General features: G+C 72.6%; 52 protein-coding genes (2 of these 52 only partly in view). 7 read left to right on the top strand and 45 right to left on the bottom strand.

Annotated elements, in window-relative coordinates; all coding sequences use genetic code 11:
- The 23 genes from ACIBSV_RS44635 to dnaK all read right to left on the bottom strand — a co-directional run.
- Window positions 1–205, bottom strand: partial view of a phage tail protein gene (locus ACIBSV_RS44635; protein ID WP_395873237.1) — the beginning only. The gene continues 1,712 nt to the left of window position 1, outside the view; 205 of the gene's 1,917 nt are visible here — the first part of the coding sequence; its start codon is at window positions 203–205; its stop codon lies beyond the left edge, outside the window.
- A complete protein-coding gene (locus ACIBSV_RS44630; RefSeq protein ID WP_395873235.1) occupies window positions 202–1,170 on the bottom strand; it encodes a hypothetical protein in 969 nt (322 codons plus the stop codon). The genes ACIBSV_RS44635 and ACIBSV_RS44630 overlap by 4 nt, the downstream gene beginning before the upstream one ends.
- A complete protein-coding gene (locus tag ACIBSV_RS44625) occupies window positions 1,167–2,201 on the bottom strand; it encodes an H-type lectin domain-containing protein (protein WP_395873234.1) in 1,035 nt (344 codons plus the stop codon). The genes ACIBSV_RS44630 and ACIBSV_RS44625 overlap by 4 nt, the downstream gene beginning before the upstream one ends.
- Complete coding sequence (locus ACIBSV_RS44620; protein WP_395873233.1) at window positions 2,198–2,491, bottom strand: hypothetical protein; 294 nt, start codon at window positions 2,489–2,491, stop codon at window positions 2,198–2,200. Before ACIBSV_RS44620 ends, ACIBSV_RS44625 begins: the two co-directional genes overlap by 4 nt.
- Window positions 2,488–4,773 carry a hypothetical protein gene (locus tag ACIBSV_RS44615; RefSeq protein WP_395873232.1) on the bottom strand — a complete coding sequence of 762 codons (2,286 nt, stop codon included), beginning with the start codon at window positions 4,771–4,773 and terminating at the stop codon, window positions 2,488–2,490. Before ACIBSV_RS44615 ends, ACIBSV_RS44620 begins: the two co-directional genes overlap by 4 nt.
- Before the next feature lie 3 nt (window positions 4,774–4,776).
- On the bottom strand, window positions 4,777–9,132 hold the full coding sequence (locus tag ACIBSV_RS44610) for a hypothetical protein (protein ID WP_395873231.1): 4,356 nt from the start codon (window positions 9,130–9,132) through the stop codon (window positions 4,777–4,779).
- A complete protein-coding gene (locus ACIBSV_RS44605) occupies window positions 9,129–9,581 on the bottom strand; it encodes a GPW/gp25 family protein (RefSeq protein WP_395873230.1) in 453 nt (150 codons plus the stop codon). Before ACIBSV_RS44605 ends, ACIBSV_RS44610 begins: the two co-directional genes overlap by 4 nt.
- A gap of 2 nt (window positions 9,582–9,583) precedes the next feature.
- Window positions 9,584–9,862, bottom strand: coding sequence for a PAAR domain-containing protein (locus ACIBSV_RS44600; RefSeq protein WP_026217775.1), 279 nt, complete (start codon window positions 9,860–9,862; stop codon window positions 9,584–9,586).
- A 51-nt stretch (window positions 9,863–9,913) separates the two neighbouring features.
- Window positions 9,914–10,567 carry a phage baseplate assembly protein V gene (locus ACIBSV_RS44595; protein WP_395873229.1) on the bottom strand — a complete coding sequence of 218 codons (654 nt, stop codon included), beginning with the start codon at window positions 10,565–10,567 and terminating at the stop codon, window positions 9,914–9,916.
- A gap of 97 nt (window positions 10,568–10,664) precedes the next feature.
- Window positions 10,665–11,885, bottom strand: coding sequence for a phage late control D family protein (locus ACIBSV_RS44590; RefSeq protein ID WP_395873228.1), 1,221 nt, complete (start codon window positions 11,883–11,885; stop codon window positions 10,665–10,667).
- Window positions 11,882–12,580, bottom strand: a complete 699-nt coding sequence (locus ACIBSV_RS44585; protein WP_395873227.1) for a peptigoglycan-binding protein LysM — start codon at window positions 12,578–12,580, stop codon at window positions 11,882–11,884. Before ACIBSV_RS44585 ends, ACIBSV_RS44590 begins: the two co-directional genes overlap by 4 nt.
- Complete coding sequence (locus ACIBSV_RS44580; RefSeq protein ID WP_395873226.1) at window positions 12,577–13,344, bottom strand: hypothetical protein; 768 nt, start codon at window positions 13,342–13,344, stop codon at window positions 12,577–12,579. Before ACIBSV_RS44580 ends, ACIBSV_RS44585 begins: the two co-directional genes overlap by 4 nt.
- Before the next feature lie 108 nt (window positions 13,345–13,452).
- Entirely contained in the window at window positions 13,453–13,578 is a 126-nt protein-coding gene (locus ACIBSV_RS44575; RefSeq protein ID WP_395873225.1) for a DUF6760 family protein, read from the bottom strand.
- Window positions 13,579–13,595: 17 nt separating this feature from the next.
- A complete protein-coding gene (locus tag ACIBSV_RS44570; RefSeq protein ID WP_395873224.1) occupies window positions 13,596–13,988 on the bottom strand; it encodes a hypothetical protein in 393 nt (130 codons plus the stop codon).
- A gap of 2 nt (window positions 13,989–13,990) precedes the next feature.
- Window positions 13,991–14,428, bottom strand: coding sequence for a phage tail protein (locus ACIBSV_RS44565; protein WP_395873223.1), 438 nt, complete (start codon window positions 14,426–14,428; stop codon window positions 13,991–13,993).
- Between the two features lie 91 nt (window positions 14,429–14,519).
- Window positions 14,520–16,487 carry a phage tail sheath family protein gene (locus ACIBSV_RS44560; protein ID WP_395873222.1) on the bottom strand — a complete coding sequence of 656 codons (1,968 nt, stop codon included), beginning with the start codon at window positions 16,485–16,487 and terminating at the stop codon, window positions 14,520–14,522.
- A gap of 13 nt (window positions 16,488–16,500) precedes the next feature.
- A complete protein-coding gene (locus tag ACIBSV_RS44555; RefSeq protein ID WP_395873221.1) occupies window positions 16,501–17,421 on the bottom strand; it encodes a Pvc16 family protein in 921 nt (306 codons plus the stop codon).
- Window positions 17,418–19,841 carry a DUF4157 domain-containing protein gene (locus ACIBSV_RS44550; RefSeq protein ID WP_395873220.1) on the bottom strand — a complete coding sequence of 808 codons (2,424 nt, stop codon included), beginning with the start codon at window positions 19,839–19,841 and terminating at the stop codon, window positions 17,418–17,420. The genes ACIBSV_RS44555 and ACIBSV_RS44550 overlap by 4 nt, the downstream gene beginning before the upstream one ends.
- Entirely contained in the window at window positions 19,841–21,883 is a 2,043-nt protein-coding gene (locus tag ACIBSV_RS44545; protein WP_395873219.1) for an AAA family ATPase, read from the bottom strand. Before ACIBSV_RS44545 ends, ACIBSV_RS44550 begins: the two co-directional genes overlap by 1 nt.
- A 201-nt stretch (window positions 21,884–22,084) precedes the next feature.
- Window positions 22,085–22,870: a LuxR C-terminal-related transcriptional regulator gene (locus tag ACIBSV_RS44540; protein ID WP_395873218.1), complete on the bottom strand. Its 786-nt coding sequence runs from the start codon at window positions 22,868–22,870 to the stop codon at window positions 22,085–22,087.
- Between the two features lie 427 nt (window positions 22,871–23,297).
- Window positions 23,298–23,564 carry a DUF1876 domain-containing protein gene (locus ACIBSV_RS44535; protein WP_395873217.1) on the bottom strand — a complete coding sequence of 89 codons (267 nt, stop codon included), beginning with the start codon at window positions 23,562–23,564 and terminating at the stop codon, window positions 23,298–23,300.
- A gap of 120 nt (window positions 23,565–23,684) precedes the next feature.
- The gene (gene grpE / locus ACIBSV_RS44530; RefSeq protein ID WP_395873216.1) at window positions 23,685–24,245 is read right to left on the bottom strand and encodes a nucleotide exchange factor GrpE; all 561 of its coding nucleotides are present in this window, start codon (window positions 24,243–24,245) and stop codon (window positions 23,685–23,687) included.
- Window positions 24,242–26,107, bottom strand: coding sequence for a molecular chaperone DnaK (dnaK, locus tag ACIBSV_RS44525; protein WP_395873215.1), 1,866 nt, complete (start codon window positions 26,105–26,107; stop codon window positions 24,242–24,244). The genes grpE and dnaK overlap by 4 nt, the downstream gene beginning before the upstream one ends.
- Window positions 26,108–26,843: 736 nt before the next feature.
- Here dnaK and ACIBSV_RS44520 point away from each other — a divergent pair.
- Window positions 26,844–27,671, top strand: a complete 828-nt coding sequence (locus tag ACIBSV_RS44520) for an inositol monophosphatase family protein (protein WP_395873214.1) — start codon at window positions 26,844–26,846, stop codon at window positions 27,669–27,671.
- Between the two features lie 78 nt (window positions 27,672–27,749).
- Here ACIBSV_RS44520 and iolD read toward each other — a convergent pair whose 3' ends face one another.
- The 9 genes from iolD to ACIBSV_RS44475 all read right to left on the bottom strand — a co-directional run bounded on the left by iolD (window position 27,750) and on the right by ACIBSV_RS44475 (window position 37,689).
- Window positions 27,750–29,633: a 3D-(3,5/4)-trihydroxycyclohexane-1,2-dione acylhydrolase (decyclizing) gene (gene iolD, locus ACIBSV_RS44515; RefSeq protein ID WP_395873213.1), complete on the bottom strand. Its 1,884-nt coding sequence runs from the start codon at window positions 29,631–29,633 to the stop codon at window positions 27,750–27,752.
- Window positions 29,630–30,532, bottom strand: a complete 903-nt coding sequence (iolB, locus tag ACIBSV_RS44510; protein WP_395873212.1) for a 5-deoxy-glucuronate isomerase — start codon at window positions 30,530–30,532, stop codon at window positions 29,630–29,632. The genes iolD and iolB overlap by 4 nt, the downstream gene beginning before the upstream one ends.
- Window positions 30,529–31,446, bottom strand: a complete 918-nt coding sequence (locus tag ACIBSV_RS44505; protein WP_395873211.1) for an aldolase — start codon at window positions 31,444–31,446, stop codon at window positions 30,529–30,531. The genes iolB and ACIBSV_RS44505 overlap by 4 nt, the downstream gene beginning before the upstream one ends.
- Window positions 31,443–32,444 carry a 5-dehydro-2-deoxygluconokinase gene (gene iolC, locus ACIBSV_RS44500; protein WP_395873210.1) on the bottom strand — a complete coding sequence of 334 codons (1,002 nt, stop codon included), beginning with the start codon at window positions 32,442–32,444 and terminating at the stop codon, window positions 31,443–31,445. The genes ACIBSV_RS44505 and iolC overlap by 4 nt, the downstream gene beginning before the upstream one ends.
- Entirely contained in the window at window positions 32,441–33,361 is a 921-nt protein-coding gene (locus ACIBSV_RS44495) for an ATP-binding cassette domain-containing protein (RefSeq protein ID WP_395873209.1), read from the bottom strand. The genes iolC and ACIBSV_RS44495 overlap by 4 nt, the downstream gene beginning before the upstream one ends.
- A complete protein-coding gene (locus tag ACIBSV_RS44490; RefSeq protein ID WP_395873208.1) occupies window positions 33,358–34,482 on the bottom strand; it encodes an ABC transporter permease in 1,125 nt (374 codons plus the stop codon). Before ACIBSV_RS44490 ends, ACIBSV_RS44495 begins: the two co-directional genes overlap by 4 nt.
- Window positions 34,479–35,474 (bottom strand): sugar ABC transporter substrate-binding protein, encoded by a 996-nt coding sequence (locus tag ACIBSV_RS44485; RefSeq protein WP_395873207.1) that lies wholly within the window; start codon window positions 35,472–35,474, stop codon window positions 34,479–34,481. The genes ACIBSV_RS44490 and ACIBSV_RS44485 overlap by 4 nt, the downstream gene beginning before the upstream one ends.
- A 239-nt stretch (window positions 35,475–35,713) precedes the next feature.
- A complete protein-coding gene (locus ACIBSV_RS44480) occupies window positions 35,714–36,646 on the bottom strand; it encodes a TIM barrel protein (RefSeq protein WP_395873206.1) in 933 nt (310 codons plus the stop codon).
- Window positions 36,646–37,689: a Gfo/Idh/MocA family oxidoreductase gene (locus tag ACIBSV_RS44475; RefSeq protein ID WP_395873205.1), complete on the bottom strand. Its 1,044-nt coding sequence runs from the start codon at window positions 37,687–37,689 to the stop codon at window positions 36,646–36,648. The genes ACIBSV_RS44480 and ACIBSV_RS44475 overlap by 1 nt, the downstream gene beginning before the upstream one ends.
- A 588-nt stretch (window positions 37,690–38,277) precedes the next feature.
- On the opposite strand from ACIBSV_RS44475, the gene ACIBSV_RS44470 reads away from it, so the two are divergent.
- Window positions 38,278–39,282, top strand: coding sequence for a LacI family DNA-binding transcriptional regulator (locus tag ACIBSV_RS44470; protein ID WP_395873204.1), 1,005 nt, complete (start codon window positions 38,278–38,280; stop codon window positions 39,280–39,282).
- 242 nt (window positions 39,283–39,524) lie between these two features.
- Here ACIBSV_RS44470 and ACIBSV_RS44465 read toward each other — a convergent pair whose 3' ends face one another.
- The 5 genes from ACIBSV_RS44465 to ACIBSV_RS44445 form a co-directional block, all read right to left on the bottom strand.
- Window positions 39,525–39,743 carry an XdhC family protein gene (locus tag ACIBSV_RS44465; RefSeq protein WP_395873203.1) on the bottom strand — a complete coding sequence of 73 codons (219 nt, stop codon included), beginning with the start codon at window positions 39,741–39,743 and terminating at the stop codon, window positions 39,525–39,527.
- A 4-nt stretch (window positions 39,744–39,747) separates the two neighbouring features.
- A complete protein-coding gene (locus ACIBSV_RS44460; protein WP_395873202.1) occupies window positions 39,748–40,203 on the bottom strand; it encodes a MaoC family dehydratase in 456 nt (151 codons plus the stop codon).
- Window positions 40,204–40,326: 123 nt separating this feature from the next.
- Window positions 40,327–41,874: a long-chain fatty acid--CoA ligase gene (locus ACIBSV_RS44455; protein WP_395873201.1), complete on the bottom strand. Its 1,548-nt coding sequence runs from the start codon at window positions 41,872–41,874 to the stop codon at window positions 40,327–40,329.
- Window positions 41,875–41,936: 62 nt separating this feature from the next.
- The gene (locus ACIBSV_RS44450) at window positions 41,937–42,833 is read right to left on the bottom strand and encodes an amidohydrolase family protein (RefSeq protein ID WP_395873200.1); all 897 of its coding nucleotides are present in this window, start codon (window positions 42,831–42,833) and stop codon (window positions 41,937–41,939) included.
- Window positions 42,830–43,765: an SDR family NAD(P)-dependent oxidoreductase gene (locus ACIBSV_RS44445; RefSeq protein ID WP_395873199.1), complete on the bottom strand. Its 936-nt coding sequence runs from the start codon at window positions 43,763–43,765 to the stop codon at window positions 42,830–42,832. The genes ACIBSV_RS44450 and ACIBSV_RS44445 overlap by 4 nt, the downstream gene beginning before the upstream one ends.
- A gap of 284 nt (window positions 43,766–44,049) precedes the next feature.
- Between ACIBSV_RS44445 and ACIBSV_RS44440 the strand changes: the two genes are divergently transcribed.
- Window positions 44,050–44,928, top strand: a complete 879-nt coding sequence (locus ACIBSV_RS44440; protein WP_395873198.1) for a PaaX family transcriptional regulator C-terminal domain-containing protein — start codon at window positions 44,050–44,052, stop codon at window positions 44,926–44,928.
- Between the two features lie 66 nt (window positions 44,929–44,994).
- On the opposite strand, the gene ACIBSV_RS44435 is transcribed toward ACIBSV_RS44440, so the two are convergent.
- Both ACIBSV_RS44435 and ACIBSV_RS44430 read right to left on the bottom strand, forming a co-directional pair.
- Complete coding sequence (locus ACIBSV_RS44435) at window positions 44,995–45,813, bottom strand: SAM-dependent methyltransferase (RefSeq protein WP_395873197.1); 819 nt, start codon at window positions 45,811–45,813, stop codon at window positions 44,995–44,997.
- Between the two features lie 79 nt (window positions 45,814–45,892).
- On the bottom strand, window positions 45,893–46,327 hold the full coding sequence (locus ACIBSV_RS44430; protein ID WP_395873196.1) for a RidA family protein: 435 nt from the start codon (window positions 46,325–46,327) through the stop codon (window positions 45,893–45,895).
- Window positions 46,328–47,216: 889 nt separating this feature from the next.
- Between ACIBSV_RS44430 and ACIBSV_RS44425 the strand changes: the two genes are divergently transcribed.
- Window positions 47,217–47,777 carry a transglycosylase family protein gene (locus ACIBSV_RS44425; RefSeq protein ID WP_395873195.1) on the top strand — a complete coding sequence of 187 codons (561 nt, stop codon included), beginning with the start codon at window positions 47,217–47,219 and terminating at the stop codon, window positions 47,775–47,777.
- A gap of 144 nt (window positions 47,778–47,921) precedes the next feature.
- On the opposite strand, the gene ACIBSV_RS44420 is transcribed toward ACIBSV_RS44425, so the two are convergent.
- From ACIBSV_RS44420 to ACIBSV_RS44410, 3 genes are all read right to left on the bottom strand, one after another.
- A complete protein-coding gene (locus ACIBSV_RS44420) occupies window positions 47,922–48,707 on the bottom strand; it encodes a 3-oxoacyl-ACP reductase (RefSeq protein WP_395873194.1) in 786 nt (261 codons plus the stop codon).
- Between the two features lie 234 nt (window positions 48,708–48,941).
- Window positions 48,942–50,348: an aldehyde dehydrogenase family protein gene (locus ACIBSV_RS44415; protein WP_395873193.1), complete on the bottom strand. Its 1,407-nt coding sequence runs from the start codon at window positions 50,346–50,348 to the stop codon at window positions 48,942–48,944.
- A gap of 11 nt (window positions 50,349–50,359) precedes the next feature.
- Entirely contained in the window at window positions 50,360–51,727 is a 1,368-nt protein-coding gene (locus ACIBSV_RS44410; RefSeq protein ID WP_395873192.1) for a glutamine synthetase family protein, read from the bottom strand.
- A gap of 83 nt (window positions 51,728–51,810) precedes the next feature.
- Here ACIBSV_RS44410 and ACIBSV_RS44405 point away from each other — a divergent pair, with 83 nt between their 5' ends.
- The 3 genes from ACIBSV_RS44405 (at window position 51,811) to ACIBSV_RS44395 (ending at window position 54,969) form a co-directional block, all read left to right on the top strand.
- On the top strand, window positions 51,811–52,554 hold the full coding sequence (locus ACIBSV_RS44405) for a FadR/GntR family transcriptional regulator (RefSeq protein ID WP_395873191.1): 744 nt from the start codon (window positions 51,811–51,813) through the stop codon (window positions 52,552–52,554).
- Window positions 52,555–52,731: 177 nt separating this feature from the next.
- A complete protein-coding gene (gene eat, locus ACIBSV_RS44400; RefSeq protein WP_395873246.1) occupies window positions 52,732–54,183 on the top strand; it encodes an ethanolamine permease in 1,452 nt (483 codons plus the stop codon).
- Between the two features lie 57 nt (window positions 54,184–54,240).
- Entirely contained in the window at window positions 54,241–54,969 is a 729-nt protein-coding gene (locus ACIBSV_RS44395) for a gamma-glutamyl-gamma-aminobutyrate hydrolase family protein (protein ID WP_395873190.1), read from the top strand.
- Between the two features lie 60 nt (window positions 54,970–55,029).
- Here ACIBSV_RS44395 and hypE read toward each other — a convergent pair whose 3' ends face one another.
- The 3 genes in view from hypE to ACIBSV_RS44380 are tightly spaced (at most 43 nt apart) and all read right to left on the bottom strand, a layout consistent with a single transcriptional unit that may run on beyond the window.
- Window positions 55,030–56,097, bottom strand: a complete 1,068-nt coding sequence (gene hypE / locus ACIBSV_RS44390; RefSeq protein ID WP_395873245.1) for a hydrogenase expression/formation protein HypE — start codon at window positions 56,095–56,097, stop codon at window positions 55,030–55,032.
- Window positions 56,098–56,140: 43 nt separating this feature from the next.
- Window positions 56,141–57,268, bottom strand: a complete 1,128-nt coding sequence (gene hypD / locus ACIBSV_RS44385; RefSeq protein WP_395873189.1) for a hydrogenase formation protein HypD — start codon at window positions 57,266–57,268, stop codon at window positions 56,141–56,143.
- Window positions 57,265–57,391, bottom strand: partial view of a HypC/HybG/HupF family hydrogenase formation chaperone gene (locus tag ACIBSV_RS44380; RefSeq protein ID WP_395873188.1) — the final stretch only. Its footprint extends 221 nt past the window's final position; 127 of the gene's 348 nt are visible here — the last part of the coding sequence; its start codon lies off the right edge, out of view — the gene reads right to left on this strand; it ends in the stop codon at window positions 57,265–57,267. The genes hypD and ACIBSV_RS44380 overlap by 4 nt, the downstream gene beginning before the upstream one ends.

The raw sequence follows: 57,391 nt of genomic DNA, 5'->3' as shown, positions 1-57,391 counted from the left end.
CGGCGACCACGATCGTGCCGTCGCCGAGCACGACCAGCCCCAGCGGCCCGCCCGCCGGGTCCAGGTCCACGCACGCGATCGTTTCCGGTGTCGCCGTCCCCGGGCCCAGCACCAGCCGCTCGCCGTCCGCGCGCACCCCCGCGAAGCGGGCCCCCGGCCAGCGTCCCAGCGTGTTGACCCAGCGGTAGTCGATCGCGCCGCTCACCCGCCCTCCACCCCCATCCACGAGATGTGCCAGCCCAGTTCGGTGCGCACCAGGTTCGGGGTCTCCAGATCGGCGAGCACCACCGCCGGATTCAGCGGCAGCGTCGTGGTGCCGCCGGCGGCCCCGCCGATCCGCCCGGCGGGCAGCGGCACCACCACGGTCATCCGGCCGGGCTCCGCGCTGTCCACGTAGGGCGTGCCGTCGAGCACGCAGGCCTGGCCACCCGGCGCGGCCGACGCGCTCAACTCCCGATCGCCGTCGAGCCGGACCGTGTAGGCGGGGATGTCGCCGAAGCCCGCCGCGCCGGTGTCGACGACGGTGCGCAGCCCGATCACCACCCCGGAGGCCGGATCCTCGACCGCCGACCACACGGTGCCGAACGCGCTCGTGGCGCCGGTGGCCACGTACGGCGTGGGGAGCACCGCCAGGATCCGGCGCCCGGCCGGATCGGGCGGCGCGGTCAGCGCACAACCGCGCACGGACACCGTCGCGAGCAACACGTCCAGCCCGTCCCGCAGTTCCGCCGGGGTACACCAGCCGACCGTCGGACCGTCCGCGAGCCGCACCGCGCCGACCACGCCGCAGGCCCCGTCCCGGGTCCGCACCGCCGCCTCGTCGTCCTCGGTCCAGCGCAGCGTCAGGCAGAACACCACGTCACCGCCGTCCGGCCCGGCGGCCACCGCCGGCACATCCGACTCGGCGCCGTCCACCAGGATCAGGTCGCGACCGAGCGCGTCGAGCGCGTACCCCGCGCCGATCGCGACGCGCTTGGCACCCCGGGCACCGGTCACCTCCAGGCCGAGTGCGATGCCCCATCCGTGCAGGACCCGGTTGTGCAGCCGACGGCGCGAACGTTCCACCGAGACCGCGTCGTCGAGGTCGGCGGCGGCAAGCACCTGTCCGGCGAAGAAGCTCGGGCGATGCGTCGGCGGCAATGCCGCCCCGCTCGTGGTCGGGCCGGTCATGCGGACTCTCCCCTTCGTCGAGGACCCGGTCGGGCCCCGGGTGGCTCGCCGGCTCGGCGACCGGCTCGGGCATCCGGGCCGGGCCGCGCGCCGGCTCGGCGACCGGCTCCGGCATCCGGGCCTGGCGTGTCGGCGCCCCGACGACCGGGTCCGGCATCCGGGCCGGGCCCGCCCCGGTCCTCGGGCCCCGTCGCGTCGCGAAGATCGCGTGGCACGTACACCACCGGCCGGGTGCACGGCACCGGGCACGGCGGGTCGACCGGCCCGGGCAGCGCCGGCACCCGCCGCGCACTCAGCACGGCCGTCCACGCGAACGCCATCGGCACCGCCGAGACCTTCGGCTGCTCGTCGATGTCGCCGCTCTCCGGCAGCGCGTGCCGCACGGTGAGCGCGAACCCGGTCGTGTCGACGTCGGTGACCTGCGCGGTGCCGGCACCGGTACCGGCCGGCGGCGGCCCCTCGGCGCCGACGAACACCTGCGGCACCTCGGCGAACGGGCGGGCGAAGTCGATCCGCGCCGACCACCGCACGCGCGAGCCCTCGGCGGCGGCCCCGCCCCGGGGCACCCGGCCCGCGAGCAGCACGGTCGGCCCGGGTCCACGCGCGGTGCTCCGGGCGCCGTCGCCGACGTCCAGCCGCCCCGAGTCGGGGTGATAGACCGCGAGCGGCACGTCCCCGAGGCCCACGACATCACCGGGCTCCAGCCGCCGGACCCGACCGCGCGGTCCGGCGCCCGCACGGCGCAGCACCACGGTCTGCGGCCCGACCGCCTCCCCCGGCACCACGAGCACGTCGTCGGCGCCCAGCACGAGCAGGTCGCCGTCGCGGGTGAGAGCCACGCCCGGCTCGACCAGAACCCGCCCGATGTCGAACGTCGACACCGCCAGGCCCACCGCGACACCCCACGTGCGATGCGCGGCACGCGTGTGCCGGGCCAGATACCACGCCTCGTTCGCGGTCAGATCGCGCAGGTCGACGGCGTCCAGCCGGACACCGACTTCCTCGACGATGCGGTCGGGTGTCGCACTCATCGCCGCTCCTCCCCCCGGACCACGCACACGAAGCGCTCCCCCGGCGGAACCAACACATCGTCGGCGCCCGGCACCAGCAAGTCGCCCTCGCGGGTGAGGACCACGCCCGGCTCGACCGGAACCCGCCCGATGTCGAACATCCACACCGCCAAACCCACCGCGACACCCCACGTGCGATGCGCGGCACGCGTGTGCCGGGCCGGGCGCCACGCCTCGTTCGCCGTGAGATCGCGCGAATCCGCGGCATCCGACCGGACACCGGATACCTCGACGACACGATCGGGTGTCACACCCACCTCCGCTCCTCCCCGCGGACCGCGAGCACGGAGTGCTCGCCCGGCACCACCAGCGCCGTCGGCGGTACGCACAACCCGCCGCAGCCGGGCGGCCCGCCGTCGGCGCGCAGGGCGAGCGCGGTGACGTGGTCCACGCCGGGGACCTCGTCCAGCACCCGCAACACTTCGCTGCGGTGCACGTCGCGGCCGAACGGCCAGCCCGTGCCACGCGGTCCGCCGGTGATCGGGTGCAGGAACGTGTCGAGCGCGGCGCGCACCGCCGCGGTCGCCGCGATCGGGTCGACGCCCGGAAACAGGGCCACGGTCGTATCCGCGCTCACCACCACATAGCGCGGCCCGGTGACGAACAGCCGGGTGCCCGCCGTGCGCAGTGCGGCCAGGTGTCGGCGCACGGCACGCAGCAGACCCGGTGTGGGCTCGGGTCGCCCACGCGGGAGCGCGGGCACCACGACCGCGGTGACGCAGCCCGACGCGACCAGGCCCGGCAGTCGCGGGTCGGTCTCGGCGAACGCGCGGACCCGGGCGATCCGGGTGCCCGGAGTGTCCAGCGCGCAGCGCTCGATCCCGGCCAGGGTCACCGCGCGTTCGGGCGCGGCCAGCCGCAGTACGGCGGTGTGGGGCAGGTCGTCGAGCGAGTGCGCGTCGGCGGCGGCGAGCGCGTCCACGAGGCGTTCGTGGGCCCACAGCGCGCGTTCGGCGCGGGCCGCCGCCGCGGCGGTGTCCTCGGCGTCGGTGCCGCCCGTCGCCGGGTCGACCAGGGCGGCGGTGAACGCGTCGGGGGCGGGCGGGCCGCCCAGGAGCACGCGGGTGCGCACGTCGGGCGCGACGACCACGGGTGCGGGCGGGGCCAACGTGCCGCCCCGGGCTCCGGAGGTGGTCCGATAGGCGGCGAGCACGGTACGGCCGGCCTCCGGGACCCGGCCCGCGCGGCCGTCGCCGAAGGTCAGCGTCCCGGTCGCGGCGTCCAGCACCGCGTGCAGGTCGGTGCGGCCGGCCGCGTCCAGGTCCGGGACCAGCCGGACCGGTTCGACGCCGCCGCCCGGGTCGGCCAGCCACACCCGGTCCGGGCCGGGTGTCGGCGCGTCCGGGGCCACCGCGCCGCCCGGCAGGGTGAACGTCTGTTCCGGCGCGCCGTCGCCGACGCCGGCTGCGACGAGTTCGGCCGCCAGCCGGCCGGGGGCGCCGGCTGTCGGCGCGATCCAGCGCAGGATCCGTACCGGCGGCGCGGCCGGGTCGTCCGCGCGCACGGTCCGCACCACGCGCGCGGTGTCCACGGTGATCGCCAGCGGCACGACCGCGCCCTCCACCAGCGCCGCTCCCCCGGTGACCACGGCCGTCGACGCGACGTCGTAGGCGCCCACCGCCGCGACCGCCAAGCTCGCCTCGACCGCGTCGGCGACCACCCGACGCAACCGGGGCGGCGCGTCGTGCCGACCCCGGTCGAGCCGGCAGCGCAGCCACGCGCGGGTCCCGGCCGCGCCGAGCGATTCGACCGGCAGGCCACCGGGCCCGATCCGCAGCCGCACCGCGCCGGATCGGGTCAGCGCCCGAGTGCGGTCCTCGACGTCGCCGAGCGGCTGCCACCCGCCGTCCACGCGGGCCTCCCACACGGTGTGCGCGCCGTGGTGCGCCGAGGTGCCCGGGTCCCGGACCGAGTCCACGGCATGGGCCACGTCGGCCACGTCGCTCCCGCTCGCGTCCAGGTGGAGCGCGAGCGCGGCACCCGGGGGCAAAGCCCGGTCCAGCCCCAGGAGCAGCGCGGCGCCGACTCCCGGATCGGGGCCCAACGCGTCCACCGCGGCGCCGCCGAGCAGCGTGGGGGTGTGGTCGGTCCAGCCGAGGGTGTACGCCGACTCCCGCGCGGTGCCGTCGTCGGTGCCTGCCGCCGTCACCGACGCGCCGGTCAACGGCAGCGCCTCGACCGTTTCCAGGCCGGTCGGAGCGTCCGCCCCGTGCGCGAGAAAGCCCAGTCGGGCGGGCAGTTCGGGCGGTGCGCCGGGCCCGGGCCGGATCGCCAGGACCACCCGTGCCGGGCTCGGCGCGGCCGGGTGCACGCCGAGCAGCGCGAGCAGTTTGCGCCGGTGCCGGTCGGTCACCCGCGAGGCCCGGTAGACGTCCGTGTCCACGAGCCACGCGAGCATCTCGATCACCGCGATGCCGGGATCGGAGTGGTTGTGGTCGGTCCAGCGCGGGCTCTCCAGCGGCAACAACGCCCGCGCCTCGGCGACCAGGTCGGGCCACCGCCGGGTGTCCAGACTCGGAGGGAACAGGGGCATGGTTCAGTACTCCCTTCCCGGGGATCGCGAGGATCGCGAACACCCGGCGGATTCCGGCGTCCCCGGGGCCTGTGGGGACCGTGGGGACCCGACGGACCGCGCCACCCCCGGCCCCGTTCCGGTCTTCCCCGGCCCGGCGAGCCGCACCACGAGCGGTCCGGCGCACACCACGGCGTCCGCGGCGACCGGTACCGCGTCGCCGGCGGGTACACCGTCCACGGTCAGGTCCAGCGCGGTCACCACGTCCACACCGGGCACCGCCTCCAGGCGCCGGGCCAGATCGGACAGGTACACGCCCCGGCCGAACGGCCAGCCGGTCCCGGTCGGGCCGCCGTCCAGCGGGTGCAGGAAGCGAGCCAGGTCGGCGAGCACCGCGCCGCGCACCGGGCCCGCGTCGCCGGCCCGGGTCGGACGTACGGTGGCCGCCACGCCGATCGGGAAGTAGCGCGCGCCCTCGACCACCAGGCGGGCCGCCGCCGGCATCCGCGCGCCGACCGCGTCCCGTACCCGGCGCAGCAGTTCGCCGGTCGGCTCCGGCCGGTCCGTACCGTCGCGCGGCACCACGACCAGTCGGATCACGCCCGGCAGCACCCGACCGTGCCGGTCGCGCGCGCCCAGCGCGCGGGCCGCCGCGATCGCCGGGACGGTCTCCCGGGCCAGCGCCGCCACGTCGCTCTCGGTCAGCGCGAGCCGGCGGTGTCGCAGCAGCGCGGGGCCGCGGCGCAGGACGTCCGGGAACGGTTCCGCGTCGGTGCCGCCGCTCGCGCCCCGGGGGTTGCTCACCGCGCCGACCGCGACCGCGCCGATCGCCTGGGTGATCGCGCCGGCGGGCACATTGCCGACCGCGCCGCCGCCGGAACGGTACGAGCGCAGCCGCACGTTGTCCGGCCCCACCGGCGGAACCCGCCCGTGTCCGTTCCCGCCGAACAACACCCGCCCGGTGGCGTGGTCGCACACGAAGACCCGATCGGCCGGACCGGCCAGCCCCAGGGAGGGAACTTCGTCCCAGCGCACCCAGACCTCGCTCACCCGGCCCGTGCGCGGATCGGCCACCGTGCGCAGCGCCGCACCCGCACGCTCGGCCAACTCCCGGCGCAGCAGCGGAAGATCGACAAAGGCGCGCTCGCCGTCCAGCTCGCGCACCTCCAGCACCGCGCCGTCCAAAACCGGGGCGCGCATGGCCTGGAAGACCTGTCCGGCGCTGCCGTCGGCCGAGCCGAGCAGTTCGTCGCTGATCGTCTGGACCTGCCGCACCCCGGCCGCGTTGGGCACCAGCGCGCTCAGCACCGGTCGCGGGGGTTCGGCCTCGCCGGGGAAACGGGCCCGGATCCAGGTGCGGGGTGTGCCGAATCGGGCGGGTGGCGCGTCGCGCAGTTCGCCGCCCGCGTAGGCCCGGGAGAGCCGGTCGCGCACGGTGAGTGTCTCGCCCTCGGCACCGGCCACGAGCACCGGTTCGCCACCGCGCGCGTCGGTGAGCAACAGCCGGTCTCCGGGCCCGAATCGGGCGGCGGCGCCGCGCCCGAGCAGGGTCACCGTACGGTCCGCGGCGCCCGCGACGGGTGCCCCGGGCGGGCCGCCGGCGCCGGGCCAGAGCAGGCCGACCACGCCGCCTCGGGTGAAGCCCTCGGTGCCGTCGTCGCCGGCCAGGGCGACCCAGCCGGTGCCGTCGTAGCCCTCCCAGGTGGGTCGTACCGGGACCGCGTCGGGGTCCTCGCCGGCGGGCTCGACGTACAGGCCCAGGCGGTCGGCGGGCAGTTCGCCGTCGAAGCCCAGGTACAACGTCGGGGCGGTCTCGGCCATCGGGCGAAACGGCGTGGCGCCGGGTCCGGGGAAGGCGAGGTCGGCGGTCAGGTCGGCCCACGCGTGGTCGTCGAGCGCGAGCGTGTGTCGCGGGTCGTCGGGTCCGGCGACGTGCCGGTAGAACACCTCGAAGCGGTCCAGCACCGGTGGCCGGGGCTCCACCACGGGCAGGAAGTTGAGCACGCCGGACTTGTCGGTCCAACTCACCTGGCGCAGGAAGGAGAAGCTGCCGCGTTCCAACCGCGCGCGCAGCCAGCGGCGTTCGTCGCCGGTCACCGAGGCCGCCGCCCAGTCGCTCGGCACGGTGAAGTGCAACGCTCCCGAGCGTTGCAGGGCCAGTACGGCGGGCGCGCCGGCCGCGCCGATCGCCCGCCAGCGGATGCCGTCGTAGTACTCCCAGGTCACCTCGGGCGCGGTGAGCTGGTTGGGGGTCTGCGCGCCGACCACGGCCTTGAGCAGGTCCTCCGGCGCCAGGTCCGCCAGCGCGGTCGCGATCGTGCGGGCCTTGGCCACCTGGGTGTCCACGGCGGTCCTGGCCGCGTCGATCCGCGAGGTCACGTCGGTCACGAACGCCTGGGGGTCGGCGCTGAGGAAGGACGGCAGCGGGGTGTCGGCCAGGTAGGGGGTGGGGGTGGCCAGGACGGTGCCCAGCGCGGACGCGAGCGCGCCGTGCGCGGCGACCACCTGGGCGTCGCTGCCGCCGCCGAGCGCCTGGGCGAGCGCGGCCCGGGGCGCGGTCAACGCGCTCGCGCCGGCGGACAGTTGCGCGGTGACGTCGGCGGTGGCCAGCAGCAGCCCGGCGCTCGCGCGCGGGGCGCCGCCGAGCGCGGCCAGCGCCGCGGCGAGGTCGGCGGCCGGGTTCGCGGCGGTCTGCGCGGCGGTGACGTGCTCGCGCGCCGAGCCGATGTTGCCGAACAGGCCGGGCTCGGCCTGCGCGGCGCCGCGCAACGTGGTCAGCGCGTCCCGCAGGTGCGTCTTGACCTGGGCGTACCACGCGGTCGGGTCCTCGCCGGACAGCGGCGAGACCACCGCGCGCCCCAGGTCCCCGGTGACCGCGGTCAACTCGGCCAACCTGGTCGCCACGGCGCGGATGTCGGCGACCGTCTTGTCGCGGAACTCCTTCGCGTTCTGCACCCCGCCGGTCAGTTCGCCGGTGCGCTGGTCGGCCTCCTCGGCCGCGGTGCGCGGTCGGCCGAGCACCACGGTGACCCGGGCGCCGGGCTTGGCGAACGCGGCGTCGCACGCGACGTGGAAGGCGCTGCCGCGTACCGGCGCCGGGCCCAGCGGGGTGAAGGCCCGGGTCGGGTCCACCGCCTGCGCGTCGGCGACCGCCTTGTCCGGGGCCAGGCCGGTGCGCAGGGTCAGGTCCAGGTGCGCGGGGGCGTCGAGGGCGAGCGGCGCGGTCAGGTCGTCGGGGTCGTCCAGGACGAAGTAGTCGATGCCCGGTTTCGGGGTCGCCGTGCCGGCGGTGAAGGTGTCCGCGGCGGTGGGCGGCACGGTGACGCCGAACCGCACCGTGTGGCCCGGGTGCGCGGTCCCGATCGCCACCGGCGTGCCGGGCTTCGCGGTCGGATCGGCGTTGCTCGCCGCGGTGGTGTCCCGCACGTGCACCGTCACCTCCGGCGGTGCGGTGGTGCCGTACGCGGCGTGCACGGTGACGGTGGTGTCGGCACCGGTCGGCGGGCCGGTGAACAGGGCCAGGCGCGCGTGGGTGCTCACCGCCGCGAGCCGTACCCGTGCCACCTCGGGAACCACGAATCCGGGTCGACCGCTCAGCGCCGAGTCCAGCCGGGCGCGCAGCCAGTACGACTCGGTGCCCTCGACGGTGGTGGTCACCGCCGTCGCACACGGCGCCACCAGGCGGACGGTGCCCGAGCGGGTCAGCCCCGCGGTGCCGTCGCGGGACTCGTCGTCACCGTCGCCCCAGGGCGCGAACGCACGCCACGCGCCGCCGTCCCACCACGTCCAGGAGATCCGCAGCGGGCTCGACGCGGGTCGCCCCAGGACCACGGTGATCTCCACGGTGGCCCGCCCGGCGAACGCCAGGAGCGTGTCGTGCGCCAGGTACAACTCCCGTACGGCGGGGCGCAGATCGGTGAACAGCGTGACCGGGCGTCGGGCCAGGACGTCGGCGGAGTGGTCGGCGGCGGCGTCCGCGCCCGGGTCCAGGCTCCACACCTCCACCAGCGGCGCGCCGGCCAGTGCCACCGTGTCCCGGGTCTCGAAGATCAGCGGCGCGTCCTGTCCCGGCACGGCGGCGCCCAGCCGTGATCCGGCGGTCACCCGGGCCCCGCTCACCCCTGGCAGCGGCTGGAGCAGGACCGTGGTGCCGGCGCCCTGCGCGGGCAGCAGCGACACCCCCACCATGTCCAGGAGGGCGGCGAGTTGCCGGTCGGGCAGGGCGGCCAGCCGTTCCTCCAGCGCGGCCAGCAGCGCGCCGAGTCCGTGTGCCACGCCCAGGGATGGTCCGCCCGGGGTCGGATGCCAGTCGGGTACCCAGCCGGTCCGCGCGGCCAGCAGCGCGGCGACCACCTCGGCCCGGCCTCGTGGCGTGCTCACGTGGCCGCCCCTTCGTGCAGGTGGAACGGGTACACGAGGTTGTAGAAGGTGTTGGTGGCGCGGATCCGGTAGTCGATGCGCACGTCCAGTCGGCCCGCCGCGCGATCGGCCACCGACACCTGCACGCCCAGCACGTCGATGCGCGGCTCCCACGCGGTCAGGCCCTGTTCCACCCGCAGCCGCACCAGCGCGGCGGTGGCCGCGGTGACCGGCTCGAACAACATGTCCTCCAGACCCGCGCCGAAGTCGGGACGCATCACCCGCTCACCGCGTCGAGTGCCCAGGATGAGCAGCACGGACTGGCGGACCTTCTCCGGCCCGGCCGCCTCGGCCGCCTCACCGAGCGGGTCCAGGCGGGCCGGCGCGGCCCAGCCCCGGCCGAGCACGGCGGCGTCCGCGGGGGTGTGCTGCGCGGGGTCTGGATCGAGCGGCGCGTTCGGTTCGGCCATCGTCAGCCTCCGATCAGCACGGTCGGGACGCCGGCCACCACCGGTGCGCCGCAGCCGGCCAGGTCGCCCTGGCGCAGCGCGCCGCGACCGCCGACGAGCACCGTCGCGGAGCCCTTGGTGAACGGTGACGGCGGGTGGGCGGCGGGCGGCGGGAACGCGCACGCGTGCATGTCGCCCTGCACGGCGGCGGGCAGTCCGCCGATCAGCACGGTGGGCACGCCGGGTCCCGCGACCATGCCGGGGTGACCGGTGGGGTCGGTGACGCGCGCTGCTGCGGGCACGGCTGCCTCCTCGAAGGTGATCGGTGGGTGTGAACGCTGGTCCGCGAACGGTCAGTTGATCTTCACCAGGGCGCCCTGGATGCTGCAGGTGGCGGCGGCCCGGATATCCGCGCGGGTGGCCTTCGCCGCCAGGCCGTTGCCGGCCTCGACGCTCACGTCGAGCCCGCTCACCTCGACCGATCGGGTGCCGGTGACGGTCACCGCGCCGGAGGTGGTCAGCGAGATCTTCGCCGAGCCGCCGGCCACGGCCAGGGTGATCCCGTCGACGGACATCTCGATCGAGTGGCCCAGGGCGTGCGTGAGCGTGACCGTCTGGACCAGGTCGTCGATGGCCACCTCGTGGCCCACCGGCGTGCGGATGACCCGCTTGGTCACCGAGTCGGTGGGCAGGTCCACCGGGGGCCGCGAGGTCATCGTCCACAGTCCGCCGAGCACGTAGGGCTCGCGCACGTCGCCGTTGCGGAAGGCGACGAGCACCTCGTCGCCGGGCTGCGGCATGAACCACACCCCGGAGCCGTCGCCGGCGACCGGCGCGCACACGCGTGCCCACGGCTCCACGCCCGGAAGCCACGCGTACCGCACCTGTACCCGCCCGGCACCGGTCAGGTCCAGGTTGTCCACCACCGTGGCCGGCGCCACGCCGGTCACCCGCGGGCTGTCGGACGCGTGGATGTCGTCGAGGGCGTCGAAGAGCGGTTCGAACATGCCGATCCTCCGAGGGGTCCGGTCGTTACGTCGGGAACGGGTGGAAGCGAAGGCGCGGCCGGTCACCGGACACGTCACGGAAACGGCTTCACAACCGCTACGAGTTGGGCGCCGGCAACGACAACAGGCCGCCCTGGACCCGGACCGCGCCCTGGGACGCGGGCGGGATGCCGCCGAACCAGATCTCCTTGCGCAGTTCGAACGAGGTGCGATAGCCGCCGCCGTCGAGCGTGTGCTGCGCCGACACCACCCGCCACAGGCCGCCGAACGTCTCGCCCACGCCCTCGATCCGCAACACCCGTCCGGCGCTGATCCGGGGGTCGCCCACGCACGAACCGCTCGCGGTGGTACGCCGGTTCAGCCTGGGCAGCAGTTTGGCGACGATCAGGCGCGGAGCGGTGGCGATGGTCACCGGTTCGTCCACCAGCAGCACCTGGCGGCCCGACGGCAGTCCGAACCCCGGGGCCACCTCGATGGACAGTGCCTGGCGGTCCCAGTCGTAGCCGACCGAGACGGTCAACTCCAGGCGCACCTCGGGCCGCCACACCCGCACCGACACGCTCTCCACCTGGCCGACGGTGCTGATCCGGGGCGTGAACTCCATCAGCGAGCGCCCGTACCGCAAGGTCACGTCGGGCGAGAGGTAGGCGGCGGGCGACATCAACCGGAGCACGAAGCCGGACGGCTCGCTGTCGTGCTCGACGATCAGCTCCCACGCGTTCTCCACCGCGATCTTCTTCAGGAAGTCGAGTGTGGTCTCGGACTGTTGGCGGCGCACCACCCGCTGACGCATGCTCGGGTCCTCCAGCGAGGCCACCACGTCCACCGCGCCCAGGGCAGCCGACAGGAAAGCGCCCAGCGGGTCGAGCAGCGGGATCATGCCGTGTTCGAGCGCCAACAGCGGCGCGACCACCGCGTCCGGCAGCGGCAGCACGCCGAGTCTGGGCACCGGGACGCCGAACCAGCGCGCGGGCGACGCGGCGGCCAGACGGGTGCGCCGGTCCTGGGCGACCACCCGCAACATCGGCATCCCGTCGGAGGGGAAGCTCGCCTCGGTGCCGACCACTTCGCCGGTGAACAATCGGCGCGGCTCGTCCGGGGCGTAGCCCAGCGCGATGCTCACCTCGGTGTCCAACCGGAACAGCGGGTCGTCGAGCCAGCGCAGGCCCTCGTTGGCGAGCGAGACCTCCAGCCGGTCGGCGTCGCCCATGCCGGTCTGGCAGGTCACGCCGGTGACCGAGCCGCGCAGCGCCGCCGGCGCCGGCCGGCCGGCGAAGCGCAGCCGCATCTCCGGGGCGTACTGCGGGAACACGCTCACGCGGGCACCTCCCGGGGCGGTGCGTCGAAGACCTCGTTCGTGCCCGGGTCCCGGTAGGGCAGCCGGGGCACGTGCAGCGTCGCGCCCACGGGCAGCGCGCGCGGGTCGTCCAGCCCGTTGTGCAGCGCGATCGGCCGCCACGCGGACGCCGAGCCGTACTCGCGCCACGCGATCAGTTGCAGCGTCTCGCCGGCGACCACGGTGTGCGCCTTGGTGTAGTCCGAGGTCTGCCGCTTGACCTCCTTGGCCTCCATGTCCACGTTGCGGAACTCGCTGAAGGTGACGGTCAGTCGGGCCCGCACCGGGGTTCCGTCCGGCTTGAACATCACGAACTTCTGCGCGACCCGGGTCAACACGCACGTGAAGGTCAGGCTCGCCCACGCGAACACCAGCGGCGGCGGTGCGTGCAGCGTGGGGTCGATGTCCATCAGGTCCACCACCCGGCGGACCAGGATCCGCACGTCGCTGCCCGCGCCCGCCTGGTCGTTGGCCTCCAGCGAGTCGAGGAACAGCTCCATCTCCAGCGTCTGCGCGTTGCCGTGCACGAACTGCACGACCGGCGCGGACAGCCCGGGGACCGGGAGTTGGGCGTAGGTGGTCTCCCGGTTGACCGTGTAGTCCTCCGGGTTGAACAACACCCGGGTGCGCGCGCCGGTGACGGTGTTGGTGATCGTCGCGCGTTCCATCACCGTCATCGGCTCCACCCCCGGCGTTCCTGCCGGGCGCGCACCCGACGGTCGATCTCCCGGACCACCCCGTCGACCAGCAGGGGCAGGTCGGCCGAGGTGAGCGCGGGCGCCGCCTGCGGACGGCCGTACCCCGTCTCGGCCCGGCCGCGCGCCGACGTGTGGGCCGGCGCGGTGTACGACTCGGCCGAAGTCGAGGCGGGCGTGGGACGGGTGGGCACGACCAACGTCAGGGCGCTCCCGGGCCGGCCGCCGGAACGGCCCGGCGGGGCCGGCCACCCGCCGCTACCGAGCACCGCGCCGGGCCGCGCCGGCTCCTCGACGCGCCGACCACGGCCCGCGCCGCGCTCGTACAACTCTCGTGTCACCCACGCGCGTTCACCCACCGCACGGCCGGCACCCGCGAACACGGTGCGCAGCACCGGTGCGGGCAGTCGGCCCGGCCCGGCGGAGGACGGCGAGTACGGCCCGGGGGTCTCGGTACGGGCGAGCGCGACCATGGGCGGCGCGGTGACCCGGACGTCCAGCCGCACGTGCGCGCAGCGTCGGATGTCCGGGACGGGGACCGGCGCCTGGCGCGGGGGACGGGTGCCGGCCGGGCGCGGCAACGTGTGCAGGACCAGGCCGATTCCGGGCACCCGGGTCTCCACTCGGCCCGCGCCGGCGGGGCCGGTGATCCCCCCGACCCGGGCCCGAACCCCGGCGAGCATCGACGCCGAGGCCGATCGCACCGGCCATCCGGCCGCCGACGCGCGCGCTCCCGTGACGGTCACGGTCTTCTCCCTTCGCGATGCTCGATGCCGGGTGCCACGTCGTGCACGTGGCCCGGTGTCGTGTCCTGCTCGATGCCGGATGCGGAGCGGTGGATGCGTGGCCCGCCGTCACGGCGTGCCGGCCGCCTCGTTGAGCCGCTGGTTGATGGCCGAGACCCGCTCCACCCAGCGCCGCCGCTCGGCGTGGTCCAGGTCCATCAACTCGGCGTGCGACCAGTGCAGGTGGTAGGCCACGAAGGCGATCTCCTCCCTCAGCCGATCGACCGGATATCCACGGATCCCCCCAGGCGCTCGTGGCCCGTACGGACCTCCTCGCCGCAGTTCGGGCAGGACCCCTCCGTCGAACCGGTGGGCTCGTCCACGGTGTTGATCCGGTTGTAGAGCTCCTGGAGATGCGCCAGATCGGCGGCGAACAGCGTTTCGATGGTGCGCGGGGTCACCGTCTCGACGCCGCCCACGCGGGTGACCACCCGGCTGAGCAGGATCACCGAGAGGTAGGCCGGGTTGCGCTGCACCCTGGGGTCGGCCAGCGGCAGGATCTCGTCGGCGGCGGTGGCCAGCCGCATCGTGCCCTCGCGATGCAGCGCGCCGTCCTCGCCGAGCAGCCCGAGGGGCAGCGTGAAGTCGTGTTCGATCCGAAGCATGCTCACTGCACCCGCACCAATCCCTCGTGGACGAGTTCGAGCGTCTCGATCGCGATGTCGTCGGCCTCGGCGGTGAGCGCCGGCGCGGTGTACTTGGTCGGCCAGGCCCGGACGAAGTTCCACCGCGAGGTGACCACGCCGCGTCGATCCAGCAGCAGCACCGCGCCGTTGCGGCGCAGGATGTCTCCCTCGACGATCTGCTGATGCCACTCGTACAACTCGGTGTCGATGGTCATGCCCCACTTGAGCACGATGTTGGCGTATTTGGCCTGCCCGGGGAACTTGTACGGGGTGATGTTCCATCCGCCCTCGCGGTGCTCCACCACGTCCACCGTCGCGTCGAGGCCGCTCACCTCGTGGAACCCGACCCGGATGATGCCGTCGAGTTCGACCTTGAAGTTGAAGTTGACAAAGGGATCCTGGATATCGCCTGTGCTCACGGCGTCCTCCGCTGCCTGTCCGTTGCCGATCGTGGGTGCTCGCGGGCGGCGCCCGCGGGTCCGGGTACGCGCCGCCGCGCGGGGTCGGCGGCTACTGCTCGCTCACCTGCGCGCCGCCGTCCCAGATGCCGATCCGGACCACGATGAACTCCGCCGGATAGACCGGCTGTACGCCGATCTCGATGTGGAGCAATCCGAGTTTGCGGGTGCTCGGCGGGTTCAACGCCTCGTCGATGCGGACGAAGAAGGCGTCCTTGGCCTTGGCGCCGAAGAGCGCTCCGTCCCGCCAGACCCGGGTGAGGAATTCGGTGAGGGTGTGCTTGAGCTTGCCCCACAGTTCCAGGTCGTTCGGCTCGAACACGGCGCCGCGCAGACCTTGTTGGATCGACTCCTCGAGGAAGAGGAACAGCCGCCGCACGTTGATGTATTGCCAGTTGCGGTTGTTCGTGGTGGTCCGCGCGCCCCACACCACCGGTGATCCGCGCCCGGGCAGGATCCGCAGCGCGTTGACGCCGTCCGGATTGAGCAGGCCCTGATCGGAGTCCAGGAGCCTGCGTTCGAGACCGAGCGCACCCGCGATGCCGACGTTGGCCGGCGCCTTGTGTACCCCGCGGGTCGCGTCGGTGTGCGCGTAGATCCCGGCGATGTGGCCGGACGGGGGTTGGAGGACCACCATCTGCTTGGCCGGGTCGCGAAGTTGGATCCACGGGTAGTAGAGGGCCGCGAAGCCCTTGTCCTGGTTGCCGCACACGCTCGCGCGCTGCGTCATGACGGTCGGCACGTCGGCGCCGGGCACGCTGTCCAGGATGGCGAACCGGTCGTAGAGCTTCTCGCAGTGGTCGACGATCGCCTGTTGCGCACCGAAGTCGGTGCAACCCGGGGCAAGCACGAGACTGATCTCGTCGATCGGTTCGAGCAGTTTCAGGTGCTCGACCATGCCTTCCCGCACGGCTTTGACCGCCTCGGGCGGATCATCGGCCACCGCGCCCGTCAACGGGAACGTCCCGGCAGCGGGGCGCGGATCACCCACCGGAATCGGGGTGGTCGGCTCGAGCACGATCCTCAGATAGGTACTCGACACCGACGGGCCACCCCACCAGCGCGGATGCGACGGCATCGTGGACAGGTTCGGGTACGTGACCGCCTGGCCGCCTCGATCGGTGACGGTCAGGTCGAACTCGGCCGTCGACACGCGGGTGGGCGTGGCGAGCTTGTACGCGTTGGTGAGCGGCCTGCGCAGGGTGAGCGCGTCGTTGGTGACCGACGCGACGATCCCCCACTCGGTGGTCGCGCCGTCCTTGATCCGTACCGACGACCCGATCGGGACCAGCGGTCGCAGCGCGATCCCCGGCGGGACCTTCAGCCGCAACACCGTGTCGCCGGGCGTGAGATCGTCCGAGGTCACCTTGCCGCCGACGAAGTCGGTCGTGCCGGACAGGCCCTGGTCGAGGACGATCGTGTCCGGCTCCTGCACCGACTTCACCCGCACCGTTCGGGTTTCCGTGCCCTTGGTGACGACCACCCGCTCACCGGCCGCCAAGTCGCCGACCGCGTTCACGGTGAGCACGCGCCGGGTGGCGTCGACGGCGGTGATGTCCGCCTTGCCCTGCACCACCGGCAGATCGCTTCCTTGGCCGGCCGCGGTCAACGCCTTGGCCAGCGCGCTCGAATCCACGATCCGGACCGAACCGCCCTCGCCGTCGGGGCCGTCGAGCAGGGCCTCCACCCGGCCCAAGACCGGCGCGCCCGACGCGCGTCCCAGCAGGTCCTTGGCGGCGGGCTTGGCGGTACCCACCCGCACGACGAAGCACTGGGCGCCGCCGTTGCGGAAGAACCCGTCCACCGCGAGCGGGAGGTGGTAGGGCACGTCGCCGCCGTCCACCGGCGGCCCGAACAGCGCGGTGAACGCGTCCGCGCTGGTCACCAGGATGGGTTCGGCGATCGGCCCGTGCGCGCTGATACCGATGAACGCCGCGACGCTGGTCGACACACCCTGGATGGGTGCGGCGGGCTCGGTCTCTTCGATGTAGACGCCGGGATACGAGACCTGCACGGCCATGGCGGGTGTCCTCTCAGGTGAAGCGGAGTTCGATCAGCGCGTCGGGGGATCCGGGGACCCGGACCGTCTGCGGGGCCGGCGGCGGCAATCCGGCGGCGGTGACCCGCGCCCGGTACTCCCCCGGCGGGATGCCGACGAGCACGAACCGCCCGTCGTCGTCGCTGCGGACCCGGGCCACCACGCGCCCCGCCGGGTGGTACAGCACGATGTCCGCGTCCGGCACCGGCACCGGCGGCGCCGCCGGCCCCGCGGTGGCGTCGAACACGAGGCCGCCCACGTCGGCGAGTTGTTCTGCGGAGCCGTCGCCGGCTCGGGGTGGTACGCCGTCGTAGGAGGTCAGCACCGTGTGCACGACGCCGTCGATCCGTCGGTCCGGTTCCGGAACCGGCATGGTGACGATCAGGTAGACGGCGGGCCGCCAGGACGTGGCCCGTCCGACGGTTCCCCAGAACTCGGCGAGCTTGCCGAACCCCTCCGGCGGCACCACCTCCACCGGCAGCTCCGCCTCGCGCAACGTGGCGGGGACCTTGGCCAGTTGCTCGGGTGTCAGAATCGCCGAGGCGACCATCGGGTCGGCGTCCAGGAACACGGCCAGGACCGCGCCGAGCACGGTGTGCTCCTGCTCGGTGGCGGGCATCTGGGCGCTGTCCTTGGCCGCGTTCCACGCGGTGATCAGGTAGTGGCAGCGGATCCGCGCGGGTTCGCGGCGCTCCACGGTCACCGAACCGGTGGTGATCCGTCGCCGGATGTTCTGCCGCAGCGTCCGGTCCTCGCGCAGGTCCACCAGTGCGCAGTTGACCCAGACGCCGGTGCTCGCACCGACCCGCTGCCGCCAGTCGTCGTCCGGCGGCTGGAACCCGATCCGCGCACTCGTCAGCCCGGGCAGGCCCGCGACCAGGGTCTCCCGGATGATCAGGTCGAGGATGTCGATCATGGCTTGTCGCCCTGCCGGCGCGGGGTGGGAGTGAAGGTGATACCGCCCGCCGGCCCGCCCTGCCACTGATAGTTGATCCGAGCTCCGGTGCGGTCCGCAGCCGCCTGCATCGTGCTTCGACAGGGGCCGCACGGATCGTACTGGCCGCTGATGTACATCGTTTGCCCGGCCTTGAGCGGGATGTTCCGCACGGCCTTGGCCTCGGTGTGGACCTCTTGGTTGGCCTTGATCAGGCCCACCTCTCGGCGCCGCTCCTTGGTGGAGCCGCCGCTGTGCACCGGCTTGTGGCTGACGACGTGGCCGTCCTTGTCCACGACCTTGGCGATCGCGTCGTGCGGAGGGCGGAACCCGCTCGCCTCGAGGCGCTTCAGCTCGGCCTGTTGAGCCTGCGCGCGCCGTTGTTCCAAGACCTTGCCCGCCACCGGATCGCCCTTCTCCAAGGCGCGGAGCACACGGTCCGACTGTCCCCGGTACAGGGCTTCCAGTCGGTCCAACGCGGACCCGTCCTTGTCGCGACGGAGTTCCTCGTGCAACTCCTTGGCCCGAGCCCGAGTCTCCTTGAGCTGCTGCCGGTGGGCCTGTTCGGTCGCCTTGCTGGAAGCGGCCCCGCGCGGAGCCTTCTCCGCCTGAGCTTTGTCGATCGGAGCCTTCTCGGCCTGAACCTTCCCGGCCGAAGACTTCGGCGTCGAAGCCTTCCCGGTGGAGGGCTTGGTTGTCGAAGCCTTCTTCGCCGGCCTCGCCCGCACCGATGTGGCCTTCACCGGGCCTGCGGCCCCCGCACCGGCGGTCTCCGGCGTACCGGCCGCAGGTACCGCCGCAGCACTCGTCGTCTCGCGCGGGGTTCGCTTGGCTACCGCCTTCCTACCGGGGGCGGGCTTGGCAGCGGGCTTCGCGGCACCGGCCTTCGGCGCGCCGGCGGGCACGGCGGGTGTCGCGGGCGCGGCGACGTGCGCGACCGAGACCGGCGCCGGCGTCGCCAACGGAGCGTGCACGGCCTGTGGCGGCGTGGCCGCATGCGGGTCGCCGTGCGAGGCGGGCTGCTTCCCGGTCGTCGGGCCCGCCTTGGCCGCGCCCGATGCGGCGCCCGCCGCCGGTGGCGCGCCGCCCGCCTTCGCGCGTCGGCTCGCGGCGGCCTGGAGCAGGATCTGGTGCAGCAGCGCCAGCAGCGCCTTCGCCAAGTCCTTGGCGCCCCGCTCGAGCGCCGCGTCCCGATCCGCGCCGGCCGGCCGCCGCCAGTCCGTCACCAGCCGCTTCACCACCGGCGCGAGCGTCAATCCGGCCAGCGCGGCGTCGATCAGCAACATCGCGATCTTCTTGTTGGCGCTGCCCGCGCGCATCCCGGCCACGGTGAGCACCGCGGCCACCACCTGGGTCCAGAAGTGCACGTCGGACGGCCAGCCGTCCGGATCGGCGTTGACCGCGTCGAGGATCGACCTGACGGCGCCGATGACGTTCACCGCGGCGAGTGCGACCGCGACTTCCTCGACGTCGATCGCCGTGAGCACGGTCTTCGCGGTGAGTTGACCGATGATCTGGCCCAACTCGCGGTCCGTGAACAGGTCGTCGTTCCTCGGCGCCCTGGTTCCCATGTTCTCGTCGTACTTCGCCTCCAGCCAGTCGCCGGCCGCGGTGACCCGGGACGAGACGGCGGGCGAACCGGTGACCGGGTCGACCAGACCGGCGGCCTTCGCCTCGTCCCGCACCGCCCGCAGCACTGCGCCACCGGTCAGCAGATCGGAGGCGACCTGGAGTCGTGCCTTGCCCTCGGCCCCCAGGCCCAGGGCCGAGGCCAGGTTGTCGACGCCGCGCTGCTCCAGGTCCTGCACGCTGTAGCGGAAGCCGACCACCGTGTCGACGATGGCTGCGCCCTCCAGGACGATGCCCTCCGCCACGCCCAGGTTCCTCAGGTCGGCCGCGCGGTTCTCCGCCTTGAGCGCGGCGACCTCCGGATCCTCCTCGCCCTTCGGCGCGCGGGACACGCCGGGTGCGGTGCCGCCCGCGACGGGGGCGGACAACCCGGCGGCGGCCCGGGCGCCCGCACGGTGCGCGGCGCCCTCGGCGGCGGTTCCGGACGGGTGCACACCGCCGGGTCCCGGTGCCACACCGCCGCGCCGTTGCTGCACCACGTGCGCGAGTTCGTGCCCGATCAGCGCGCGACCCGCGTCCGAGTGCGGGTCGTAGCGCCCCGGGCCGAACACGACATGCCGACCGACCGCGTACGCCTTCGCGTCGAGCCGATCGGCGGATGCCGCGGCGTCGGCGTCGGTGTGCACGACCACATCGCCCAGCGACGCCCCGAACGAACGCTCCATCGGACCGCGCACCGACGCGTCCAGCGGCCGCGCGCGCTCGGCGCGGGACTCCAACTCGGCGGGCAGGTGCGATCCGCCGTCGCCACCGGCCTTCGGACTCGACGCCATCACACCACCCCGACCGGGACCGCGGCCTGCGGGGAGGGTCCGATCTTGTCGTACTCGCGCGCCATCGCCCGCAACACCGACGCCCGGTCCACGACCCGGCCCTCGGCCGCCGCCAAGTGGGCCGCCGCGACCGCGACGTTGTGGATGTGGCCCCCGGACAGCGGGTAGTCGTCGGCGAGTTCACCCAGGTCGAGGTCGACGTGGCGGGGCAGTGCCGGCGGCCACACGCGCTGCCAGATCCGCCTGCGTTCGGGGGCCTCCGGGAACGGGAAGTGTACGCAGTAGGTCAGTCGCCGGATGAACCCGTCGTCCATGTGGTGCAGCAGGTTCGTGGCCAGTACCGCGAGCCCGTCGTGGTCCTCCAACCGCTGCAGCAGGTAGGCGACTTCGAGGTTCGCATAACGATCCCGCGCGTCGTGCACCTCGCTGCGTTTGCCGAACAACGCGTCGCACTCGTCGAACAGGAGTACCGCGTCGGTGCGCGCGGCGGCGGTGAACACCGCGTCCAGGTTCTGTTCGGTCTCGCCGATGTACTTCGACACCACCGACGCGAGGTCCACCCGATAGAGCGGCAGTCCGAGCCGGCCCGCGACCAGTCGCGCGGCGAGCGTCTTGCCGGTGCCGCTGGGTCCGGCGAACAGCACCGACACACCTCGTCCCTGGCCCGGTCGCCCGGCGAACCCGTGCCCGTCGAGCACCGTGCGATGGGCGCTCAGATGCGCGCAGACGTCGTCCAGCCGCTCGCCGACGCCGTCCGGGACGATCAGCGCGGACCAGTCGTCCGAGGTGGTCAACCGGGACGCGAGTCGGCCCAGTTCGCCGCCGGTGACCTGGGCCGCGACGTCGGCCACCTCGGCCGGCGTGGTGTGCGGTTCGACACCGGCCTCGGCCCGACCGCGGGCCCGGGCGGCGACCGCGTCCAGGGTGTGCCGCAGTTCGGCGCCGGCCAGGTGGGTCCAGCCGGCGAGCGGGTCGGGCCCGGTGCCGCCCGTGACGCGCACCCCCCGCTCGGCCAGCGCGGTGGTGAGCCCGCCGGAACCACCCACTGCCGGCATCCGCCGCACGGGCAGCGACACCACACGCCCGGCGGACGGTTCGGGTCCGGTGGGCGCGAGCGAGTCGGGACCGCCGATCACGATCGTGTGGGTGAACCGCTCCCACACCGGCGCGGGTGGCGTCACGGCGTGGGCGTCCACCACGAGCACGGCCTCGCGCAGCAGCGCCTCGGCGGCCAGCCCGCGCACGACGGCGGGCTCGGCCAACGCCTCGGGCCGCGCGGTCAGCACCCGGCGCCCGGCCCGTGCCGCGCTCCACCACGCCAGATCCAGGCAGTTCGCCGGCTCGGCACCGTGCAGGTGGGTCAGCGTCGGATCCTCGCCGGTCAGCCGGGCGACCAGCACCTCGGCCGCCTCGGGGTCGACCACACCGACCGGCGCGTACCCGTCCAGGGTGGCGAACGGCGCCAGTTCGTCGGCGATTGGGGTCACCGCGAACAGCCGGCGCAGCAACACCACCGAGGGCCGCACCGCGCTCGCGAAGGAGGGCCCGGACCCGGCTCCGACCGGCTCGACCAGCCCGCGGCGCACCAGCGGTCCGGCCGAGGACAGCCGGACCGCCACCGCCGTGCGATCCGCACCGGTCGCGCAACACAGCCGGGCGAGCAGGTCGAGGGTCGGGTACGGCTGTCCGGGGTCGCGCTGCAACCAGCCGATCGCCCGACCGAACGCGGGATCGAGATCGGGCGCGAACGCCAGTGCGAGGACGGTCAGTTCGAACGCGTCGAAGCCGGCACGGGTCAACGGCAGTGTCACGTGCGCGGGCAGCGGCGGGGTGGTGATCGGCTCGGGCGCGGGGCGCGGATTGCCCGACAGCGCGCGGTGCACCTCGTCGTACGAGGGATAGAGGCGTTCCAGCGAACTCTCCTCGTCCTGCCGGTCGATCGCCGCCACGGCCCGCGCGAGCACGTCCGCGATCCACCGCTCCAGATCGGAGAGGTCGGGAAAGACGGATGCGCTCGAATCGATCGAGGAGGTGGCGGCCATGTCGTGATCCTTGATCACCGGCCGCCGACGCGTCATCCACCCGACAGGACGATCTTTGCGCGTGGCGGGAGTAGATCCCCGATGGACCGCCGATGCGTCCTCCTCCACCCGGGGTGGAGATCGGCATCCACCCGCGGAGCCCACGCCGGACCGCGCCCCGGGGGAGCGGAAACGGGCGTACGCCCACCGAGCGAATCGGCGTCAGGCGCGCGCCGGCCCACCGTTGGTGGGCTGCCCGAGATCCGGCGCACGCCGGGTACGCGGAGCCCGCGTCGGCCCGCCGACGATCGGCCGATCCGATCCCGCGTCCGATCCCGCGTCCGCGGGGCCCGACGGTCGGTCGGCCGGCATCGAGCGCAGCAGCGTCGCCGCGGCCTCGCGATGTGGAACGTCCAACTTCCGCAGCACCGCGTGCACATGGGTCTTGACCGTGGACAGGCCGATGGACAGTTGCCGGGCGATCGCGTGGTTGCTCATCCCCTCGGCCATCAGGAAGAGGATCTCCCGCTCGCGCGCGGTCAGCGTCTCCGACAGTGCGGACCCTCCACGCTGCGCGCCGGCGGCCGGCGACTGTACACGTTGCAGCAGCAGCGCGGCGATCCGCGGACTGCACGACGCCTCGCCGCGCACCGCGCCGACGATCGCGGCTGCGGTTTGCAACACGGAGTACTCCCGGCCGATGAACCCCGCCACGCCGGCCTCGGCCGCGGTGATCACGTCGTCCCGGGACTCGTCCACGCCGAGCGCGATCAACCGGGTCTCCGGCGAGCCGCACCGGATCGCACGGATCGCCGGAATGCTGTCGGGCGTGGCGAGATCGAGCAGCAGGACCGAGGGCCGCAGGCGCAGCGCCCCCGAGACCGCCTCGGCGGCGGACCCACCCGACCCGACCAGGCGCAACGCGGGTTCATCGGCGAGCGCCCGCACGGTGGCCTCGCGATAGATCCGAACCGGGGTGATCACGAGTACCTCGATGGCCGCACTCATCGGCTTCTCTCTGCCCCCCGCCGTCGAAGGCCCGCCGGGCGATCCGCACCACCGTCCCGCGAAACCCTCGCGCGGCGTGCCGAATCGGGCGACTGCGTCACATCGACTGTTGACAACTCACAGTAATCGTCCGGTCGCGCTAAGAGTACCGCCGCTGTCGTTGCCTCGCTACAAACCCGGGTTCACAGCAGCCGAACCGGCGCACCTCTCGACGAAACCGCACCCATTCCGAGCCGCGGCGGCGCCCGCGGACGGCATCTCCCCGACGCGGCACGCGCCGACTCGACCGAACCGCTCGATTCGAATCGCTCGATAGGAACCGCTGGATACGAACCCACTCGATCGAAAGCTCCGGGGACGACCGGACCGACATCGGCGTGGGCGAACCACCGCTCACCCACGCCGATTCGGTACGGCCCGGGCCTCCTCAGACCAGCGTCGTCACCGGCCGCCGCGTCGTGGTCTCGATCTCGCCCGCCGCCTTGTCCAGCAACTGCCGGGTCAGATCCGTCAGCGCCCGCGCCGCGGCGATCTCCTCGCCCACCTGCGGTTGATCGGGATCATCCGGGTAACGACTGGCGTGCGCGTGCGAACGCAACTCCGTTCCGTCTCGCAACCGGAGGAGCGCGGCGGCCTCGGTCCGCTTCCCGTCCTCCTTGAACTCCATCTCGATGTGCCATCCGACGATCTGCATGACTACCCCTTCCGAGCCCCCCGTCCGGTCGGCACCCGCCGAGCCCCTCCGCACCGACCCGATTCGACCTGCCGCGCCTACGTCCGCCACTCCCTTCCGTGAGATCCGCCGCTCCTTCCGTCACCCGTGCTCGCGTCCCGCCCCCGCTACCCCCCGGCTGTCCGCCGTCGGCCCCGACCCGGTCACCGTCACCCTGGCCGGGCGCAACAACCGCTCCCCCACGCGGTAGCCCGGCGTGTGCACCACCGAACAGATCGGCGGATCCGCCCCTCGACAGGGCCGATGGGCCAACGCGTCGTGGACGTGCGGGTCGAACGTGTCCCCAACCGCGCCGAACCCCCGCAACCCCAGCGTCGCGAGCGCGTCCTCGAGTTGACCGACGACTTTGGCGACCCCGGAGGTCAACTCGTCAGCGGCTCGGGCCCGATCGAAGCCGTCGACCACCGGCAGCAACGGGGTCAGCACATTGGCCAGCGCCGCCTCCCGTACCGCGAGCCGATCCCGCCGCACGTGTGCTCGATAGGCGTTGTAGTCGGCCTGAAGGCGCCGCAATTCGTCCACCCGCTCGGTGAGTTGCCCGCGCAGCGCGGCGATCTCGGTCAACAGCGTGGCCAGGATCGGCGACTGCGGCTGCCCGGCGGGCACCGGCAACAGCCCCGGGCCGGGAGAGGTCCGGTTCACGCGGCCCCACCTCCCCGCTTGTCCTCGTCGACGATCTCCGCGTCGACGACATCGTCGTCCTCGACGGTGTCACCGCCGGCTCCGGCTCCGGCCGCATCGTCGGTGCCCGGCTGCGCGTTCGCGTACATCGCGCTGCCCATCCGCTGACTGATCGTGCCGACCTTCTCCGCGGCGTCGCGGATGGCGGCCAGGTCCTCGCCCTTGAGCGCGTCCTTGAGCCCGGTCAGCGACGTCTCGACCTCGCCCCGCACGTCCGCCGGCACCTTGTCGCCGTTGTCCTTGATGAACTTCTCGGTGGTGTACACCAGTTGCTCGGCCTGGTTGCGGGTCTCCGCGGCCTCGCGACGCTGGTGGTCCTCGTCCGCGTGCGCCTCCGCCTCGCGCATCATCCGGTCGATGTCGTCCTTCGGCAGGCCCGAGCCGCCGGTGATGGTCATCGACTGCTCCTTGCCCGTGCCCAGGTCCTTCGCGGACACGTGCACGATGCCGTTCGCGTCGATGTCGAAGGTGACCTCGATCTGCGGCAACCCGCGCGGGGCCGGCGGCAGACCGGTCAGCTCGAACATGCCCAGTCTCTTGTTGTAGGAGGCGATCTCGCGCTCACCCTGGAACACCTGGATCTGCACCGACGGCTGGTTGTCGTCCGCCGTGGTGAAGATCTCCGAACGCTTGGTCGGGATCGTGGTGTTGCGCTCGATCAGCTTGGTCATGATGCCGCCCTTGGTCTCGATACCAAGCGACAGCGGCGTCACGTCCAGCAGCAGGACGTCCTTGACCTCACCCTTGAGCACACCGGCCTGAAGCGCGGCGCCGACGGCGACGACCTCGTCCGGGTTGACGCCCTTGTTCGGCTCCTTGCCGTCGGTCAGCTCGCGCACCAACTCGGTGACGGCCGGCATCCGGGTCGAGCCACCCACCAGGACCACCTGGTCGACCTCGCCCACCGAGATGCCGGCGTCCTCGATCGCCGCGTGGAACGGCCCGCGACAACGCTCCAGGAGATCGACCGTCAACTGCTGGAATTGGGCGCGGGTGAGCTTCTCGTCCAGGTGCAGCGGGCCCTCCGCCGAGGCCGTGATGTACGGCAGGTTGATCGAGGTCTCCGTCGCGCTGGACAGCTCCACCTTGGCCTTCTCCGCGGCCTCGCGCAGCCGCTGGAGGGCCATCTTGTCCTTGGACAGGTCCACCCCGTGGGCGTTCTTGAACCGCTTGACCAGGTGATCCATCACCCGCTGGTCCCAGTCGTCGCCGCCCAGGTGGGTGTCGCCGTGCGTCGCCTTGACCTCCACGACGCCCTCGCCGATCTCCAACAGCGACACGTCGAACGTGCCTCCGCCCAGGTCGAACACCAGGATCATCTGGTCGCGCACTTTGTCCAAGCCGTACGCCAGCGCCGCCGCGGTGGGCTCGTTGACGATGCGCAGCACGTTCAGACCGGCGATCTCCCCGGCCTCCTTGGTCGCCTGGCGCTGCGCGTCGTCGAAGTACGCGGGCACCGTGACGACAGCGTCGGTGACCTTCTCGCCCAGATACGCCTCGGCGTCGCGCTTGAGTTTCTGCAGGACCCGCGCCGAGATCTCCTGCGCCGTGTAGCGCTTGCCGTCGATGTCGCCGACGTCGGGAAAGTGCCACGTGTTGTCGCCCATGTGCCGCTTCACCGAGCGCGCGGTGCGTTCGACGTTGGTCACCGCCTGGCGCTTGGCCACCTCACCGACCAGCACCTCGCCGTTCTTCGCGAACGCCACCACCGACGGCGTCGTCCGCGCTCCTTCCGCGTTCGCGATCACGGTGGGTTCACCGGCCTCCAGAACCGCGACCACCGAATTCGTCGTGCCGAGATCGATACCGACCGGACGTGCCATGAAGACGCTCCTAGAACGTCGAGCGCTCCGGTGGCTCACCCCGCTCCCACGCCCCGGCACCCCGAACGCCGCGACCGCCCCCGACCCACGGGACCGCCACCGGGCTCTCGTGCCTTGCGGCCGTGCGGGTACTACCTCCGGAATATGACCCACACATCCCCATGTCAACCACAACCGGCCCAACCACCCCGCACATCCCACCGACAGTGACCGCAACCACACGGTTCGTCGCCGCGAACTCCGCCCTCCGAGTGGCGAATGCCCTCCCACCCCGGCGGCCGACGACGACCACGAGTCCATCCACCGGATCGCCCCGGACACCGGCGCCGTCGCCGACGTGCTCGACCGTGACCTGCCCTCGTGCACCGAGGCGGAGGGTCCGGCCTTCCTGCCCACCGCCGACGGCGCGGTGCTGCACACCGATGTCGGCGCCCTCGCGCCTGGGGGTCGACTTCCGCCACTACCGGCCCGTCATGGGCCGACCCGCCATCGCGCGGCGCCGGTTCCCGACCACCGGACCGGCGTCGTGACGCGTGCCCGGGCGGGCGGCCAACCTGGTGGTGGACGGTGGCGGGCCTCGACATAATGCAGGGGCAATCTATTGCACGACGGCGACCCGATGCAGGGACGACCTTCGCGTGGGGCGAGGGTCGCGGGCCGATCGCGCGGGCCGGTCCACGGCCCCGGTCGATCGGGCATCGGTCTCATCGACCGTCGTAGGCAAGGAGCGACAATCGTGGTCTTCCCCCTTCCCCGTACGCTCGCGGCCCTGCGGATCGCCCGCGAAGCCGCCCAGATCATCCGCCGTGTCGGGCGGCCTCGGCGGATCCGGCTCAAGTCCTCCGCCGCGGACCTGGTCACCGCGACCGACGTGCGGGTGGAGAAACTGGTCCGGGCCTGGCTGAGCAGCCACTACCCGCAGGACGCGGTGGTCGGCGAAGAGGGCGGCGGGTTGGCCGAGTTGGACCTGCGCCGACCCACCTGGTTCGTGGACCCGCTCGACGGCACCACCAACTTCGCCCACGGACTGCCGCATTACGCGTGCGCCATCGCGTTCTGGGACGGCGAGCGGCTCGCGCTCGGGGTGGTCGCCGACGCGACCCGGCGTCGCACCTACTGGGCCGAGGCCGGCCGCGGCGCGTACGAGGGACGCAAGCGGTTGCACGTGTCGGACACCCGCACGCTGGGTCGCAGCGTGATCGCCACCGGCTTCCCGCCGTCCCGGGCCACCGACCCGGACAACAACCTGGCCGAGTTCCTGTCGGTGGTCAACGACACCCGCGACGTGCGTCGCCTGGGCTGCGCCGGCATCGATCTGTCCTGGGTGGCGGCGAGCCGCCTCGACGCGTACTGGGAGCAGCGCTGCGGGCCGTGGGACTGGGCCCCGGGCGCGATCCTGGTGCGTGAGGCGGGTGGTCGTGCCACCACGTTCGAGGGCGAGGACTGGAAGCCCGGCGACGGGGAGTTGGTGGCCTCCAACGGCGCCATCCACGACCGCCTGCTGCGTTCGTTCGCCCAGGCCAGGGCCGGCGCCGGGCTGCCCAGCCGGCCACTCGCCGCCTGATCGCCGGCACCCGCTGCCCGGCCGACGCGTCGGGCCCGTGATCGGTCGACGACCACCGATCACGGGCCCGCGACGTGCTCAGCCCTTGCGTTCCCGCTCGGCCCGGGCCAGGTCCATCCGCTCGCGCGCCGCGGTCACCTCCGCTCGCGCCGACACCTGCGGCACACCCACCTCCCACCACGCGCCGGCCTCGGTCCAGCGATCGGGCCGGGTGCGGACGACCACCACGGCCGGCCGGCGCGCCGCCCGCGCCGCCGCGTACGCCTTCGTCAACTCCTCGACGGTGTCGGCGGTGAACACCTCGGCGCCCAGGGCCGCGGCGTGCGCGGCGAAGTCGACCCGAACGTCCGCGGCGGCGCCCGGACCCCGGCAATCGGTGATCATGTTGTTGAACGGCGCCGCGCCCTGGCCCTGTTGCAACCGGGCGATCACCGCGTAGCCGCCGTTGTCGCAGACCACCGCGACGAACCGGTGCCCGGACAGAACCGCCGAGTACAGCTCCGAGTTGAGCATCAGGTAGGAGCCGTCACCGAGCAACGTGGTGACCACGCCCGCCGGCCGGGCCATCGCCGCGCCCCACGCCCCGGCGATCTCGTAGCCCATGCAGGAGAATCCGTACTCGACGTCCATCGTCGCCGCCCCGACCTCCCCCGAGGCCCGCCAGCCGCCGACCAGTTCACCGGGCAGCCCGCCGGCCGCGGTGAGGACGTAGTCGTCGGCCCCGGCCAGTGTGTTCACCACGCCGACCACCTGCGCGTACGTCGGCGGCTCGGCCGGGTCGGCGGGCGCCCGCAGCCGGTCGATCGTGGCGTCCCAGGCCCGCCGTTCGCGCTCGGCCCGGGCGGTCCACGCCGGGTCCGCCCGCCATGCGCCCAGCAGTGGGGTGAGTTCGCGCAACGCCTCGCGGGCGTCCCCGGTCACCGGTGCGGCGTGCCGCTTGACCGCGTCGAACCGGGCCGCGTTGATCGAGACCAGGCGTGCGTCGGCGGCGAAGACGCTCCAGGACGCGGTGGTGAAATCCTGGAGACGGGTGCCGACGGCCAGGATCAGGTCGGCGTCGGCGGCGAGCGCGTTGGCCGAGGCCGAACCGGTCACCCCCAACGGTCCGGCGTGCAGCGGGTCCTCGTGCGGCAGCAGGGTGCGCCCGGCGACTGTCTCGGCGAACGGGACACCGTGCGCCCGGGCCAGCCGCAACACCTCGGCCGCCGCGCCGGAGTAGCGCACGCCGCCGCCGACCACCAGCAGCGGACGTTCGGCGCCGCGCAACAGGTCCGCCGCGTGCCGAAGTTCGGTCAGATCCGGGCGCGGCCGCGGGATCCGGTGCAGGCGCGGCTCGAACAGGCTCAGCGGAAAGTCGTACGCCTGCGCCTGCACGTCCTGCGGCAGTGCGAGGGTGACCGGCCCGCAGTCGGCCGGGTCGGTCAGCACCCGGGCCACCTGCGGAAGGGTGGCGATCAACTGTTCGGGGCGGGTGATCCGGTCCCAGTAGCGACTGACCGCGCGGAAGGCGTCGTTGACCGTCGTGCTCGGGTCGTGGAAGTGCTCGACCTGTTGCAACACCGGATCGGGGGCGCGGCTCGCGAACGTGTCGCCGACCAGCAGGAGCAGCGGCAGTCGATTGGCGTGCGCGACGCCCGCCGCGGTGACCATGTTCAGCGCGCCCGGCCCGATCGAGGAGGTCGCGGTGAACACCTGGCGGCGCCGAGTGGCCCGCGCGTACCCGACCGCGGCCAGCGCCATGCCCTGTTCGTTCTGGCCGCGCCAGACCGGCATGCGCTCGCCCGCCTCGTGCAGCGCGTCGCCCAGGCCGAGCACGTTGCCGTGGCCGAAGATGGCGAACACGCCGGGGAACAGTCGCGCCCGGTCGCCGTCGAGGAGTTCGCTCTCCTGCGCCACCATCCAGCGCACCAGGGCCTGGGCCGTGGTCAGCCGTACGGTCGCGCCGGTTGTGGGCGGGCTCATCGGGTTCCTCCGTTCGGCGCGGGCGGCGGGGTCAGCGGGCAGCGGGGGTCGGGCTCGTCCTCGGCCCAACTCTCGCGCATCCAGTGGTGGGCGGGATCGTCGCAGGCGAGCATCGCGCGCTCGTCGGCCGGACCGGCCATCACGTTGAGGTAGTAGAGGTGGTGCCCGGGGGTGGCCACGCACGGGCCGTGGTAGCCGCGTGGGACCAGGAAGACGTCGCCGTCGCGCACGGTCACCGTCTCGTCGATCGTGCCGTCGGTGGTGTAGGTGCGGTGCAGACCGAAGCCGGTCCGGTCGGGTGTGCGCCCGTCCCGCCCGGCCACCCGGAAGAAGTAGATCTCCTCGTTGACGCTCTCGTGCGCGCTCGCGGTGTCGTGCTTGTGCGGCGGATGGGAGGACCAGTTGCCGTCCGGGGTGAGGATCTCGCAGACGATCAGTTTGTCCGCCTCGAACACGTCGGGGGTCATCAGGTTGTTCGCCTGTCGGGTCGCGCGCCCGGTGCCGCGCACCTCGACCGGCACGCCGGCCGCCGGGCCGTACGCCGGATCCAGTCGCCGGGTCGCCCGCGCCGAGGCGAGTGCGAGTTGGCAGCCGTGCGTGCCGGACAGCCGCAGTTCGGCGTCGCGCGGCACGTACGCGAAGTCCGACACGGCGGTGAACACGCTTTCGCGTCCCGCCAGTTCGAACCGCCGACCCTCGGTCTGCACGGTCACGGACCCGGCCAGCGGGATCACCGCGACCTCGTGCTCCCCGGTCGCCAGCACCCGCTCGCCGCCCGGCGGCAGGTGCACCACCCGCAGACCGCTGTAGCACCATCCGGCGAGTTCGGGGGTGATCAGCAACGGGTCGTCGCCGGCGCCGGCGGTGCCCCAGGGGTGGAACAGGGTCGGGTCGTTCACGCGATCACCTCCACCGCGCGCGGATTCGCCGCGCGCAACACCCGCGCGGCGGCGTCCACCGCTCCGCGCACGTCGCCGTCGGGCGGGTAGAGCAGCGCGCGACCGACCACCAGGCCGCGCACGGCCGGTTGGGCCAGCGCGCGCCCCCACGAGGACAGGTCGGCCTGCGGGTCGGCGGACGGCACGCCGCCCAGCACCACGGTGGGCAGGGTGGTCGCGCCGGCCACCTTGTCCGGTTCCTCGGTCGCGGGCAGCTTGAGCCAGGTGTAGGCGGACGTGGTGCCCAGTGCCGAGGCGACGGTGACCGCGCGGATGTTGGCGGCGGTGCCCCGATCGAGGATCAGTCGCCCGGAGGCGTCGCGCCGGTACGGCAGCGGCTCGACCATCGCGCGGATGCCGTGCTCGGCCAGTTCGCTCACCGCCCGGGCGCAGCCCTCAAGTGTGGGTACCGTGCCGGCGTCCTGGTCCACGATGCGCAGCAACATCTTGCCGCCGTCGAGCCGATGGCGGCGGATGGCGTCCGCGTCGTAGCCGGTGAAGCGGTCGTCGATCTCCCAGGAGGCGCCGGCCAGCCCGCCCCGGTTCATCGAGCCGATCACCACCTTGTCCTCGAGCGCGCCCAGCAGCAGCAGTTCCTCGATCACGTCGGGGGTGCCCAGGACGCCGTCCACGTCGGGGTGTTCGAGCGCGTCGACCAGCCTGCCGAGCAGGTCGCGCCGATCGGCCATGGCGAGCGGATCGGCGCCCACCCCGAGCGAGCCGCGCCCGGGGTGGTCGGCGGCGACCAGGAAGAGCGTGCCCCGCGCGGAGAGCAGTCGCGGTCGGCGCCGGCGCTCGGCGTACGCGGCGAACACCGCGTCGGGGCGATTCGCCCGGGTCGCCAGCAGGTTGGTCCAGTCGCGGTCGCTGATCACGTTCGGGTCTCCAGCATCGGGTGGTTCACGAGTTTCTCGATTTCCGCGTCGGTGGGCATCGCGTCGGCGCACGCGAGCCGGCCGGCGACCAGCGCCCCGGCGGCGTTGGCGTACTCGGCGATCCGGGTCGGCTCCCAGCCGGCGAGCAGGCCGTGCACCAGGGCCCCGCCGAAGGCGTCGCCGGCGCCGAGTCCGCACACCACCTCGACCCGGCGCGGGGTGACCGTGGCGCTGCCGTCGGGGGTGGCCACCAGCACGCCGTCGGCGCCCTTCTTGACCAGCACCAGGCGTACGCCCCGGTCGAGCAGCCGCCGGGCCGCCTCGTCCGGGTCGGCGGTGCCCACCGCGACCTCCACCTCGGTGCGATTGCCCACCACCACCGTGGCCTCGTCGACGAGTTCGCCGATCCGGCGGGCGGCGGTCTCCCGATCCGGCCAGAACATCGGCCGATAGTCGAGGTCGAGCACGGTGTGTGTGCGCCTGCCGCGCACGGCGAGCATCCGGCGGTGGGTGCCGCGCGAGGGCTCGGTGCTCACGCCGGTGCCGGTCACCCACAACACCGGCACGTCGCGGACCAGGTCCCACGGCACGTCCTCGTCGGTGAGCGTGAGGTCCGGGGCTACCGGGAGTCGGTAGAACAACAGCGGCGGGTCCTCGGGCGGGTCGAGCGCGCAGAAGACCACCGGGGTGAGCAGCCGTTCGTGCGTGGCCACCCACGCGGGGTCGACGCCGAAGTCGGCCAGCGCGGTGCGCACGAACGTGCCGAAGGGGTCCGGGCCGACCTTGGTCAGTACCGCGGAGCGGCGGCCGAGCCGGGCGGCGGCGACCGCCACGTTGGTGGCGGTGCCGCCGAGCGATCTGGCGAAGCTCTCGACGCGGTCGAGCGGGACGCCGCTCTGCTGCGGATACAGGTCCACGCCCACCCGCCCGACGGTGAGGACCTCGATGCCGGCGCCGGCCGCGGGAGCGGACGCGGGGACTCGCTCGGGCGCCGTCATGTCTTCGCTCCCGCACCCAACTCGTGTGCGAGCGCCTCCAGTTCCGCACCACCCGCCATCTGTCGGGTGAGTTCGGCCAGGGTGATCTCGTCCTTGCCGAAACAACCCTGGCTGCGCCCCCGATTGAGCAGCAGGAAGCGGTCTCCCACCGGGTAGGCGTGGTGCGGGTTGTGCGTGATGAACACGACGCCCAGACCCCGGTCGCGGGCCCGGGCGATGTAGCGCAGCACCACGCCGGCCTGCTTGACGCCGAGCGCGGCGGTCGGCTCGTCGAGGATCAGCACCTTCGCGCCGAAGTGCACGGCCCGCGCGATGGCCACGCACTGGCGCTCGCCGCCGGAGAGCGTACCCACCGGCTGTTCGACGTCCCGCAGGTCGATGCCCATGTCCAGTAGCGCGCGACGGGCGGTGCTTCGGGCCTGTGCGATGTCGAGCCGGGAGAAGGGACCGCGTCCCTTGCGCGGTTCCGAGCCGAGGAAGAAGTTGCGCCACACGCTCATCAGCGGCACCACGGCCAGGTCCTGGTAGACCGTGGCGATGCCCCGATCGAGCGCCTGCCGCGGCGAGGAGAACCGGACCGGCGCGCCCTCCACGAGGTATTCGCCGCTGTCGTTCGCGTGCACGCCGGCCAGGATCTTGATGAAGGTCGACTTGCCCGCGCCGTTGTCGCCCAGGACGCAGGTCACTTCGCCGGCGTCGACCGTGGTGGAGACCCCGTCGAGCGCGATCACACTGCCGAACCGCTTGCCGACACCGCGCAGTTCGAGCAGGTGCGCGCCGGCGGCCCGGGTGCTCGCATCGGCCCGTGTGGCGCCCGCCGCCTCGACGGCGGCCCCGGTCGCGCCCGGCTCCTGTGCCGCGGCGCTCTCGACGGTGGTCTGCTCTTCGGCCGTCCGGCCGGATTCCGGATTCGTCATCGACGGGACCTCTCCGCGCGGCGCCGGAAGGAGTTGTTGACCAGGACGGCCGCCAGCAACATCACGCCCAGGAAGAGCTGGAACCAGTCGCTGTTCCACTTCGCGTAGACGATGCCCTGGCGGGCCATGCCGAAGATCAGCGCACCCACCGCCGCGCCGATCGCCGACCCGTAGCCGCCGGTGAGCAGGCAACCGCCGATCACCGCGGCGATGATGTACTGGAACTCCAGGCCGATGCCCTGATTGGCCTGGACCGAGGTGTAGCGCAGGATGTTGATCGAGCCGACCAGCCAGGCGGCGCCCGCGGTCGTCATGAACAGCACGATCTTGGTGCGGTCGACCGGGACGCCGACGTTGCGCGCGCTGACCGGAGCGCCGCCGACGGAGTAGATCCAGTTGCCGAACCGGGTCCGCGCGAGCACCCAGGTCGCCAGCGCCGCCAGCAGCAGCCACCACAACACCGAGACCTGGATCTCGGTGCCGGCGACGGCCATCGTCGAGGCGAAGAACCGCCCGGCCGACTCGTAGCCGTCGGTGGAGCGCATCCCGCTGACCTGGACGCTGTTGGTCACGTGCCGGGTGACGCCGAGGTTGAGGCCCTGCAGGGCCAGGAACGTGCCCAGCGTGATGATGAAGCTGGGCAGTCCGGTCCGCACCACGAGCCAGCCGTTGAGCGCGCCGACCGCGAGCGCGAACACCAGGGACACCGCGAGCGCGGGCCACACCGACCAGCCCGCCCGGGTCGCCAGCATCGCCGTGATGAGCGCGGTCGAGGCGGTCATCACGCCGGCCGACAGGTCGAACTCGCCGCCGATCATCAGCAGCGCCACGGCCACCGCCATGATGCCCAGCGTGGCCGAGTCGTCCAGCCAGGTCGCCGCCCCGGACGCGGTGAAGAACCCGTCCGCGACGATCGAGAAGAAGCACATCACCAGCACGGCGCCGATCAGCGAGCCCAGCTCGGGCCGGACCAGCAGTCGGTGTACGAGGGTGGCCGGCGCGACCCGTTCGTCCTTGCCGGACGCGGTGGGCGGCACGGCGCCGGGTGCGCTGCCGGGTGCGCCGGGCGCGGGGCCCGCCGCCTCGGACGGCGTCGAGGGTGTCGAGGGACTCATCGTCATCTGGTCCCCCGCTGCGCGTACTCGGCCACCGCGCCGACGTTGTTCTTGTCGACGAATCCGGGACCGGTCAGTACGGGCTTGCCACCGCCGACGGTGTTGGCGTTGTCCCGGTAGAGCTTGATCATCGTCACCGGCAGGTAGCCCTGGAGGTACTGCTGCTGGTCCACCGCGAAGACGATCTTGCCGTCCTTGATCCCGGTGACCACGTCCGGGTTGAGGTCGAAGGTGGCGATCTGCGCCTTGGAGTTCGCGTCGCCCACGGCACCCACCGCGACCGCGGCCACCTGTGGGTTGAGCGCGAGCACGGCGTCGATCGAGGAGTCCGACTGGAGCGCGCCGCGAATGCGGGCCTGGATGTCGGTGGGGTTGCCGATGTCCACCTGGAGGGTCTGCGTCGCACCGCCGAAGCCGGCCTTGGCGCCGTCGCATCTCTGGTTCAGGCCGATGTTGCCCGCCTCGTGGATGACGCACAACATCTTCGTCCGGCCGGCCTGCTTGAGCTTGGCACCGGCCGCCTCACCGGCGATCGACTCGTCCTGGCCGACGTGCGCGATCGCGCCGAACTCGGTGGATTTGGCCTGCCCCGAGTTGATGGTGATCACCGGGATGCCCTTGGCGGTGGCCGCCTTGATCGAATTGGCCAGCGCGTCCGGGTTGGCCATCGAGACCACGATGCCGCCCACCCCCTGGGTGACCGCGTTGTCGATCAACCGGGCCTGACCGGCCGGGTCGCCGTTGCCCTGGTACTGGACGTCCACGCCCAGCTTCTTGCCCGCGTCCTGGGCGCCGTTCTGGACGACGCTCCAAAACGCGTCCCCCGCCGAGCCGTGGGTGATCACGGCCACGGTGTTGTTGCCCTTGGCCGCGGCGGTCGGGGCGCCGTCGGGAGTCTTCTTGGTATCCGGGTCGCTGCCGGACGGGCTGCTGCACGCGGCGAGGACGAGCGCGGAAACGCCGAGGGCGGCGGCGAATCCGAGAGAACGTCGGGGCATCGATTACTCCTCGTCAAGACGGTGGGCGGTCGGGACGAACGGGTCGCGTCGGGAGTCGGTCCGGGATCGGTACGGGTCGGTTCGGCGGGTGGACCGGTGCGGTGGATGCGGCGGGTGGAGGGCTGCTGCGGTAGGGGCGCGGGCGGCGGTTCGCTGGGGATGTCGTACCCAGCCGGGCGGTCGGCAAGGGAGCGACGACCCGCCGGCCTCGCGCGACGTGTGGGGGGCGACCGGCGGCGTCAGTTGCCGCGCAGGTGGGCCAGGCCGCGCGCGGTGTCGTGGCGCGGCAGGTCGGCGTCGGCCGGATCGTCCGTCAGCCGGGTGTCCTGCTCCAGCACGTACCAGCCGCGATACCCGGCCGTCCGCAGCGACGCGACGATCTCGGCGACCGGGACGTCGCCCTCGCCGAGCGGGCGGTACAGGCCCCGCCCGACGGCGTCGGCGTAGGTCAGCGCGCCGGATCGCACCAGCGCGGCGGTGTCCTCGTGCACGTCCTTGAGGTGCACGTGCCCGATGCGTTCGGGGTGCCGATGGACCAGATCGAGCGGGTCGGTCCCGCCGATCAGCAGGTGACCGGTGTCCAGGCACAGCGGCAGTTCGCTGTCCCGCAGGAAACGCTCGACCTCCGCGGCGGTCTCCACGTGCGTGCCGACGTGCGGATGCAGCGTCGCGCGCAGGCCGTACGCCCCGGCGATCCGCGCGACGTGGGCGGCCGTGTCGATCAGGCACCGCCACTGCGCGTCGGACAACTCGGGCCGGGTGTCGTAGCCGTCCAGCCCGGTGGCCGCCGCGAGCACGAGCACCTCGCCACCGGCGGCGGCGATCAACTCGGCCGTACGCTCGGCGCTCGCCGTCGACTCGGCGACGCGGTCCCGGTCGTGCAGCACGAGTGCGGCGAACGAGCCGACCAGGGTGAGGCTGTGGCCTTCCAGGACACCCTTGAGTACCGAGGGGTCGTCCGGGAGGTAGCCGGGTGGGCCGAGTTCGGTGGCGGTCAGGCCGAGGGCGGCCATCTCGCCGAGCACGGTGTCCACGGGCAACATCGGGCCCCAGCCGGGCACCTCGCACACCCCCCAGGTGATCGGCGCACCGGCGAGCCGCGCATCGTGCGAGGCGGGGGCGGACGAGGTGTTCGCGGCGGTCGCGGCGGACGGCGTGGTCGGGTTGGTCATCACGCCACCTCCGAGCCGATCGGTGCGACGGGATCCGCGCTCGCGGCGGCCAGTACGGCGGCCGGGTCGATCGGCCGGCCCGTGCGCCGGGACCGCTCGCACGCGTCGGCGAGCACCAGGCTGCCCAGCGAGTCGCCGATCGGGGACGGGTTGGCCATCCGGCCGGCGACCACCTCGACGAACACCCGCATCTCGTTGCCGTACGCGAGGGCGAAGCGCTCGGGGAAGCCGGGGTAGGCGTCCGGACCGGCCCGCGGGCCGTCCGGCTCGAGCGAGGTCACCGGCGTCCGCGGGTCCAGACCCACCGCGAGCGACTGGGCCGAACCCAGCACCTCGATCCGATGGTCGTAGCCCGCCGGGTCGTGCCGACCGCCGGTGAGCACCGCGTGCGCGCCACTCGCGAAGCGCAGCACCACGACCGCGTTGTCCACGTCGTCGGCCTTCGCGAACGCCTCGTCCACCAGGACCGAGCCGCTGGCGAACACCTCGACGACCGGTTCGCCGAGCAACCACGGCACGGCGTCCAGATCGTGGATGAGCAGGTCGCGGAAGATCCCGCCGGACGCGGGCAGGTAGCCGAAGTCGGGTGGCGCGGCGTCCTGGCCGACCGCGCGGACCAGGTAGGGCGTACCGGTCTCGCCCGCGTCGAGCCGGCGCTTCAACTCCACCACGGCCGGGTCGAAGCGGCGCTGGAAGCCGACCAGGACCGGCACCCCGCTCGCCTCCACGTCGGCGATCAGGGCGATCATCGCGGCGATATCCGAGGCGATCGGCTTCTCGCACAGGGTCGGGACGCCGGCGGCCACGGTCCGCCGCAACATCTGCGGATGGGTGTCGGTGGGGGTTGCCACCACGACCCCGTCGACCTCGGCGAGCAGGGTTTCCAGGTCGGCGACCGCCTCGGCGCCGAGTTCCCGGGCGAGGGCGTCCGCGCGACCCGGTTGCGGGTCGAACAGGACGAGCTTGTCGACCGTCTCCAGGCTCGTGAGGTTCCGCGCGTGCATCGCGCCGATCCGCCCCACGCCTGCGACTCCGATACGCATCAGATTCATTTCTCCCGTGGACTATGGACAGTGGGCAGCCGGCCGAGAGTGGGCTGCCCGGTCGGTTGTCGGCGGCCGACCGGCGGCCGACCCGTTCGACGAGCGGGATTCCTCAAGCCTTCGGATTGGAGCGCTCCACTTTTGGAGCGCTCCAATCCGAGAACGCCCCAAGACTGATACCCGTCGTCCGAGCGTGTCAAGAGTCACTCGTAACGTTCGCTTAACGCCGCTGAAACCCGTGAATCGATGGGCAATACAGCCACACGGCCGAGCGGTGTGCGCCGCCTGGGCCGGACCGGTGCGGCACCCTTGTGGAGCGCTCCATTCATTGGAGCGCTCCATCCGTGTAACCTCGATGCCACGGCTGTCGGTCATCGGGTCGTGGTGTCGCCGACGGCCCGGTCGCGCGGGGTCGCCGAGGTGCGGCAGCGCGTGGGGTGGGGTCGCGGAGGTGCGGGTCGCGGATCCACCGGGTCGTCGTACGCCTCGAATCGGCGAACGTCGAACCCCAGGGCCGGCGTTGCGCCGATCATCGCGGTGTCGAACGATCCGACCGACGGCTCCGCATCGGGAGAAAGGTGAGCATCAGTGTCCGGTCCCACCCTCGAGGATGTCGCCGCCCGCGCCGGGGTTTCCCGCTCGCTCGTGTCGCTGGTGATGCGCGACTCGCCCAAGGTCAGCGAGGCCCGCCGGCAGGCCGTCCTGGCCGCCGCCCGCGAGTTGGGCTACCGCCCCAACCTCAACGCCCGCACCCTGGCCACCGGCAGCAGCAGCACGCTGGGCGTGATGATCTCGGATCTGCACAACCCGTACTTCGCCGAGGTGGTCGACGGCGTCGAGGCCGCGGCGCACGCCTGCGGCATGGACATCATCCTGGGCACCGGCGGACGCCGCCCCGCGCACGAACGCCGCAGCCTGGAACGCCTGCTGCAATTCCACCCCGCCGGGCTGGTCCTGCTCGGCCCGGTCGTGGAGACCGCCGCGATCGAGGACGCCGGCGCCCAGGTGCCCACCGTGCTGGTGGCCCGGAGCGTCCGGTCCGCCCGGGTGGACACCGTCAACGACGACGGTGCCACCGGATCGGCCCTGGCCGTCGAACACCTGGCCGCGCTCGGCCATCGCGACATCGTGCACGTGGACGGCGGCGCCGGGTCGCAGGCCGCGGTCCGCCGCCGCGGCTACGAACAGGCCATGGAGCGCCTGGCGTTGCACCGCCACCTGTGCGTCGTGCCGAGCGAATACACCGACACGGGCGGCGCCCGGGCCGCGCGGGCCCTGCTGGAGGGCGACACCCTGCCCACCGCCATCGTCGCCGCCAACGACTTCAACGCGGTGGGCATCATCGGCGAACTGTCCGCGTCCGGCGTGCGGGTGCCCCAGGACGTCTCGGTGGTCGGCTACGACAACACCCACCTCGCCGGCTTGCGACACATCGGCCTGACCACGATCAACCAGCCGCGGGAGGAGATGGGCCGGCTGGCCACCGAGACCCTCCTGCAACGCCTGCGCGGCGAACGCACCAAGGCCGCCCGCCACCTGCTCCACCCGGAACTGGTGATCCGCACCAGCACGGCCCCACCCCGCCACCCCTGACCCGCCCCGGGACCGGCGCCCCACCGATGTCAGCGCGGTTCCGGGCTCCGCGGCTCACCCCCGAGCAGCCACCACCCGCCACCCACACGCGCCGGCCGACCGGCCCGCCCGCGGCTACTTCCGCCGTGCCCGAACCGTCGGCCGTTCGTACCCGTGGCGGCACCGGCCGAGCGCGTCGCGGGCACGAACGCCCCCACCGAAAGCCCGGGCAGCCGCGTGCCGTGAGCGCCCGCTCGTGCCGCTCAGGCGTTGATCGGCCCGGTCGCCTCGCTCAGCGACCTGCCGGTGCGCCCGTCGAGGACCGCGAGGATCTCCGCGCACACCGCCAGTGTCGTCTCGACCGGGGTGCGGGCGCCCAACTCGAGGCCGATCGGCCCGTGCACCGACTCCACCTGATCCTCGGGTACGCCCGCGGCCAGGAGCCGTTCGGCCCGCCGCCCCCGGGTGCGACGCGAGCCCACGGGATCAGCGATAGAAGCGCGAAATGCTCCGCAGGGCGCAGGCCGGCTTCGTGCCCCCGTCGATCTCGATGGTTCCGTCCACCGTGATCTGTACGCCGTCGCCGGCCACGGCCTCGACGTCGGCGACCCGGGCGGTCAGCCGGATCCGGGCGCCGGCGGGAACGGGGGCGGGGAAGCGCACCTTGTCGAGGCCGTAGTTGACCTTGGTGGTGACGCCCTCGACCTCCAACAGTTCGCCGAAGGCCGGGATGAACAGCGCCAGCGTGAGATAGCCGTGCGCGATGGGACCGCCGAACGGCCCGGCCGCGGCACGGGCGACGTCCACGTGGATCCATTGGTGGTCGTCGGTGGCGTCGGCGAACGTGTCGATGCGTTCCTGCGTGACGTCGATCCAGGCACTGGCGCCCAGATCCTTGCCTGCCAGGGTGGCGAGTTCGTCGAAGTGCACGGTCAGAGTCACGGATTGCTCCATCGGTTGTCGGGAACCCGGCGAAAGCCGGAGTGCGGATCGGGAGAAGGTGCCGGCGCGAGAGCGCGAACCGGCGGTGCAGGCCCGGCGAACCGCGCCGGAAGATCGGGCGCTTCAGCGGTCCGCCGCAAAGTCGCCCCCGCCGCGCAACTCGGCCTTGAGCACCTTGCCGGCGGCGTTGCGAGGCAACACGGGGAGTACGTGGACGGCCTTGGGCAGCTTGTACCGGGCCAGTCGGCCGTCGAGAAAGCGCAGGATGTCGTCCCCACCGATAGTCGTGCCCGGCCTCAACACCACTGTTGCGTGCGGGACTTCGCCCCAGCGTGCGTCGGGGACACCGTAGACGGCGCACTCGGCGACGTCCGGGTGGCCGGCGATGGCGTTCTCCACCTCGGCGGGGTAGACGTTCTCGCCACCCGAGATGATCATGTCCTTGATCCGGTCGACGATGGTGACGTGGCCGTCCTCGTCGGTACGGGCGGCGTCACCGGTGCGCAACCAGCCGTCGGTGAACGCGTCGGCGCTCTCGCGCGGCAGGCCCCAGTAGCCGGGCATCACGTTGGGGCCGCGCACCACGACCTCGCCGACGTCGCCGGGGGCGGTCTCGGTCAGGTCCGGGCGCACGACGCGCACATCGGTGAAGAAGTGCGGGACACCGGCGGATCCGGCCTTGTCGACGGCGTGTTCGGCGGCCAGGAACAGGGTTCCGGGCGCGGCCTCGGTCATGCCGTAGCCCTGGCAGAAGTTCAGGCCGCGCCGTTGGTAGGCGGTGATGAGCGCCGGGGGCACGGGTGCGCCACCGCAGTTGAGCAACCGCAGCGAGGACAGATCCGCGTCCACCCAGCGCGGCGCGTCGGCCAGTTGCCGGAACATCGCGGGCACGCCGAACATCACGGTCACCCGGTGCCGGGCGATCGCGTCGAACGTGGCGTCCACGTCGAAGCGTTCGGCGAGCACACAGGTGCCTCCCTTGAGCAGCACGGGCAGCGCGAGCATGTTCAGCGCGGCGGTGTGGAACAGCGGCGCGGACACCAACGCGACCTCGTCCGCGGCCAGATCCTGATCGATCAGCACGTTGAAGCTGTTCCAGGTGATGTTGCCGTGGGTGAGCACGGCCCCCTTGGGTCGGCCCGTGGTGCCCGAGGTGTACATGATCATGCACGGGTCGTCCAACGTGCCCGGCGCGTCGTCGAGTTCGGTGTCCATGGCGCTCGGCGGCGAATCCGTCGCCGCCAGTCGGGCGAGCGGCAGCAACGTCGGCGAGCCCGGTGCGGTGGGCAGTTCCTGCACCAGCGCGCCGTGGGTGGGGGCGTGCACGAGCACTCGCGCGCCGCAATCGGCGAGTTGGTAGGCGATCTCCGATGCGGTCAGGCGGGTGTTCAGCGGTACGAACACCGCGCCCAGCCGGCCGGTGGCGAACAGCGTCTCCAGGAACGCCGGGTGATTGGGGCCCAGGTACGCGACACGGTCGCCGGGCCGCACCCCGTGTCGTTCGCGCAGGGCGGCTGCGATCGCGCGGGTACGGGCGTGCAGTCGGGCGTAGCTCTGCCGGACGGGTCGGCCGTCCGGACCCTGGTGGACGAGTGCGATGCGGTCCGGACTCCTGCGGGCGCGGCGCGCGGTCCACGAGCCCAGTCCTTGGTTGCGCGCGGTGTGGCGCACGGTTCCCCCTGAGAGGTGAGGGCCGGTCGGGCGGAGCGGGGCGGTGCCCGACCGGCGATGGGTCAGCCGGACAGACCGAGCAGGCGGGCGGCGTTGTCCTTGAGGATCTTCGGACGGACGTGGTCCTTGATCGGCAGCCGCGCGAAGTCGGCCAGCCAGCGTTCCGGGCTGATCACCGGGTAGTCGGAGCCGAACAGCACCTTGTCCTGGAGCAAGGTGTTGGCGTACTGGACCAGTTGCGCCGGGAAGTACTTCGGCGACCAGCCGGACAGGTCGATGTAGACCCCCGGCTTGTGGGTGGCGACCGACAGTGCCTCGTCCTGCCAGGGGAACGAGGGGTGCGCCAGGATGATCTTCAGGTGCGGGAAGTCGACGGCCACGTCGTCGACATGCATCGGGTTGGAGTACTTGAGCCGGATCCCACCGCCCCCGGGCAGGCCGGCGCCGATGCCGGTCTGGCCGGTGTGGAACAGCGCGATCGCGCCGAGTTCCTCGATCACCTCGTACAGGCCGTACACCATACGGTCGTTGGGGTGGAAGCCCTGGATCGAGGGGTGGAACTTGAAGCCGCGCACGCCGTATTCGGTGATCAGCCGTCGGGCCTCGCGCACCCCGGCGCGGCCGCGGAAGGGGTCGATGGACGCGAACGGGATGAGCACGTCGGCATTGGCGGCCGCGGCTTCCGCGACCTCGTCGTTGGGCACCGGCGCGGTGCCGGTGGCGTGCTCCGCGTCGACGGTGAACACCACCGCCGCCATGCGGCGTTCGCGGTAGTAGGCGGCCATCTCCGGCAGGGTGGGTTTGCGCTTCCCGGCCACCTTGAAGTACGCGGACGAGGCGTCGTGCAGGTCCTCCGCCAGGGACGCGGCACCCCGGGTGGAGACCTCGGCGTGGGTGTGCACGTCGATCGCGGTCAGCGCGTCGAGGTCGAACGTGGGGCGGTAGGGCGTGGTGCTCATCGGGTCGCCCCGTCCGGGACGCGCGGGGCGGGGACCCCGACGGTCTGCGGCTCGCGGCCGGGGCCGGTCGCCCACACGTCGGCGATGCCGTGCGGGCTCCACCCGCCGTCCGCGTAGGCGACGGCGACCTCCTGGGGGTGCGACCACAGGGCCAGCTTGTCGCCGCCGATGCCGATGCACTGGCCGGTGACGGTGCGCGCCGCGTCCGAGACCAGGAACGGCACCAGCACGGCGCAGTCCTCGACGGTGCCGAACCCCTCGCCCTTGCGCAGGAAGTCCGGCAAGGGCACGCCCTCGCGCAGTCCCGCCACGTACGGCGCGAAGGCGGGGATCGACTCGGTCATGGCGGTGGCGGCGATCGGGACGACGGCGTTGACCGTGATCGCGGACCGGGCCAGTTCCATCGACCAGGTGCGCACCATCGCGGCGATGCCGGCCTTGGCGGCGGCGTAGTTGGTCTGGCCGAAGTTGCCGCGCTGGCCCGCCGGGGAACCGACCATCACCAGCGAGCCGCCCTCGCCCTGTTCGCGCAGTTGCCGGGCGGCGGCCCGGGCGCAGGTGAAGGTGCCGCGCAGGTGGACGGCGACGACGTCGTCGAAGTCCTCGTCGCTCATCTTCCAAAGCACCTTGTCGCGCAGGATGCCCGCGTTGGTGACCATCGCGTCCAGGCGCCCGAAGTCGCGCACCGCACGGGCCACCAGTTCGTCGGCGACCTCGGTGGAGTCGACCGGGCCCGGGGCGGCGACGGCGCGGTGGCCGGCGGACACGATCCGCGCCGCGGCGGCCTCGGCGACGGCCGGGTCCAGGTCGTTGACCACGATCGCCGCACCGGCCTCGGCCAGCGCGGACGCGTAGGCCAGGCCCAGACCACGGCCCGCGCCGGTGACGACGGCGACCTTGCCGTGCAGGTCCAGCGGGTTCGATGCGTCCATGCGCACGTCCTTCGGAAATTGCCCGCCCGCCGGTGCCGTCGGGCACCGGGCGTGGGCTCGGGAATGGCGAACGGGAACGGCGGGAGCCTGCCTCGGCGCTCCGCCACATCCCTGAAGTTAGGCACGATTCTCACGCCCGTCAAGATTTTGTTTCACGTTCCGGTGTGGGTCTTGGTACGGTCGACCCGGGCGGGCCGGTCCGCCCGGCCACTCGCGCCGTACGATGCGGCCGCCTCGAACACCGTGCCGCGAAGGCCCCGAGAGTCAGGGAAACCCACACCGCGATGTCGAGCACCACCCCGCCGTCGACCCCGGCGCCCCTCTCCGCCGCGAACGTGCTTCCGGTCGTGTCGCGCCCGCAGGAACTGCTGCTCGCCCTGTTGGCCGGCGTGGTCCTGGACCGGCACACCGAGCCGTTGCCCTCGCGCGTGTTCCTCGACGCGCTGGACCGCCTGGGCGTCGCCGCGCCCGCCGCGCGCGCGACCTTGAACCGCATGGTGCACCGCGACCTGCTGCACCGCGGTCGCGACGGCCGCGAAGCCGTCTACACGATCAGTGCGGCCTGCCGGAACGTGCTGCTCCAGGGCAAGGGTCGGGTGTTGTCCCGCACCCCGTTCGAACACCGCGACGATCGGTGGACCCTGCTGTCCTTCTCGCTTCCCGAACCTCACCGGGACCTGCGCCACCAGTTGCGGTCCCGGCTGCAATGGGCGGGATTCGGCTGCGCCCGGGACGGATTGTGGATCGCGCCCGGCACCGTCGACATCACCGAGGCCCTGGACGGCCTGGACCTGCCCGACGCGGAGGACTCCTTCCTCGACGCGTTCGCCGCCCAACCGCTGCCGCCCACACGGATGCACCGCCTGGTCCGCCGCGCCTGGGACTTGGACGCGCTACGCGCCGCCCACGAGGCATTCCTCGCGCGTTGGGAACGACACGATCCAAACACCGGCGACCCGCTGCCGCTGCTGGCCTCGGTGCTGGCCGACTGGATCCACCTGCTGCGCACCGACCCGGGCCTGCCGGCCACGCACCTGGGGCCCGACTGGCCCGCCGCCCGCTCGGCCGCCGCCTTCCACGCACTGCACGACCGCTGCGAACAACCCGCCCGCGACGCCTTCGACGCGTCCCTGCGCCCACCACGCACCACCGCGACGAACTGAGCCGGACCGCCGCCCGGGCCGGCGAGCGGGGAAGGCCACCGGAAGGGCGACCGAGGAGGCGACCGGCTACGGCTTGCGGGCGATCCCGCCCAGCAACAGCGTGCCGGACACCGGCAGCGGGTCGGGAACCTTCTCCTCCGGACGCCACAACGGGAGGTTGACCAGGCCGGGTTCGACCAGGTCCAAGCCGTCGAAGAAGCCGGCGATCTCCTCCCGGGACCGGAACCGCCCGGTGTTGTGCGCGCCGTGCAGCACCTCCTCGATCACCGCGGCCTCCGGCGTGCCGTTGGCCCAGAAGTGGGTCAGGAACAGGTAGCTGCCGGAGGGGAGTTGGTCCAGATACGCGCGGACGATGCCGGCCGGGTCCTCGTCGTCCTCCAGGTGATGCACGATGGCGACCATCAACAGGCCCACCGGGCGGTCGAGGTCGATGAGTTCGCGGACGGCCGGAAGCGCGAGCACCGCCTTGGGGTCACGCGCGTCGGCCGTGACCACGCGGGTGCGCGAGTTCTCCGCGAGCAGAGCCCGTCCGTGCGCGAGCACGATCGGGTCGATGTCGACGTAGACGACCGACGAGAGCGGTTGGTGGCGCTGCGCGATCTGGTGCGTGTTCTCCGCCGACGGCAGGCCCGAACCCAGGTCGAGGAACTGGTCGATGCCCTGTTCGACCAGGAAACGCACGCCGCGCGCGAGGATCGCCCGGTTCGACAACGCGCACTCGCGGGCTCCGGGCACCGCGCTCAGCAAACGGTCGGCCACGGCCCGGTCCGCGGCGAAGTTGTCCTTGCCGCCGAGCGCCGCGTCGTACACCCGCGCAATGCTGGGCACGCTCACGTCGACTCCGCGCGCGCCCCACTCCCGCCGACTTTCGCCCTGCTCACGCACAGATCCCCCAGGTCGCCGAGCGGCGTCGAAATGTCGCGCCGATCCTAGCCGCCGGGACGCGCGGAGATAGCGAACTCCGTTATGCGGAAGGGAAGTCGCCGCTACGGGGTGGGCGCACCAAGGCGAGCGCCTCGACCTCCAGGAGCAGTTCGGGCCGGGACAACGCGACCACCCGGACCGTCGAACTGGCCGGTTCGTGCTCGGGATCGACGAACTCGTCCCAGGCCGCGCCGATGCTCGTCAGGTACGCGATATCGGTGGTGAAGTGGGTGAGTTTGACGACATCGTCGAAGGTCGCGCCCACCGCCGCGAGACACCGCCGCAGGTTCGTGAACACCTGCCGCGCCTGGGCGTCCGGATCCCCCACGCCGACCGTTTCGCCGCGTTCATCGGTCGCCACCTGCCCGGAGATCACGACCAGCCGACCGGAACCGGTCACCACCTGGCTGTAGCCCTGCGCGGGCGATACGCCCACGGGCGAGGAAATTCGCGTGAGCCGCCGGTTCTTCGTCATGGCGACATCCTCATCCGCCCGAACCCCATGGCACCAACGCATGTTGTGCAGGTCACCCATGCTCGACTCGCATGCCTGGACATTCGCGACCGAACACCATCCGCCCACCATTCTCCAGGCAAGGCGTGGGAATCCCGATATGCGGCACACCATCAATTACTATTATGCGATCCGCCTTGGTGATTCCTCCTCTCGGCAATGCCGCACGAAACGCCGATCGCGCGCGAAGGGTACCGGGCGCGGGGAACATCACCCGGAAACCTCCGGGCTCCCGCGCCGGGAAATCTTTGCGGAACCGGTCGAGGTTTATGACGTCTTCCGCATTGCTCGACCCACTGCAAGTCCTTTCTCGACGAAATCGCTGCTCGGGCCCGATCGGTGGCCGCGAATGCGAGCCGGTCGACCCGACGAAGCATCCGCATCACGCTCGAAATCCACCCGTATGGTCGCCCTCCGAATGGTGCGGATGCGGCGAATTCAGTGATCCGTGACGTGTTCGCGACACGCCCCGCCGTAAGGCAGGAAATGCCGACGTGGCCTGCGAAAACGTCATCGGTCGTTGATATCGGAGACGCGACTTGTCTAGCGTCTGCGCCAAGTGCAGACCGCACCCCCGTTTTCGCCGTGCAGTCACGGCCGAACTCGCGACCTGGTCGCGAGGTGGAGGCACCGAAACGCTCATCACCAGCGATCGGGCGTTTCGGATGATCGGGACGGATTCCTCGTGGATCGCCGCCGGTCGAGCCCCGCAGGGGAATTCCGAAGGGAATCCATGCTTTCTCACAGCACTTCGCACCGGGACGAATCGCTTCGAGCCTGCGGCCGACGTCGCCTGCGAGACTCGGCCGTCGTCGGTGTCGTCGCGACCTCCCTCCTGGGCTTCGCGACGGTGACCCAGGCCCAAGCCGCGGACGACGCCACCTGGGACCGGGTCGCGCAATGCGAGAGCGGCGGCAACTGGTCCACCGACACCGGCAACGGGTACCACGGTGGGCTGCAGTTCAAGGAGAGCACATGGAAAGCCAACGGCGGCAAGGGCAGGGCGCAGGACGCGCCCAAGGCCGAGCAGATCCGCGTCGCCGAGAACGTCCTGCGGTCACAGGGAGCGGGCGCCTGGCCCGTGTGCTCCCGAAAAGCCGGCTTGACCGGGGCCGAGGCGCCTCGACGCGCCGAACGCTCCACGGCCGATCGCCGCCGGCGCGCCGCCAAGGCCACGGCGCCGGCCGGGTCGACCACCGATCGCGGAAGCGAACTCGCTACCTCCCCCGCGCCGTTCCCGGCGTCCGGGGATAGCGGGGAGATTCTCGTCCGGCCCGGCGACACGCTCAGCGGCATCGCCGCAGCGCACAACCTGCCGGGCGGCTGGCCGGCCCTGTACGGCAAGAACCGCGCGACCGTGGGCCCGGACCCGGACCTGATCCGCCCCGGGCAACGCCTGTCGCTCGGCTGAACCCGCCACACCGCCGCACCGCCGACCCGTCGCGCAGGGGTTGCGCGACGGATCGGCGGCGGTGGGACCCACGATCACGGCGGCGTGTACCGAACCGCGGGCGTTCGGGCGTGATCCAGACGGCGTCGCCGACCCCGACGACGCCTACATCGGGGTGACGTACGCCCCGGCGATGCCACCGTCCACCAGGAACTCGGCGGCGTTGACGAACGACGAGTCGTCGCTGGCCAGGAACGCGACCGCGGCGGCGAGTTCCTCGGGTTCGGCGAAGCGGCCGACCGGAATGTGCACGAGTCGACGGGCCGCGCGCTCGGGGTCCTTGGCGAACAGCTCCTTCAGCAGCGGGGTGTTCACCGGGCCCGGGCACAGCGCGTTGACCCTGATGCCCTCGCGGGCGAACTGCACGCCCAACTCCCGCGACATCGCGAGCACGCCGCCCTTGGACGCGGTGTAGGAGATCTGCGAGGTGGCCGCGCCCATCCGGGCCACGAACGACGCGGTGTTGATGATCGAGCCCTTGCCCTGGCGCTGCATGTACGGCAACGCGGCCTTGCAGCACAGGAACACCGACGTGAGGTTGACCTCCTGGACCCGACGCCACGCGTCCAGGCCGGTGGTCAGGATCGAATCGTCGTCGGGCGGCGAGATGCCCGCGTTGTTGAACGCGACGTCGACCGAGCCGTAGGTGTCGAACGCGGTCTTGAACAGGGCCTCGACCTGCTCGGCGTCGGTGACGTCGACGCGCACGAAGAGTCCGCCCACCTCGGCGGCGGCGGCCTTGCCGGAGGCCTCGTCGATGTCGGCGCACACCACGTTCGCGCCTTCGGAGGCCAGCCGCCGGGCCGAGGCCAGGCCGATACCGCTGCCGGCACCCGTGACGACGGCGGTACGGCCGACCAGGCGGCGGCACACGGGGGTCTGCTCGGTCACTTGACGCTCCTCGATGCTGATGGAGTCGATACCGAAGGGCTCGGTGTCGACGAAATCGGTGTCTGTGAATCGGTGTCGGTGAAGTCGGCGTCCGGAAATCGATGTGCTACGACATCGATACCCCCGATGACCCCGGAGCCGACGGACCGCTCGGTCGAACCGCTCGATGCCGACGGGCACGTACGACTCGGTGCCGAACGGCACCGACTACTGTTGGGTGCCCAACGGCACTTGCTACTCGGTGCTGATGAACACGTTCTTGACCTCGGTGAAGGCCGCCAACGCGTCCGGCCCCAACTCCCGGCCCAGCCCGGACTGTCCGAACCCGCCGAACGGCGTCGAATAGCGCACACTGCTGTGCGAGTTGACGGACAGGTTCCCGGCCCGCACACCCCGCGAGACACGCAGCGCGCGGCCCACGTCCCGGGTCCACAACGAGCCGGACAGGCCGTACGCGGTGGCGTTGGCCAAGCGGATCGCGTCCGCCTCGTCGTCGAACGGCAGGACCACCGCAACCGGGCCGAAGATCTCCTCGACCGCCGCGCGGTCGTCGGCGGACTCGGGAGTGAGCACCGTCGCCGGGTACCAGAAGCCCTTGCCCTCGGGAACCTCGCCGCGGATCGCGGCGGGCGCGTCCTGCGGTACGTACGAGCGCACCCGCTCGCGATGCGCGGCGGAGATGAGCGGACCCATCTGCGTCTCGGGGTCGCCCGGGTCGCCGACCCTGAAGGCCCGGACCGCCGGTTCGAGCAGGTCCATGAACCGGTGGTAGATCTCGCGCTGCACCAGAATGCGGGTGCGGGCGCAGCAGTCCTGCCCGGTGTTGTCCAGGAACCCGCCCGGGGCGGCGGCCGCGGCGGCCTCGATGTCGGCGTCGGCGAAGACGATGTTCGGGCTCTTGCCACCGAGTTCGAGAGTCACCCGCTTCACACCGGCCGCGCACCTGGCCATGATGTCCTTGCCGACCGCGGTGGAGCCGGTGAAGACCACCTTGGCCACGCCCGGGTGCTCCACCAGGGCCCGGCCGGCCACCGGCCCGGCGCCCGGCAACACCTGGAACAGGCCCTCGGGCAACCCCGCGACCAGGGCCAGTTCGGCCAGCCGCAGAGCGGTCAGCGGCGTGGTCTCGGCCGGCTTGAGCAACACCGCGTTGCCGGCCGCGAGCGCGGGCGCCAGGCCCCAGGCGGCGATCGGCATCGGGAAGTTCCAGGGAGCGATCACCGCGACCACGCCGAGCGGTTCGTGGAAGGTCACGTCCAGGCCGCCGGCCACCGGGATCTGTCGGCCGTTCAGCCGTTCCGCGCCGCCCGCGGCGTAGTCGAGCAGGTCGCGGACGTTGCCCGCCTCCCAGCGGGCATTGCCGATCGGGTGGCCGGCCTCGCGGACCTCGAGCCGGGCGAGTTCCTCGAGGTGCTCGTCCACCACGACGGCGAATCGGCGCAGCAGCCGGGCCCGGTCGCCGGGAGCCTGGGCCGCCCAGTGCGCGGCGGCCCGGGTGGCCCGGAGCACCGCCACGTCGACGTCGGCCGCCGAACTCGCCCGGATGGTCGCGATGATCTCCTCGGTGGCGGGGTCGAGGATGGCGTGCTCGTGCGGACCGTCCGACTCGGGTCGGTGCGGCTGTTCGTGGTGCTGGGACAACGCTCTGATCCTCACATGCGCTCGAAGGAGCGGAACCGCTCCCAGTCGGTGACTGCCGTGTCGTACGCGTCCTGCTCGACCTGCGCCATGTGCAGGTAGTGGGCCACCACGTCCGCGCCGAAGGCGTCCTGGGCGATCTTCGAACCGGCCCACAGCTCGGCGGCCTCGCGCAGCGTGCCGGGCACGTGCGGCGCGTCGCCGGCGTACGCGTTGCCCGTGCACGCCTCGCCCGGTTCGAGCTCGTGCTCGATCCCGTACAGACCGGCCGCGATCATGCCGGCGACCGCGAGGTAGGGGTTCACGTCGCCGCCGGGAAGGCGGTTCTCGAAGCGGTGCGAGTGCCCGTGGCCGACCACCCGCAACGCACAGGTGCGGTTGTCCGGGCCCCACGCGACCGCGGTGGGCGCGAACGAGCCGGGCCGAAAACGTTTGTACGAGTTGATGTTGGGCGCGTACAGCAGGGTGAACTCGCGCATCGCGGCCAGTTGTCCGGCCAGGAAGTGCCGCATCGTCTTCGACATCCCGTACGCGCCGCCGCCGTCGGCCAGCACCGGCCGGCCGTCGCTGTCGCGCAGGGACAGGTGGATGTGGCACGAGTTGCCCTCGCGCTCGTCGTACTTGGCCATGAAGGTGAGCGACATGCCCTCCTGCGCGGCGATCTCCTTGGCCCCGGTCTTGTAGACGCTGTGCTGGTCGCACGTGGTCAGCGCGTGGTCGTAGCGGAAGGCGATCTCGTGCTGACCGAAGTTGCACTCGCCCTTGGCGGACTCCACCGTCATCCCGGCCGCGCCCATCTCGTTGCGGATGCGGCGCAGCAGCGGTTCGACCCGGCCGGTGCCCAGGATCGAGTAGTCGACGTTGTACTGGTTGGCCGGTGTCATGCCGCGGTACGCGCGGTCCCAACCGGCCTCGTAGGTGTCCTTGAAGACGATGAACTCGAGTTCGGTGCCCGCGTGCGCGGTCCAGCCGTGCTCGGCGAGTCGGTCGAGTTGGCGGCGCAGGATCTGTCGCGGCGACGCCGCGACCGGGGAGCCGTCGTGCCACAGCAGGTCCGCGTTGACGTGTGCGGTGCCCGGGTGCCACGGCGTGCGACGCAGGGTGGCCAGGTCGGGACGCATCACGAAGTCACCGTAGCCGCGTTCCCAGGACGACATCGCGTACCCGGCCACGGTGTTCATGTCCGTGTCCACCGCGAGCAGGTAGTTGCAGCCCTCGGTGCCGTGGGCGAGCGTGTCGTCGAGGAAGAAACGGGCGGCGAATCGCTTGCCCTGAAGCCTGCCCTGCATGTCGGTGAAGGCCAGGACTACCGTGTCGATCTCCCCGGCGTCGACGAGTGCTCGCAGCTCGTCGACGGACAGCGGGGGCGTTCGGTCTGCCAAGGGAATGCCTCCTGTCGGTCCAACCGGAAGCCATAAGGTATGGCGGAGAACCATTGATTGGGAAGAGCCGGAGGGGAGGGATCGTGAACGAGCGATCCGCAGCGGAGCCCAAGGACGGGCTGTCGCCGCTGCTGCGGCCGGTGCGCGCGGGCAACGGTTTCGAGGAGGCGTTGGAGCAGATCCTCCAGGTGATCCGGCTGGGACTGGTCTCCGACGGCGGCCGGCTGCCCGCCGAACGCGACCTCGCCGACCGGCTCGGGGTCAGCCGGGTCACCTTGCGCGAAGTGCTCAAGGTGCTGGCCGACCAGGGCATCGTGGAGAGCCGCCGGGGCCGCTACGGCGGCACCTTCGTACGCGAGCGCCCGAACCCGGTCGGCGACGGTTCGGCCGCCGAGCTGCGGCGCCGGATCGCGAAGGTGGACGTGGAGGACACCTTGCGCTTTCGCGAGGTGCTGGAGGTGGGCGCGGCCGGGCTGTGCGCGGCGCAGGGCCTGGATCAGGCGCAGGCCGCGCGGTTGCGGGCGGCGCTGGCCCACACCCGGGACGCGCCGCTGGCGGAGTACCGGCGGCGGGACACGCTGCTGCATCTGACGCTGGCCCAGTTGTGCGGCTCGCCGACCCTGGCCGGCCAGTACGCGGCGGTCCGGGCCACGGTGAACGACCTGCTGGACTGCATCCCGCTGCTGGTGCGCAACCTGGAGCACTCGCAGCACCAGCACACCGCGCTGGTCGAGGCGATCCTGGACGGCGACCCGGACGCGGCGGCCGAGGTGATGCGCGAACACTGCGCGGGAACCGCCGCGCTGCTGCGCGGATTTCTGGCCTGAGCCGTCCGCGCCGGCGACCCTCGACGGGCCCTCGGCGGGCCCGAGCGCGAACACGGGCCGGAAAAGACATCCGCCCGGAAACCTTGCGCCGTGTCGACCCGAGGAGCAAAGGTATGCGCTCGAACCAATAATTCTCCCTCCCCTCCCTCCCGTCAGGAGTGGCTCGTGGTCGACGACATCCAAGCGCGCACGAAGCAGGGCAGCGGCGGCGCGTCCGCCGAGGCGGAGAACTACCTGGAGAAGCGGGCGCTGCGCCGCGGCAGCGCGGGCTGGCTCCTGCTCACCGGTCTGGGTGTGGCGTACGTCGTCTCCGGCGACTTCTCCGGCTGGAACTTCGGCCTGGCCGAGGCCGGCTTCGGCGGCCTGGCGATCGCCGCCGCCCTGATGGGCCTGATGTACACGTGCATGGTGTTCTCGCTGGCCGAACTGTCCTCGATCCTGCCCGCCGCCGGCGGCGGCTACGGTTTCGCCCGCCGCGCGCTCGGCACCTGGGGCGGCTTCCTGACCGGCACCGCGATCCTGATCGAGTACGTGCTTGCGCCCGCCGCGATCGTCATCTTCATCGGCGACTACGTCGAGTCCCTGAACCTGTTCGGCCTGACCTCGTCCTGGCCGGTCTACCTCGCCTGTTTCGTCGTCTTCATCGGCATCCACCTGTGGGGCGTCGGCGAGGCGCTGCGGTTCAGCTTCGTGGTCACCGGAATAGCGGTGGCCGCGCTGCTCATCTTCGCGGTCGGCGCCTTCACCGAGTTCGACGCCGGCGGGCTCAACGACATCCCGGTCGACCACGACGCGCTCGGCGCCAATTCCTGGCTTCCGTTCGGCCTGCTCGGCATCTGGTCCGCGTTCCCGTTCGGGATGTGGTTCTTCCTGGGTGTGGAGGGTGTGCCGCTGGCCGCCGAGGAGACCAAGGACCCGGCCCGCACGCTGCCCAGGGCGATGAGCCTGTCGATCGGCGTGCTGCTCCTCCTGGCCGTGCTCACCTTCCTGGCCGCGACCGGCGCGCACGGCTCCAGTGCGGTCCAGGAGGCGGGCAACCCGCTGGTCACCGCGCTCCAGGGCGACGGCGACCCGACCCCGCTGAGCCGCTTCGTGAACTACGCGGGCCTGGCCGGACTGGTCGCCTCGTTCTTCTCGCTGATCTACGCCGGGTCCCGGCAGTTGTTCGCACTGTCCCGGGCCGGCTACCTGCCCCGCTTCCTGTCCCTGACCAGCCGACGCAAGGCCCCCTACCTCGGCCTGCTGGTGCCCGGCGCGCTGGGCTTCGCACTGGCCGCGTGGAGCGGGGACGGTGCCCGGATGCTGAACATCGCGGTGTTCGGCGCGACCATCTCCTACGCGCTGATGTCGCTGTCGCACATCGTGCTGCGCCGCCGCGAGCCCGACCTGCCCCGGCCGTACCGCACCCCCGGTGGTGTCGCCACCTCCTCGGTGGCGTTCGTGCTGGCCTGCTCGGCGCTGGCGGCGACGTTCCTGGTGGACAAGCGGGCGGCGTTCATCGCGCTGGGCGTCTACGCCGTCGCACTCGCCTACTTCGCCTTCTACAGCCGGCATCATCTGGTGGCGAACGCCCCCGAGGAAGAGTTCGCCGCACTGGCCGCGGCCGAGGCCGAACTCGGCCGGGACTGACCCCGCCACCCTCCACCCGCACCGACGCCGCGACCCTGAGGAACCGAGCGACCCCCCATGCCCAAGCCACTGATCGGTATCAGCACCTACCACGAGGAATCCGTGCGATGGGGGGTGTGGCACCTGCCCGCCGTGCTGCTCCCCCTGGACTACCCGACCCACATCCAACGTGCCGGCGGCCTGGCGGTGATGTTGCCGCCGGACGTCCCGGAGGCCGCCGCCGAGACGGTGGCCCGGGTGGACGCGGTGGTGATCGCGGGTGGTCCGGACGTACGGTCCACCCGCTACGGCGCCGAGCCCCATCCGCGCACCGGTCCCCCGAACGAGGCCCGGGACGTGTGGGAGAGCGCGTTGATCGAGGCCGCGCTGGCCTCGAATACACCGCTCCTGGCGATCTGTCGCGGCATGCAACTGCTGAACGTGGTGCTGGGCGGCACCCTGTGCCAGCACCTGCCGGACGTGGTCGGCCACGACGGGCACACCGGCCCGCCCGGCCGACTCTCCGCGCATGTCGTCGCGCCGATCCCGGGCACGCTGTTCGCCTCGCTCGGGGCCGAACCGTACGAGGTACCCACCTACCACCATCAGGGTGTGGAGCGACTCGGTCGCGGCCTGGTGCCCGGTGCCCGGGCCGAGGACGGCATCGTCGAGGCGGTGGAACTCCCGGGCGACACCTTCGTCCTGGGCGTCCAGTGGCATCCCGAGTCCGGGACGGACGACCGGGTGGCCCGCGCCCTGATCGCCGCCGCCCGCCGGCCCCGCCTGGTCCCGACCCCGGCCGCCTGAGGTCCGCGCGCGACGGCCGCGTCGCATCCGAGGCGGCCGTCGCGCGATGGGTGCCACCGCTCAACAGATCCGGGGCAGTTGCTCGCCGATCGGCATGTCCAACACCCGCGTTCCGCCCAATCCGGTACGAGCCACCACCATCCCCGGATGGGCCTCGACGCACTCGCCGATCACCGCCGCCCCCGCACCCAGGGGATGCGCCCGCATCGCGGCGAGCACCGCGTCGGCGTGCTCGCGGGGCACGAAGGCGACCAGCTTGCCCTCGTTGGCCACATACAGCGGGTCCAGGCCCAGGATCGCGCACGCGTTGGCCACCTGGGGCGGCACCGGGACGTCGCGTTCGGCGATCTCCACGCCGACCCGGGCCGCCGCGGCGATCTCGTTGAGCGCCGCGCCCAGGCCGCCCCGGGTGGGATCGCGGAGCACGTGCAGGTCCGGGGTGACCGCCAGCATGGCCTCGACCAGCCCGCCCAGCGCGGCGCAGTCGCTGCGGATCTCGACGTCGAATTCCAGGCCCTCGCGCACGCTCATCACGGCCACCCCGTGGACGCCGATGTCGCCGCTGACGATCACCACGTCGCCCGGGGCGGCGCGCTGCGGGCGCAGATCGACGCCGGCCGGGACCAGGCCGATCCCGGCGGTGTTGAGGTAGATGCCGTCTCCGTGCCCGGCCTCGACGACCTTGGTGTCGCCGGTGGCGATCTCGACTCCGGCGGCGCGGGCCGCGCCGCCGAGCGCTTGGGCGACCCGGGCGACGACCGCCGTCTCCACACCCTCCTCCAGGATGAACCCGACGGACAGATAGGCCGCCTTGGCGCCGCTCATGGCCAGATCGTTGACCGTCCCGTTGACCGCGAGCTCGCCGATGTTCCCGCCGGGGAAGAACAGCGGGCGGACCACGAACGAGTCGGTGGAGAAAGCCAGTCGGGCCCCGCCGAGGGTGACCACCGCGGAGTCGGTGAGCGAGGCGAGCAGGGGTCCGCCGAACGCGGGCGCGAAGACGTGCTCGACGAGTTCGGCGGACAGCGCGCCGCCGCCGCCGTGCCCGGTCACGATCCGCGGATGGTCGCGCAACGGGGCCGGACAGGTCCACCCGGAGAAGTCCGGCGCGGCAGGCGCATCGGGCATCGCGGCCGGGGCGGACCCGGTGACCGGGGCGAGGTCGGTGAGCTCAGACAACGGGGGTCGCCTCCCGGGGCACGGTGCCGGCGGCGTCGAGCCGGCGGTAGAGGTAGTAGGCGGCACACGCGCCCTCGCTGGAGACCATCGTGGCGCCGAGCGGATTGCGCGGCGTGCAGGTGGTGCCGAACGCCGCGCACTCGTTGGGCTTGAGCAGGCCCTGCAACACCTCGCCGCTGCGGCACTCGGCCGGTTCCACGGTGTCGATCCCGGTCACGTCGAAGCGGTACTCGGCGTCGTGGTCGCGATAGCGCGAGGACAACCGCCACCCGCTGTCCGGGATCACCCCGATGCCGCGCCAGGCCCGGTCGGTCACCTCGAACACGTCGGCCAGCATGGCCTTCGCGGCGGGGTTGCCCTGCGCCCGCACCGCCCGGGCGTACGCGTTGTCCACCGTGTGCCGGCCCCGCTCGAGCTGGTGGACCGTACGCCGGATGCCCTCCAGGATGTCCAACGGCTCGAATCCGGTGACCACGATCGGCACCCGATACCGCTCGGCCAACTCCGGGTACTCCTCCACACCCATCACGCTGCACACGTGACCGGCCGCCAGGAAGCCCTGCACCCGGCAGTCGGGCGAATTCATGATCGCCTCGATCGCCGGCGGCACCCGCACGTGCGACACCAGCAGGCTGAAGTTGCGGATGCCCAGCCGCCTGGCCTGATACACCGTCATCGCGTTGGGCGGCGCGGTGGTCTCGAAGCCGATGCCGAAGAACACCACCTCGCGGTCGGGGTTGTCCCGGGCGATCGCGAGCGCGTCCAGCGGCGAGTAGACCACCCGCACGTCGCCGCCCTCGCCACGCACCCGGAACAGGTCGCGATCGGTGCCCGGCACCCGCAACATGTCGCCGAACGAGCAGAAGATCACCCCCGGGCGGGCCGCGATGGCCAGCGCCTTGTCGATCACCTCGAGCGGCGTCACACACACCGGGCAGCCCGGCCCGTGAATCAACTCCACTTCGGGAGGCAGCAGTTGGTCGATACCGTGGCGGATGATGGTGTGCGTCTGCCCGCCGCAGACCTCCATGATCGACCACGGCCGGGTCACCGTGGCCCGGATCTCGTCCAGCAGTCGGCGACCGACCTCCGGATTGCTGAATTCCTCCAGGTACTTCACCGCCGGACCTCCTTGGACACACCACCGGGAATCGGGTCGGGAACAACCACCGGCTCGGGCCGGACGAACTCCCCCGACGCCGCGCCGGCCGCCTCCCAGGGGTCGCCGAACTCCTCCTGGAGC

The sequence above is a fragment of the Embleya sp. NPDC050154 genome (assembly GCF_044460165.1).
GTDB lineage: Bacteria > Actinomycetota > Actinomycetes > Streptomycetales > Streptomycetaceae > Embleya.
The sequence above is the reverse complement of the archived record's forward strand: the minus strand, read 5'-3'. Positions and strand labels throughout refer to the sequence as shown.

Coding starts and splice junctions, on each gene's coding strand:
- ACIBSV_RS44545 (WP_395873219.1), bottom strand. CDS start 21,883: ATGGCCGCCACCTCCTCGATCGATTCGAGCGCATCCGTCTTTCCCGAC.
- ACIBSV_RS44495 (WP_395873209.1), bottom strand. CDS start 33,361: ATGACGAATCCGGAATCCGGCCGGACGGCCGAAGAGCAGACCACCGTC.
- ACIBSV_RS44430 (WP_395873196.1), bottom strand. CDS start 46,327: ATGACGAAGAACCGGCGGCTCACGCGAATTTCCTCGCCCGTGGGCGTA.
- ACIBSV_RS44480 (WP_395873206.1), bottom strand. CDS start 36,646: ATGACCAACCCGACCACGCCGTCCGCCGCGACCGCCGCGAACACCTCG.
- ACIBSV_RS44595 (WP_395873229.1), bottom strand. CDS start 10,567: ATGTTCGAACCGCTCTTCGACGCCCTCGACGACATCCACGCGTCCGAC.
- ACIBSV_RS44475 (WP_395873205.1), bottom strand. CDS start 37,689: ATGCGTATCGGAGTCGCAGGCGTGGGGCGGATCGGCGCGATGCACGCG.
- ACIBSV_RS44585 (WP_395873227.1), bottom strand. CDS start 12,580: ATGACGGTGATGGAACGCGCGACGATCACCAACACCGTCACCGGCGCG.
- hypE (WP_395873245.1), bottom strand. CDS start 56,097: ATGCCCGATGCGCCTGCCGCGCCGGACTTCTCCGGGTGGACCTGTCCG.
- ACIBSV_RS44485 (WP_395873207.1), bottom strand. CDS start 35,474: ATGCCCCGACGTTCTCTCGGATTCGCCGCCGCCCTCGGCGTTTCCGCG.
- ACIBSV_RS44535 (WP_395873217.1), bottom strand. CDS start 23,564: ATGCAGATCGTCGGATGGCACATCGAGATGGAGTTCAAGGAGGACGGG.
- ACIBSV_RS44560 (WP_395873222.1), bottom strand. CDS start 16,487: ATGGCCGTGCAGGTCTCGTATCCCGGCGTCTACATCGAAGAGACCGAG.
- ACIBSV_RS44615 (WP_395873232.1), bottom strand. CDS start 4,773: ATGCCCCTGTTCCCTCCGAGTCTGGACACCCGGCGGTGGCCCGACCTG.
- ACIBSV_RS44440 (WP_395873198.1), top strand. CDS start 44,050: ATGTCGAGCACCACCCCGCCGTCGACCCCGGCGCCCCTCTCCGCCGCG.
- iolD (WP_395873213.1), bottom strand. CDS start 29,633: ATGAGCCCGCCCACAACCGGCGCGACCGTACGGCTGACCACGGCCCAG.
- ACIBSV_RS44630 (WP_395873235.1), bottom strand. CDS start 1,170: ATGACCGGCCCGACCACGAGCGGGGCGGCATTGCCGCCGACGCATCGC.
- ACIBSV_RS44450 (WP_395873200.1), bottom strand. CDS start 42,833: ATGAGCACCACGCCCTACCGCCCCACGTTCGACCTCGACGCGCTGACC.
- ACIBSV_RS44605 (WP_395873230.1), bottom strand. CDS start 9,581: ATGGCCGAACCGAACGCGCCGCTCGATCCAGACCCCGCGCAGCACACC.
- dnaK (WP_395873215.1), bottom strand. CDS start 26,107: ATGGCACGTCCGGTCGGTATCGATCTCGGCACGACGAATTCGGTGGTC.
- ACIBSV_RS44625 (WP_395873234.1), bottom strand. CDS start 2,201: ATGAGTGCGACACCCGACCGCATCGTCGAGGAAGTCGGTGTCCGGCTG.
- ACIBSV_RS44445 (WP_395873199.1), bottom strand. CDS start 43,765: ATGGACGCATCGAACCCGCTGGACCTGCACGGCAAGGTCGCCGTCGTC.
- ACIBSV_RS44555 (WP_395873221.1), bottom strand. CDS start 17,421: ATGATCGACATCCTCGACCTGATCATCCGGGAGACCCTGGTCGCGGGC.
- ACIBSV_RS44570 (WP_395873224.1), bottom strand. CDS start 13,988: ATGCTTCGGATCGAACACGACTTCACGCTGCCCCTCGGGCTGCTCGGC.
- ACIBSV_RS44490 (WP_395873208.1), bottom strand. CDS start 34,482: ATGACGATGAGTCCCTCGACACCCTCGACGCCGTCCGAGGCGGCGGGC.
- ACIBSV_RS44550 (WP_395873220.1), bottom strand. CDS start 19,841: ATGGCGTCGAGTCCGAAGGCCGGTGGCGACGGCGGATCGCACCTGCCC.
- iolC (WP_395873210.1), bottom strand. CDS start 32,444: ATGACGGCGCCCGAGCGAGTCCCCGCGTCCGCTCCCGCGGCCGGCGCC.
- ACIBSV_RS44395 (WP_395873190.1), top strand. CDS start 54,241: ATGCCCAAGCCACTGATCGGTATCAGCACCTACCACGAGGAATCCGTG.
- ACIBSV_RS44540 (WP_395873218.1), bottom strand. CDS start 22,870: ATGAGTGCGGCCATCGAGGTACTCGTGATCACCCCGGTTCGGATCTAT.